Origin of the sequence: Peribacillus deserti, from assembly GCF_002863585.1 — a bacterium.
Taxonomy (GTDB): domain Bacteria; phylum Bacillota; class Bacilli; order Bacillales; family DSM-1321; genus Paraperibacillus; species Paraperibacillus deserti_A.
Genome location: NZ_PGUY01000050.1, coordinates 1 through 57671, shown reverse-complemented (window position 1 = coordinate 57671; position 57671 = coordinate 1). Strand labels below are relative to the sequence as shown.

Annotated in this window: 61 protein-coding genes and 2 pseudogenes; 44 read left to right on the top strand and 19 right to left on the bottom strand. The window is 39.0% G+C overall.

Annotation, left to right across the window (positions count from 1 at the left end; all coding sequences use genetic code 11):
* Positions 1-201: 201 nt before the first annotated feature.
* Positions 202-648, bottom strand: coding sequence for a DUF4385 domain-containing protein (locus tag CUU66_RS16260; RefSeq protein ID WP_101644046.1), 447 nt, complete (start codon positions 646-648; stop codon positions 202-204).
* Between the two features lie 481 nt (positions 649-1129).
* Here CUU66_RS16260 and CUU66_RS16255 point away from each other — a divergent pair, with 481 nt between their 5' ends.
* Together CUU66_RS16255 and CUU66_RS16250 are read left to right on the top strand one after the other, a co-directional pair.
* Positions 1130-2482: an amino acid permease gene (locus CUU66_RS16255; protein ID WP_101644044.1), complete on the top strand. Its 1353-nt coding sequence runs from the start codon at positions 1130-1132 to the stop codon at positions 2480-2482.
* Positions 2483-3234: 752 nt separating this feature from the next.
* Positions 3235-3372 carry a DUF3934 family protein gene (locus CUU66_RS16250; protein ID WP_101644042.1) on the top strand — a complete coding sequence of 46 codons (138 nt, stop codon included), beginning with the start codon at positions 3235-3237 and terminating at the stop codon, positions 3370-3372.
* Here the strand turns inward: CUU66_RS16250 and CUU66_RS24310 are convergent.
* The gene (locus tag CUU66_RS24310) at positions 3369-3533 is read right to left on the bottom strand and encodes a hypothetical protein (protein WP_180955319.1); all 165 of its coding nucleotides are present in this window, start codon (positions 3531-3533) and stop codon (positions 3369-3371) included. The genes CUU66_RS16250 and CUU66_RS24310 overlap by 4 nt on opposite strands.
* Before the next feature lie 109 nt (positions 3534-3642).
* Between CUU66_RS24310 and CUU66_RS16245 the strand changes: the two genes are divergently transcribed.
* Complete coding sequence (locus CUU66_RS16245) at positions 3643-4005, top strand: group I truncated hemoglobin (RefSeq protein ID WP_101644039.1); 363 nt, start codon at positions 3643-3645, stop codon at positions 4003-4005.
* Between the two features lie 529 nt (positions 4006-4534).
* Here CUU66_RS16245 and CUU66_RS16240 read toward each other — a convergent pair.
* Complete coding sequence (locus CUU66_RS16240; protein WP_101644037.1) at positions 4535-4906, bottom strand: cyclic-phosphate processing receiver domain-containing protein; 372 nt, start codon at positions 4904-4906, stop codon at positions 4535-4537.
* Between the two features lie 643 nt (positions 4907-5549).
* Between CUU66_RS16240 and CUU66_RS16235 the strand changes: the two genes are divergently transcribed.
* From CUU66_RS16235 to CUU66_RS16225, 3 genes are all read left to right on the top strand, one after another.
* Positions 5550-7175 carry a M4 family metallopeptidase gene (locus tag CUU66_RS16235; RefSeq protein ID WP_101644036.1) on the top strand — a complete coding sequence of 542 codons (1626 nt, stop codon included), beginning with the start codon at positions 5550-5552 and terminating at the stop codon, positions 7173-7175.
* A 603-nt stretch (positions 7176-7778) separates the two neighbouring features.
* Entirely contained in the window at positions 7779-10577 is a 2799-nt protein-coding gene (locus CUU66_RS16230) for a hybrid sensor histidine kinase/response regulator (protein WP_101644034.1), read from the top strand.
* Positions 10578-10608: 31 nt separating this feature from the next.
* The gene (locus tag CUU66_RS16225) at positions 10609-11436 is read left to right on the top strand and encodes a CheR family methyltransferase (protein ID WP_101644032.1); all 828 of its coding nucleotides are present in this window, start codon (positions 10609-10611) and stop codon (positions 11434-11436) included.
* Positions 11437-12184: 748 nt separating this feature from the next.
* On the opposite strand, the gene CUU66_RS16220 is transcribed toward CUU66_RS16225, so the two are convergent.
* Positions 12185-13324, bottom strand: a complete 1140-nt coding sequence (locus tag CUU66_RS16220) for a PP2C family protein-serine/threonine phosphatase (protein ID WP_101644030.1) — start codon at positions 13322-13324, stop codon at positions 12185-12187.
* A 222-nt stretch (positions 13325-13546) separates the two neighbouring features.
* Here CUU66_RS16220 and CUU66_RS16215 point away from each other — a divergent pair, with 222 nt between their 5' ends.
* The 5 genes from CUU66_RS16215 (at position 13547) to CUU66_RS16195 (ending at position 19373) form a co-directional block, all read left to right on the top strand.
* On the top strand, positions 13547-14593 hold the full coding sequence (locus CUU66_RS16215; protein WP_101644027.1) for an EAL domain-containing protein: 1047 nt from the start codon (positions 13547-13549) through the stop codon (positions 14591-14593).
* A gap of 492 nt (positions 14594-15085) precedes the next feature.
* Complete coding sequence (locus CUU66_RS16210) at positions 15086-15772, top strand: glycosyltransferase (protein WP_142383737.1); 687 nt, start codon at positions 15086-15088, stop codon at positions 15770-15772.
* A gap of 305 nt (positions 15773-16077) precedes the next feature.
* A complete protein-coding gene (locus CUU66_RS16205; protein ID WP_101644024.1) occupies positions 16078-16596 on the top strand; it encodes a hypothetical protein in 519 nt (172 codons plus the stop codon).
* Positions 16597-16778: 182 nt separating this feature from the next.
* Entirely contained in the window at positions 16779-18143 is a 1365-nt protein-coding gene (locus CUU66_RS16200; RefSeq protein WP_101644021.1) for a sugar phosphate nucleotidyltransferase, read from the top strand.
* Positions 18144-18212: 69 nt separating this feature from the next.
* Positions 18213-19373 carry a glycosyltransferase gene (locus CUU66_RS16195; protein ID WP_101644019.1) on the top strand — a complete coding sequence of 387 codons (1161 nt, stop codon included), beginning with the start codon at positions 18213-18215 and terminating at the stop codon, positions 19371-19373.
* Here CUU66_RS16195 and CUU66_RS16190 read toward each other — a convergent pair.
* Together CUU66_RS16190 and CUU66_RS16185 are read right to left on the bottom strand one after the other, a co-directional pair.
* Positions 19362-20531, bottom strand: coding sequence for a glycosyltransferase family 4 protein (locus CUU66_RS16190; RefSeq protein ID WP_101644017.1), 1170 nt, complete (start codon positions 20529-20531; stop codon positions 19362-19364). The two genes, CUU66_RS16195 and CUU66_RS16190, sit on opposite strands and share 12 nt — an antisense overlap.
* Before the next feature lie 19 nt (positions 20532-20550).
* Positions 20551-21660 (bottom strand): glycosyltransferase family 4 protein, encoded by a 1110-nt coding sequence (locus CUU66_RS16185; RefSeq protein WP_101644015.1) that lies wholly within the window; start codon positions 21658-21660, stop codon positions 20551-20553.
* A gap of 296 nt (positions 21661-21956) precedes the next feature.
* On the opposite strand from CUU66_RS16185, the gene CUU66_RS16180 reads away from it, so the two are divergent.
* The 4 genes from CUU66_RS16180 to CUU66_RS16165 all read left to right on the top strand — a co-directional run bounded on the left by CUU66_RS16180 (position 21957) and on the right by CUU66_RS16165 (position 27786).
* Complete coding sequence (locus CUU66_RS16180) at positions 21957-25175, top strand: DEAD/DEAH box helicase (protein WP_101644013.1); 3219 nt, start codon at positions 21957-21959, stop codon at positions 25173-25175.
* Between the two features lie 480 nt (positions 25176-25655).
* Positions 25656-26234, top strand: a complete 579-nt coding sequence (locus tag CUU66_RS16175) for a hypothetical protein (RefSeq protein WP_101644011.1) — start codon at positions 25656-25658, stop codon at positions 26232-26234.
* Between the two features lie 73 nt (positions 26235-26307).
* Positions 26308-27318 (top strand): DUF3231 family protein, encoded by a 1011-nt coding sequence (locus CUU66_RS16170; protein WP_101644009.1) that lies wholly within the window; start codon positions 26308-26310, stop codon positions 27316-27318.
* Between the two features lie 9 nt (positions 27319-27327).
* Positions 27328-27786, top strand: a complete 459-nt coding sequence (locus CUU66_RS16165; protein WP_101644007.1) for a hypothetical protein — start codon at positions 27328-27330, stop codon at positions 27784-27786.
* Positions 27787-27865: 79 nt separating this feature from the next.
* Here the strand turns inward: CUU66_RS16165 and guaC are convergent, their stop codons facing one another.
* Together guaC and CUU66_RS16155 are read right to left on the bottom strand one after the other, a co-directional pair.
* Complete coding sequence (gene guaC, locus CUU66_RS16160) at positions 27866-28849, bottom strand: GMP reductase (RefSeq protein WP_101644005.1); 984 nt, start codon at positions 28847-28849, stop codon at positions 27866-27868.
* An 876-nt stretch (positions 28850-29725) separates the two neighbouring features.
* Positions 29726-30493: a sulfite exporter TauE/SafE family protein gene (locus tag CUU66_RS16155; RefSeq protein ID WP_101644003.1), complete on the bottom strand. Its 768-nt coding sequence runs from the start codon at positions 30491-30493 to the stop codon at positions 29726-29728.
* A 452-nt stretch (positions 30494-30945) separates the two neighbouring features.
* On the opposite strand from CUU66_RS16155, the gene CUU66_RS16150 reads away from it, so the two are divergent.
* The gene (locus CUU66_RS16150; RefSeq protein ID WP_101644001.1) at positions 30946-31428 is read left to right on the top strand and encodes an AraC family transcriptional regulator; all 483 of its coding nucleotides are present in this window, start codon (positions 30946-30948) and stop codon (positions 31426-31428) included.
* A 195-nt stretch (positions 31429-31623) separates the two neighbouring features.
* Here CUU66_RS16150 and CUU66_RS24945 read toward each other — a convergent pair whose 3' ends face one another.
* Both CUU66_RS24945 and CUU66_RS24940 read right to left on the bottom strand, forming a co-directional pair.
* On the bottom strand, positions 31624-31794 hold the full coding sequence (locus CUU66_RS24945) for a pentapeptide repeat-containing protein (RefSeq protein WP_257968025.1): 171 nt from the start codon (positions 31792-31794) through the stop codon (positions 31624-31626).
* Positions 31795-31849: 55 nt separating this feature from the next.
* Positions 31850-32170 (bottom strand): hypothetical protein, encoded by a 321-nt coding sequence (locus tag CUU66_RS24940; RefSeq protein WP_257968024.1) that lies wholly within the window; start codon positions 32168-32170, stop codon positions 31850-31852.
* 229 nt (positions 32171-32399) lie between these two features.
* Here CUU66_RS24940 and CUU66_RS24305 point away from each other — a divergent pair, with 229 nt between their 5' ends.
* Positions 32400-32537 (top strand): hypothetical protein, encoded by a 138-nt coding sequence (locus CUU66_RS24305; protein WP_180955318.1) that lies wholly within the window; start codon positions 32400-32402, stop codon positions 32535-32537.
* A 121-nt stretch (positions 32538-32658) separates the two neighbouring features.
* Here the strand turns inward: CUU66_RS24305 and CUU66_RS16140 are convergent, their stop codons facing one another.
* Entirely contained in the window at positions 32659-33183 is a 525-nt protein-coding gene (locus tag CUU66_RS16140; protein WP_101643999.1) for an MEDS domain-containing protein, read from the bottom strand.
* 84 nt (positions 33184-33267) lie between these two features.
* Complete coding sequence (locus CUU66_RS16135) at positions 33268-33747, bottom strand: metal-dependent hydrolase (RefSeq protein ID WP_101643996.1); 480 nt, start codon at positions 33745-33747, stop codon at positions 33268-33270.
* Positions 33748-33949: 202 nt separating this feature from the next.
* Here CUU66_RS16135 and CUU66_RS24935 point away from each other — a divergent pair, with 202 nt between their 5' ends.
* From CUU66_RS24935 to CUU66_RS24300, 7 genes and pseudogenes are all read left to right on the top strand, one after another.
* Positions 33950-34081, top strand: a complete 132-nt coding sequence (locus tag CUU66_RS24935; protein ID WP_257968023.1) for a hypothetical protein — start codon at positions 33950-33952, stop codon at positions 34079-34081.
* Positions 34082-34208: 127 nt separating this feature from the next.
* Positions 34209-34460 (top strand): hypothetical protein, encoded by a 252-nt coding sequence (locus CUU66_RS16125; protein WP_101643990.1) that lies wholly within the window; start codon positions 34209-34211, stop codon positions 34458-34460.
* A gap of 429 nt (positions 34461-34889) precedes the next feature.
* Positions 34890-35306, top strand: a complete 417-nt coding sequence (locus tag CUU66_RS16120) for a hypothetical protein (protein WP_101643988.1) — start codon at positions 34890-34892, stop codon at positions 35304-35306.
* 89 nt (positions 35307-35395) lie between these two features.
* Positions 35396-35590: a hypothetical protein gene (locus CUU66_RS16115; RefSeq protein ID WP_101643986.1), complete on the top strand. Its 195-nt coding sequence runs from the start codon at positions 35396-35398 to the stop codon at positions 35588-35590.
* Between the two features lie 101 nt (positions 35591-35691).
* Positions 35692-35929: pseudogene (locus CUU66_RS16110) on the top strand (DUF3977 family protein).
* 1035 nt (positions 35930-36964) lie between these two features.
* A complete protein-coding gene (locus CUU66_RS16105; protein ID WP_257968022.1) occupies positions 36965-37930 on the top strand; it encodes a catalase family peroxidase in 966 nt (321 codons plus the stop codon).
* Entirely contained in the window at positions 37911-38087 is a 177-nt protein-coding gene (locus tag CUU66_RS24300; protein WP_180955317.1) for a hypothetical protein, read from the top strand. Before CUU66_RS16105 ends, CUU66_RS24300 begins: the two co-directional genes overlap by 20 nt.
* 60 nt (positions 38088-38147) lie before the next feature.
* On the opposite strand, the gene CUU66_RS16100 is transcribed toward CUU66_RS24300, so the two are convergent.
* Together CUU66_RS16100 and CUU66_RS24295 are read right to left on the bottom strand one after the other, a co-directional pair.
* Positions 38148-38567, bottom strand: a complete 420-nt coding sequence (locus CUU66_RS16100) for a YugN family protein (RefSeq protein ID WP_101643982.1) — start codon at positions 38565-38567, stop codon at positions 38148-38150.
* 247 nt (positions 38568-38814) lie between these two features.
* Entirely contained in the window at positions 38815-39048 is a 234-nt protein-coding gene (locus CUU66_RS24295; protein WP_180955327.1) for a hypothetical protein, read from the bottom strand.
* 128 nt (positions 39049-39176) lie between these two features.
* Between CUU66_RS24295 and CUU66_RS16095 the strand changes: the two genes are divergently transcribed.
* The gene (locus CUU66_RS16095) at positions 39177-39572 is read left to right on the top strand and encodes a DUF4304 domain-containing protein (RefSeq protein ID WP_101643980.1); all 396 of its coding nucleotides are present in this window, start codon (positions 39177-39179) and stop codon (positions 39570-39572) included.
* A 293-nt stretch (positions 39573-39865) separates the two neighbouring features.
* Here CUU66_RS16095 and CUU66_RS16090 read toward each other — a convergent pair whose 3' ends face one another.
* The 3 genes from CUU66_RS16090 to CUU66_RS16080 all read right to left on the bottom strand — a co-directional run bounded on the left by CUU66_RS16090 (position 39866) and on the right by CUU66_RS16080 (position 41503).
* On the bottom strand, positions 39866-40495 hold the full coding sequence (locus CUU66_RS16090; protein WP_101643978.1) for a DUF2238 domain-containing protein: 630 nt from the start codon (positions 40493-40495) through the stop codon (positions 39866-39868).
* A 423-nt stretch (positions 40496-40918) separates the two neighbouring features.
* Positions 40919-41236, bottom strand: a complete 318-nt coding sequence (locus tag CUU66_RS16085; RefSeq protein ID WP_180955316.1) for an STAS domain-containing protein — start codon at positions 41234-41236, stop codon at positions 40919-40921.
* A gap of 36 nt (positions 41237-41272) precedes the next feature.
* Positions 41273-41503, bottom strand: a complete 231-nt coding sequence (locus CUU66_RS16080; RefSeq protein WP_101643973.1) for a hypothetical protein — start codon at positions 41501-41503, stop codon at positions 41273-41275.
* A gap of 189 nt (positions 41504-41692) precedes the next feature.
* Between CUU66_RS16080 and CUU66_RS16075 the strand changes: the two genes are divergently transcribed.
* The 6 genes from CUU66_RS16075 (at position 41693) to CUU66_RS16050 (ending at position 48315) form a co-directional block, all read left to right on the top strand.
* Positions 41693-42556 (top strand): hypothetical protein, encoded by an 864-nt coding sequence (locus tag CUU66_RS16075; RefSeq protein WP_101643970.1) that lies wholly within the window; start codon positions 41693-41695, stop codon positions 42554-42556.
* Positions 42557-42831: 275 nt separating this feature from the next.
* Positions 42832-43650: an aminoglycoside adenylyltransferase domain-containing protein gene (locus tag CUU66_RS16070; protein WP_180955315.1), complete on the top strand. Its 819-nt coding sequence runs from the start codon at positions 42832-42834 to the stop codon at positions 43648-43650.
* Between the two features lie 121 nt (positions 43651-43771).
* Positions 43772-44104 (top strand): hypothetical protein, encoded by a 333-nt coding sequence (locus CUU66_RS16065; protein WP_101643965.1) that lies wholly within the window; start codon positions 43772-43774, stop codon positions 44102-44104.
* A gap of 474 nt (positions 44105-44578) precedes the next feature.
* Positions 44579-44938 (top strand): antibiotic biosynthesis monooxygenase family protein, encoded by a 360-nt coding sequence (locus tag CUU66_RS16060; RefSeq protein WP_101643962.1) that lies wholly within the window; start codon positions 44579-44581, stop codon positions 44936-44938.
* 213 nt (positions 44939-45151) lie between these two features.
* Positions 45152-46498, top strand: a complete 1347-nt coding sequence (locus CUU66_RS16055; protein WP_101643961.1) for a TrkH family potassium uptake protein — start codon at positions 45152-45154, stop codon at positions 46496-46498.
* 1103 nt (positions 46499-47601) lie between these two features.
* Positions 47602-48315, top strand: a complete 714-nt coding sequence (locus tag CUU66_RS16050) for a class I SAM-dependent methyltransferase (protein WP_101643959.1) — start codon at positions 47602-47604, stop codon at positions 48313-48315.
* A gap of 218 nt (positions 48316-48533) precedes the next feature.
* Here the strand turns inward: CUU66_RS16050 and CUU66_RS16045 are convergent, their stop codons facing one another.
* Positions 48534-48884, bottom strand: coding sequence for a hypothetical protein (locus CUU66_RS16045; RefSeq protein ID WP_101643957.1), 351 nt, complete (start codon positions 48882-48884; stop codon positions 48534-48536).
* 146 nt (positions 48885-49030) lie between these two features.
* On the opposite strand from CUU66_RS16045, the gene CUU66_RS16040 reads away from it, so the two are divergent.
* From CUU66_RS16040 to CUU66_RS24290, 4 genes and pseudogenes are all read left to right on the top strand, one after another.
* Positions 49031-49405, top strand: coding sequence for a hypothetical protein (locus tag CUU66_RS16040; RefSeq protein ID WP_142383736.1), 375 nt, complete (start codon positions 49031-49033; stop codon positions 49403-49405).
* 76 nt (positions 49406-49481) lie between these two features.
* A pseudogene (locus tag CUU66_RS16035) lies at positions 49482-50313 on the top strand (alpha/beta hydrolase).
* Positions 50314-50528: 215 nt separating this feature from the next.
* Positions 50529-51251, top strand: coding sequence for a nicotinamide riboside transporter PnuC (gene pnuC / locus CUU66_RS16030; RefSeq protein ID WP_257968021.1), 723 nt, complete (start codon positions 50529-50531; stop codon positions 51249-51251).
* Positions 51248-51391: a hypothetical protein gene (locus tag CUU66_RS24290; RefSeq protein WP_180955314.1), complete on the top strand. Its 144-nt coding sequence runs from the start codon at positions 51248-51250 to the stop codon at positions 51389-51391. Before pnuC ends, CUU66_RS24290 begins: the two co-directional genes overlap by 4 nt.
* Positions 51392-52029: 638 nt before the next feature.
* Here CUU66_RS24290 and CUU66_RS16025 read toward each other — a convergent pair.
* Positions 52030-52377, bottom strand: a complete 348-nt coding sequence (locus CUU66_RS16025; RefSeq protein WP_101643953.1) for a YolD-like family protein — start codon at positions 52375-52377, stop codon at positions 52030-52032.
* Positions 52378-52592: 215 nt separating this feature from the next.
* On the opposite strand from CUU66_RS16025, the gene CUU66_RS16020 reads away from it, so the two are divergent.
* The 9 genes from CUU66_RS16020 (at position 52593) to CUU66_RS24285 (ending at position 57545) form a co-directional block, all read left to right on the top strand.
* A complete protein-coding gene (locus CUU66_RS16020; protein ID WP_101643951.1) occupies positions 52593-53012 on the top strand; it encodes an NUDIX domain-containing protein in 420 nt (139 codons plus the stop codon).
* A gap of 65 nt (positions 53013-53077) precedes the next feature.
* Entirely contained in the window at positions 53078-53566 is a 489-nt protein-coding gene (locus CUU66_RS16015; protein ID WP_101643949.1) for a DUF4306 domain-containing protein, read from the top strand.
* Positions 53567-53583: 17 nt separating this feature from the next.
* The gene (locus CUU66_RS16010; protein ID WP_101643947.1) at positions 53584-54003 is read left to right on the top strand and encodes a DUF1801 domain-containing protein; all 420 of its coding nucleotides are present in this window, start codon (positions 53584-53586) and stop codon (positions 54001-54003) included.
* Positions 54004-54253: 250 nt separating this feature from the next.
* Positions 54254-54397 (top strand): DUF3941 domain-containing protein, encoded by a 144-nt coding sequence (locus tag CUU66_RS16005; RefSeq protein ID WP_101643945.1) that lies wholly within the window; start codon positions 54254-54256, stop codon positions 54395-54397.
* A gap of 589 nt (positions 54398-54986) precedes the next feature.
* Complete coding sequence (locus tag CUU66_RS16000) at positions 54987-55910, top strand: Nif3-like dinuclear metal center hexameric protein (protein ID WP_101643943.1); 924 nt, start codon at positions 54987-54989, stop codon at positions 55908-55910.
* Positions 55911-55945: 35 nt separating this feature from the next.
* On the top strand, positions 55946-56743 hold the full coding sequence (locus tag CUU66_RS15995; protein ID WP_101643941.1) for a class I SAM-dependent methyltransferase: 798 nt from the start codon (positions 55946-55948) through the stop codon (positions 56741-56743).
* A 109-nt stretch (positions 56744-56852) separates the two neighbouring features.
* Complete coding sequence (locus tag CUU66_RS24930) at positions 56853-57095, top strand: hypothetical protein (RefSeq protein ID WP_257968020.1); 243 nt, start codon at positions 56853-56855, stop codon at positions 57093-57095.
* Entirely contained in the window at positions 57011-57202 is a 192-nt protein-coding gene (locus tag CUU66_RS24925; protein WP_257968028.1) for an NUDIX domain-containing protein, read from the top strand. The genes CUU66_RS24930 and CUU66_RS24925 overlap by 85 nt, the downstream gene beginning before the upstream one ends.
* Before the next feature lie 172 nt (positions 57203-57374).
* The gene (locus tag CUU66_RS24285) at positions 57375-57545 is read left to right on the top strand and encodes a hypothetical protein (protein WP_180955326.1); all 171 of its coding nucleotides are present in this window, start codon (positions 57375-57377) and stop codon (positions 57543-57545) included.
* Positions 57546-57671 lie beyond the last annotated feature (126 nt).

Here is a 57671-nt window from a genome sequence, read left to right as displayed (position 1 = left end):
GATAACGTTTGAGACATTAAAGTTATGTCCTTGAAAAAACTGCTTATGCCATTCCATTTGAGAATTTATGTGTTATAAATAGCGGATTCTTTGCCCTTAAGATATAGAAGAAGCTGCATATGCTCGGCACTTCCAGTATGTACGTGTTTTAAATGATTGATCTTTAGTAGGGAATGGGAGCCGTTTTTTATATGAACACTTTCATCTATATTTTCTTTGATGGGCTTTTTTCAAAGCAAGGTAGTCTTCATCCTCCCTTGCCAGCTTCCATTTTTCCATAAAAATTGCTGCTGACTCGGCCTTCACCGGGTCATTTTGGCGTTCGTTTATTTCTCCGTCACTATTATATTTTTTCCCGCCTCTATAATTGGTATAGCGGCGTGCCCTCGTATATCCCATCTGCAGGAATTTTCTGGCCATGTCCATCCCTACGAAATCCTCTTTGTCTTTATAATCGAGAAACAATTGAAAAATTTTACTTGATGATTCTGCCGCTAATTCCGGGGTCTTAAAACGCCAATATGGCAGAATTTCACTTTTATACGGCTCAACAAGCAGTACACCCTGCTCGCCCCGTCCGACGCGGTACAGTTCGGGCTGTTTGCGGAAATCAATTTCTTTAAAATTTAACGTATAATCAAACACCATTTTCACCACCTTTTTCATCTGTCATACACTGTGCAACAATTATTATTTTCTTGTGTGCATCTTGCTGCAATTAGCCATTAATTTGATTTATTAATCGTCTGCCCAGTCTTATATACCACTTCCTGTTACATGTAAATCAATCTGTTCAAAATTTTTAGTAGAGCAGGATGGATGAATACGACACACATAGGGGTTCATAAAAACCGGAAATCATACTCATACTTAGAACCACGCAGAAGATACTGATGATTTACATCTGAGAGTCATTGTTGATAGATTGGTTAAAAATAGTCTAGCTATTGCTGTACGACTATGCCTATTTACAGACTTCCCTTATACTTTACAAACCATATGCGAAGGTATTCTATCACTTTTACATGTAAATACTCCTCTATTACACGGAATGGATCCAAATTCATTAAATAAATCGAATAAAGAGGGGGAAGAAAACGAATCCTAAAGTATTAGAGGAGGGTAACCTATGACGTCAAATCAGTGCGCACAAAAAGATAAGTCGAATGAACAAGGCAGCTTAAAATGGTGGCAATTATCCTTAATAGGAGTGGGCTGTACGATTGGGACAGGATTCTTTCTCGGTTCTGCAATCGGAATCGAAACCACTGGTCCATCTATTGTGTTAGCATTTGTCCTTGCAGCTTTTGGTACGTATATCGTATATAATTTATTAGCTAAAATGACTGCCGAAGACCCCCAGGAAGGCTCTTTTTGTTACTATGCGGCAAAAGCCTTTGGCAAATGGGCAGGGTTTACTTGCGGGTGGAATTATTGGAGCTCAAACATTCTCATCATGGGCAGCCAGTTGACTGCTTTATCCATTCTTTCGAGATTCTGGTTCCCCCAAGTCCCGCTATGGGTGTTTGCAGCTGGATATGCCATTTTATCTATAATCGTTGTTTTAACAGGGAATAAGGGGTTTGACAAGGTAGAAGATATATTGGCTATCGTTAAAACAGCTGCGATAATCATGTTTATTATTCTGGCAGCAGTGGCTTTGTTTGGATTTTTTCATGGAAAAGTAAATCCGCCAGGAATCCCAAGCGGGGGGCATGAGCTTTTTCCTGAAGGCTTTAAAGGGTTTTGGTCTTCTTTTATTTATGCCTATTACGCATATGGAGGAATCGAAGTAATAGGTTTGATGGCTACCAGGCTAAAAAAGAAGGAAGAGGCTCCAAAGGCCGGGATCATCATGCTGATTCTGCTGGTTATCATGTATGTAATTTCTCTGGGACTTGCTGTAATGATGGCTGAACATGGTGCTTTTAATGAAAAGGAAAGTCCGTTTGTTACAGCCCTTGATCAATATCATTTAGATTTTTTTCCCCATGTTTTTAATGCTGCCATCATTGTTGCAGGATTTTCAACCATGACCGCAGCGTTATTCGGTGTCACAACGCTGCTAGTTACTCTTTCGAAAGATGGCGATGCACCAAAAATCTTTTCAAAGAAAATCAAAAAGTGGAAGAACACACCGCTTCCATCTTTAGGGCTGGCCACCGTCGGCTTAATTGCATCTATTATTACGGCATTGCTTCTGCCTGGCAAAATATATGAGTACATTACTACAGCTGCAGGGCTCCTCATCTTATTAAACTGGGCAACGATTATCATTTCTTCCTTAAAAGTACTGGAAATGAAGATGTGGGGTAAGATTCTTGCGTTTGCCGGCTTATTCTTGATAGCAGCGGCAATAAGCGGCACATTACTCGAAAAAAATATCCGTTATGGTTTTTTTGTGAGCTTGCTTTTAGTTGCGATTATTGGGATTGCAGCATTTATCATGCAAAAAAAGGTTTGGAAGCACACAGGTCATTAAGGAAGAGGAAAAAATCTCTGGAATTTTTTCCTCTCTTTTTATAAGGATTCTATTTATTTTTTTGTAAAAAGCTTTAATTTTTCTCCCGGCAATATTGGCAAACATAGAGTCTTTTTCGAAAGTATTGTGCATGGTACACCTTTTTACAGTGAAGGCATCTGATATAAGACTGTATTAAAGCATTTGGCAAAATCTTCACTCCCGAAAATCTTTTTTACCCATAATATTGGAGTGGCTTGGAAAATGTTCATCCTGCTTTCACCAATCTTAGAACTTAGGTCATTGGGACCATCAATAACCGTTTAGGATCGTGAATGATGTAACGGGTTCAAATACGTTTTGTTTCCCTTTTCTAAGCCTCTTTAGTATGTGATGAGACTGGACGCCGGTTGCTTCCTATTACCCTGATTGCTTACCAAGAGAGCCGAAGCCCCCAAAATCACTTCCTTCTACAAAAATCCCTTTTATATGAACCCCATCTTAATGAGTAAATACCACATCATCGTTTTCTGGAACTATTCCTGAAATCAATTTTCCTGTTCTTTAGGACAATAATTAAGTTTGTGATTCAATCATAAAATACACATGGAGTACTTAATCAGCAGGCAGATGAGATTAATGAATCGGATGTGAGGATCTCATGAATGAATATGCGAAGAGTGGAGCAGCAAAAAGGGCTGAAATTGAAGATATAATCTTTGATTTTAGGGGGTACAATAAAAAAAATCCGCATGTGTACTGGAGTGGTTATTTTGAGTAAAGGAAAGGCGAAAGGCGGTACGGGCAGAGGAACAGGGAAGAAGGGCTGGAACAGGTGGAAGGCAGGAGCAAATAAAGCAAAGAGTGCGAAGCCTTATAAAAGCAAAGGCAAAAAAATTGAAGAATCTTAAGGGAAGCCGCCTGGCGGTTTCTCCGGCTGTCTTGTCTTGTTAATCGAGCTGCATTGTTCTTCCATTTGAAGCGGTTCTTCAAACCAGCCATTTTGGATCATTATTTTCGCATCTTCATGAGCATAGGTGAAAACATCTATAGCGTTTAATGCGGATTTCATTGAGATATTACTTCTTTAACTTTTTAGGGGAGATTAGCGTTTTACAAGCATGAAAACCAGAAATGGAGGTATTATATTATTTGAATGAAAGAAAGAGGAGTGCGTAAACATGGAGCAGACATTGTACGAAAAAGTTGGAGGAGAAGAGGCCATTGCCAAAGTTGTAGACTATTTTTACAACAAATTAGTATTGAAAGACGATACGGTCAATACTTTCTTCTTAAATACAGATATAGAAAAGCAGCGCCGCCATCAGACAAAATTTATTAGTTTTGCTTTAGGCGGTCCTAAACAGTATTCAGGGAAGTCAATGGCTAAAGCCCACGAAGGAATGAATATTCAGCCTGCTCATTTTGATACCATCGCAACTCATCTTCACGATGCCCTCGCTCATTATGGAGTGGCTGAATCAGACATAGAGACTGCTTTAACAAAAGTGGCTTCACTCAGAGATGATATTCTGTATAAATAAAAAGGCTGTTTTCGCAAGCTTTGTTGTAATTGAACCAAGGGGTTGAATGGAACGTAAGGATCCTCACTTTCTCGAGAGGGCGGGCGCCTGAGCATACTCGGCTTCGCCTGTGCCTTCTCACCTGATCGCAACGCGGAGGAAGGTGCTTTTCAAGAAAAGATCCATCCAAAAGCTGAATGATGATCTTTTTTTAGTAGAGGCAAAACACTAAAAGAAAAGCAGACATCTGATAAAGTAGGCTTGCAGCTGGAACAAGGAGTCCCGCACCTTACGTTCTTATCATCCTGTTTAACAATAGGTTAATTCAGAAAACTTATTAAAAAACAACAATCTTTTAGAAGAGCCAAAAAAATTGCGGCAGCAGTTCTTTACCAGCTCCCGGTTGATTCTTTAACGGGAGCCGTTTTCTGTTTAGTAAAAATGAATGTACATTCAACAAATTTGTGAGAAACATCCCACTGCAAACTGGCAGCTTAATAGTTTTCTAAAATAAAAAGACCACTTATCGTGATCTGGAAGATTTGAATTATTATATTACCTCTAGATAATGCTTCATGACATTGGCAGGAAAAAAATGAAGCGGGAGCGGCCTGAGGGACACAATAGTAGAATCAGAAAGAATTAAATCGCGCTGTGCCTGCTTCAAAAGGTTATACATGGCTTTGCCACCAACTGAATTGGCAGAGTGAATCGTGATCCGTTTTGCAAATAGTTTTTCTTTAATCATCAATTGTACCAGCATAAAACCATTACGTGTTTTATGTAATAAGTCGTGATCTAGAGAAAGATGCTCAATATCAAAGCTGTAGAGAAGCGAGATACATTCATCCATCGTTTCTGCCAGTACGTAGCCATCGGGAGCCTTCCTATAATCATCTAAAAAAACGCTAATTTTCTCCATTTCTTAAACTCCTTCCCTTAGATGCGGGATGACTAAGAAAAGTCGAAAGTCCTTTAAATAAGTAAATTCTAATTAGATTATATCACAAATTATCGGAAAATTTAGTCATTCCTAAAAATAAAGTTTATTTTTAGGAAACATACTGCTTGTCGATATATGAGTAGATGTTATCATACCCATTCTAAAATAGATACAAGTGCAGCTTGCAGAGATTTTACGAATTCCTCCTTCAAGGTTACTGATTATTACTTTATAAAGAACTTGTTATTTGCAATCTAACTGGTTCTTTTTTAATGATTTTTTTTCGTTACTACGTTTAATTTTTCGTTATCCCGCACATTATTTCCCAATGGGGCGCTCCCTTATTTCCCAAGAACTGGCGAGCTGTTTCGACATTTTTCTTAGGAAAATCCACCTGCTTAATCCGCAGAAATCTTATGAGTTTTCTACAGTTTTTCCCAACTTTAGGAAGAAGGATAAATAAATGGAAACCCTGAATAATCTTCTTTAAGAAAATTAAAGGAGGACTATGTATAAGATAACGAACACATTTTTTGCTGCCAGTTTAGTAGGCTGGAAGGATCGAAGGTTTGAAGGACAAATGGATCAAAAAAAATGAAAAGTCGAGAAGGAGAGATCTATTTTGAAAAAAAGATTCTTAGCAGGTACTGTTTTGTCACTTGGTCTTATGGTTTCAGCATTTCCGCAAACAGGTGCTATGGCTGCAAAAAATGTGTTGAGTGTAGAAAAGTATAATCAAGAAAGAAATTCAGTAGAATTTGTCTCCGGTGATCTAACAAATGCTTCGAGCAGCTCTGCTGAAGAAATTATACTTAATTATTTCGATCAGAATAAGAAGTCCTACAAACTTGGTAAAAAGAATGCAAAGGACTCATTTATCATAGAGAAAAAGAGTATAGATGAACTGGGAAATACAGTGTTAAAACTGCAGCAGACTTTTTCGGGAGTACCTGTATTCGGCTCAACTCAGTCTGCTTTGATTAATGATAAAGGCGTGCTGAATGTAGTTTCTGGTACGGTCGTGGCTGATTTGGACAGTAAATTAGCTGGAAAAGAGAAAAAAGGAATTAAACCAAAAGAAGCGATCAACATTGCCGAAACTGATTTGGGCTTTTCTCCTTCATATGAGACAGATCCTAAGGCGGAATTAGTCGTATTTACAGATGAAAATACAGCCGATTATGCCTACAAAGTTAACTTAAACTTTTTGAGCCCTGAACCAGGCAACTATTTTTACTTTGTCTCGGTCAAGGATGGAAAAATCCTGAATAAATACAATACGATACATGAAGTTACCGGTACTAACGCTGTAGGATCGGGTACTGGAGTTACCAAGAATTCCGTATCCTTGAATACAACTTTATCAAGCGGCCGTTATTATCTTCAGGATAATACCAGAGGCAGTGGCATATTCACATATAATGCAAATAATCGCAGCACTTTGCCAGGAACACTTTGGTCCGACACAGACAATCTATTCAATGCAACCTATGATGCTCCTGCAGTAGACGCCCATTATTATGCAGGTAAAACATATGATTATTATAAGAACACATTTAATCGTAATTCCTATAATGGAAATGGTGCAGCGTTAAAATCGACTGTACACTATAGCAGCGGATATAATAACGCGTTCTGGAATGGTTCTCAAATGGTTTACGGAGACGGTGACGGCTCTACGTTCATTCCATTATCTGGAGGTCTTGACGTTGTCGCACATGAATTGACCCATGCGGTTACGTCGTCGGAGTCCAATTTAGTCTATCAGAATCAATCCGGGGCTCTTAATGAAGCCATTTCGGATGTATTCGGGACAATTGTAGAATTTAAATATCAAGCATCCAAAGCGGACTATAATATCGGGGAAGATATCTATACACCTTCTATCTCAGGCGATGCGCTCCGCTCCATGTCCAACCCGGCAGCATATGGAGATCCTGATCACTACTCCAAACGTTATACAGGTACAGCCGATAACGGCGGAGTACACACAAACAGCGGAATCATCAACAAGGCAGCATACTTGATAGCAGCAGGCGGCACTCATTATGGAGTGACTGTACAAGGAATCGGGGTAGATAAACTAGGAGCGATTTTCTATCGTGCGAACACGATTTATTTAACATCCTCCTCCACATTCTCCCAGGCAAAAGCAGCTCTGGTCCAGTCTGCTGCCGATCTATACGGGGCATCAAGTGCAGAAAAAACATCAGTTACCAATGCGTTTAACGCTGTGGGAGTAAACTAAAACTGAAAATAATAGAATAGAAGAAGCGTCCAGCGTAAATGCTGGGCGTTTTTTTACTGAACGGCCTTATATATATTAATAGGAAAGGAATGAATTTTAATATATGAATGATTTTTTGCATATATGCACGATTATGGGGATATATGGATGATTTTTGGCATTTATGCACGATTCTGGCAATATATGAATGAATTTTTACATATATGCACAATAATAGGATTGTTGAAAGATGTTCGTACTCAACTCAAATGACCTATGATAGACTTAGGTTGTAGTAATTTTCCAACTAAATTTAATGCGTTGTCTGTTAATTTGGTGGGATAGTTCCGATTTTACCAACTTCGGTCTGTATTCTTGCAAGAAACTCCATCCCTCACTGAAGCAGGTCCGATTACTATTGTAAAGGAAAGCAAAAAAGGCTGTCGAAAACGTCTCGGCAGCCCTTTTTATCAGCATATTTTGCGGCCGGCCTGATCATTTGTAAAAAACTAGTTAGACATACGGGGGGCAAGGTTGTACCAGTGGATGTGAGTTCCAAAGTTTGATATATTAAGGTGTAAAAGAAAATTCATAAAACTAAATATTGGGAAGGTAGGAAAATGTGTGGGCTTTAAAAAAAAGCAATTCATAGGCTTAGGCTTAACCGTCTTTTTTATGTTCCTTTTATTATCAGTAATTCTTTTGATGATGCAGTCCATTAAGGCGAACATGCTCGAGATTGTTCAGGACCGATATCATAAAGTGAATGAGGCAACAGAAATCAGACAAATGCTTTATAAAAATGACAGGGAATTAGTCAGTTTGTTCAGCGCAAGCGATAAAGAACTAGAGCATGCTGCAAAAAATTTCCAAGCACAATCAAATAGCGAAGAGATTCATACTAAGCTTTTGGAACTTGAAACGATTTTAAACCGGAATAAATCAAAAGTTCTGGTAAAACAAGTACGGGATGCCTATGATCAATATTCCGAGATGGAATCCAATATTGCAGGACAGCTTCAGAATAAAGCTTCCAAAAGCGAACTCCAGGCTATTTACAATCAGGAACAGGCTTCCAGGGATAATCTATTTCTTAAAATAGATGAATTTAAAGTCTATCAAGAATCGTTAATGAAGGAAACTCTTGCAGATTCTACAAAAAAGTATGATCAGCTGATATGGACGGTAACTGCAGTAATAGTGCTGGCATTAATTCTTATTGTAGCAGTCATGCTCTGGGTAATCCGGAGTACCGTAAGCAATATTAATTCAATCACTAAGGTGATGAATAATGTCGATTATACCAATTTGTCTGAGATTCCTAGAATTCAGGTGAAGACTAAAGATGAAATTGGCGATATAGCTGTTGCCTTTAATTCAATGGCCGCTTCGATTGAAGAGTACAATGCGAAGGAGCAGAAATACACATCTGAAATCCAGGAGCAGAATTGGATTCAAACTAATGCTGTAGAAATTGTCAATATATATAGCCGCCATGTTTCAGTCAATGCACTTGCGGAACAGTTCATCAGAAAACTCGCTCCAGTCATGGGTGCTAGTCTGGCTGCTTTTTACCTGAAAGATGATAGAAATGGGCAGCCAGTATTTAAAAAAGCCGCTTCTTATGCTGAAAGTGAAGACCATGCTGGAAGACAGTCTTTTCTTTCCGGTGAAGGAATCATTGGCCAATGTGTTAAGGAAAAGCGACCGATTCTCCTTAACGACATTCCTGCTGATTACCGGGTTGTGTCAACGGGACTTGGTGAAGTGAAGCCGAACAGCATTTTAATTGCACCTGTCATGTTTAAAGATGAAGTGGTGGGTGTAGTAGAATTTGCAAGTGTTGGAGAATTTGCTTCAAAAGAACAGAAGCTATTAGAAAATGTGCTGGAAACACTGGGAATAGGCATCACGAATATTCTGGGCCGGATGGAAGTAGAGCGATTATTGATCGAGTCACAGGCTCAGACAGAAGAGCTTCAGGCACAATCTGAAGAATTACAATCACAGTCTGAAGAACTGCAAGCTCAATCTGAGGAATTGCAAAGCCAGACCGAAGAACTGCGGATGACAAACGAACAGCTCGAAGAAAGGTCAAGGGACGCTGAGCTTAAATCCGAAGAGCTGCAGGCAGCCAAAGAACAGCTCGAGGACAAAGCAAAGGAACTTCAGCTTAGCTCTAAGTATAAATCGGAGTTCCTTGCGAATATGTCCCATGAACTTCGTACTCCGTTAAACAGTATACTCCTGCTTTCAGAAATGCTTTCTGATGATCCGGATTATGAACTCTCAGAAGAGCAGAAGGAATTTGCGAATGTCATTCATTCTTCCGGACAGGATCTGTTGAATTTAATTAATGATATTCTGGATCTTTCTAAGATTGAGGCAGGAAAGCTGGAAGTCAGCTATGAAGAAGTGTACATGAATGAATTCATCGACAGGATGGAACGGAACTTCTTACAGACTGCTAAGAAAAAGAACATTGATTTTGAGATTCATTTCAATTCTGATGTTCCCCCGATCATCTACACGGACGAACAGAGATTACAGCAGATATTAAAAAATCTTCTTTCAAATGCATTTAAGTTTACCGAAAAAGGATCTGTAAGTATCAACGTAGAAAAGGCTCAGCCAGAGGAAGTACAATTCAATAGACTCGCACCTCAGGTAGATACCTGGGTGAGAATTTCTGTAAGTGATACGGGAATTGGAATTGCAAGAGATAAACAATTCATGATATTTGAAGCATTCCAGCAGGTGGATGGCGCCATCATGAGAAGATATGGCGGAACAGGTCTCGGCTTATCCATCACCAAGGAATTTACTCAGCTTCTAGGCGGTACATGCCTGGTTGAAAGCCAGGAAGGGAAAGGAAGTACCTTTACTATTATCATTCCAAACCTGCCGGGAGGAATGCCGGCTGTCACAGAAATAGAAGCAGCGGAAGTTCAAGCTGCTGCAGCACTTGAAACAGCTGCCGCGGCACAAACAGAAATTGAACCCTCAGTGATTGCACAGACGGAAATTGTAGAGCCTGAAATCAGTTTACCTACAGTGTTGAGCGGGAAAACTGTAGTTGTGGCTGATGACGATCATCGAAATATTTTTGCATTAAAAAATGCTCTTCTAAAAGAAGGAATGAATGTTGTTACTGCAGAAAATGGAGCCGAATGTATTGATAAAATGATGATCCTTGATTCTGTGGATATTGTATTGATGGATATTATGATGCCGGTCATGGATGGGTATGAAGCCATGAAGAGGATCAGGGCCATGGACCGCAATGTTCCAATCATAGCACTTACAGCCAAGGCTATGAAGGGAGACAGGGAAAAGTGCATTGAGGCAGGGGCAACGGATTATATCAGCAAGCCGCTGAAATTAGACCAGCTATTATCTGCCATGCAGGTCTGGCTGTCCTAGCTTTGAAAATGGAGGGAACGAGTTAAGCAGAATGGTAGTTCATAATAAAGACGATATGGAGTTGGATCTGCTCCTGTTAGCTATCTATCGGCTGACAGGCTTCGATTTTAGGCAGTATATGCGTTCCTCTATCATGAGGAGGGTTCAAAATAGATTGTATCTGGAGAAGCTGAACAATATCACCAGCCTTACTGAAAAAGTCATACATGATGACACCATTATTCCTAAAATACTAAGTGACTTTTCAATCAACGTTACAGAGATGTTCAGGGACCCTGAATTTTTCAAAGCATTTCGAGAAGAAGTGGTTCCTTATTTGAGGGAACTCCCCGAAATAAGGATTTGGCATGCAGGATGTTCCACAGGTGAAGAAGCCTTTTCTATGGCTATCCTCCTTCAAGAAGAAGGTTTAGGTGGTCGAGCCAAAATATATGCAACTGACATGAATGAAATGGTGATCAGAAAAGCCGAGAGGGGTATGATTCCGCTTCAAAAAATGCAGCTGTATACTAAGAATTACATGTCGGCAGGCGGAAAAAAGTCCTTCTCGGAATACTACAAAGCCGATAGTGAGGGAGCTTATTTAGATCCTTCACTATTGAAAAGCATTGTCTTTGCTCAGCATAATCTGGTTACGGATGGATCATTTAATGAATTTCATATCATTATCTGCCGGAATGTCCTTATCTACTTTGATGTTAATTTGCAGCAGCAGGTTTTTAAACTATTTAATGACAGTTTAAGTCCTGGCGGGTTCCTGGGACTTGGGAGCAAGGAATCCATACGGTTCAATGAATCTGTTCTTTTTGAATCCTTCAATGCTCAGCAGAAATTATTCCGTAAAAAAACCAGTTATTAATTTTGCGACGAATATACAGAATAAAAAGCTCAGAGTTAATTGCTCTGAGCTTTTTCGTTTTATATGTACTTTTCACTAAGCGAAATAAAGGTATATAAACTCAGCCTGCCCGAGTTCATCCTCTTATACTTTTGGATCAGCAAATACATAGACACTGAGCCCGGACAGCTGGATCTACCGGCTGCCATCCACTAGTGATTTCAGGGAGCGGATTAACAGTGTCACTTCCAATACCCTAGTGAACCTTACAAGAGGTGATGAACGATTTTACGATATATGAATGATTATCGAGTTATATGAACGATTTTCGTAAAATATGCACGATTTTTCAATTTTTTGCACGATCCTCCGCTTTTCTTGGTGGCCAGCTCCCAGCTGACATCCTCGAGACATAAGCCATCCCGTCTATGGGAAGAAGACCTCTTCCCACAGCCAGCTGGTCTTATGCTTGTCGGATGTCTGCCTACTTTAAATTCTCAGAGTTTATATAAGATAGGAGTTACATTCAGAGAATAATCAGATTTGTGGTGTAGGCACCGCTTTCCGCTTTTCTTGGTGTCTAGCTTCGGACTGACACCTTCGGTCATAAGCCAATCGCTGTTAAAAGGCAAAGGCGGCCTTTTACCACCGCTTTTCTTATGCCGTTCAGATGTCTGCTTTTCAAGTAATCAGGTCTCTCCATAGTAGCTGGAACATCATGCAGCGTGTATGAATATATAGTTGTGAAAAGCACCGTCCTCCGCTTTTCTTATTGACACTGAATCAAAACCACACACATATCATCACTTGCAGAGGCCTGCTGTTCCGCTGTTAAAATCAAATCGAGCGGTTCAGCCGTTCTAGCTTCTGGCATGTAAGAGGCTGCAGCTTTTTTTAAATAGTCAATGCCAGCCTGTTCGTATTTATCGACAGCTTCGTAAACTCCATCTGTAAAAACAAGAACCTGGGCTGAATCGGTATAGGATATCGTTTTTTTCTCTGCCTTAATTTCTTCAAAGAAACCGATGGCACAAGTGCTGCTCGCCATATCCTGGAGCTTGCCATCGACCAAAGCATATCCGCTTGGGTGCCCTGCGTTAATATACTCAATCGTATGTTCACAGATATCGATGACCAAATAAATGCCTGTAAAGTAATACGGGATTTTTTGATTATGTATATTAAGAGAATTCATCCATCGATTTAGTTCCGTTATGACATATTCGGGGTCGGGGTTAGACCGGATCGAATCTCTTAAGACGGAGGAGATGAACATACAAACAAGAGAAGCAGATATTCCGTGGCCCATCATGTCGAGGAGAATGGCAGCATAACGGTTCTCATCGATCTTATACCAATAGTACATATCACCTGCAAGTTTAAAGGCGGGTGAATAGGAGGCCTTCATTACCAGGTTATCTTTATAAATGGGCTGGCTGAGCAGGCTTGTCTGTACATTCATGGACAGTTCCAGCTCGTTGCTTATCTTTTCTTCTTGCTTTTTATGCCAGTCCTTTTCGTATTTCAAGCGGAGAGCCACACGAATCCTGGCAAGCAGTTCCGTTTTCTTGATCGGCTTCATGACGTAATCCATTCCACCTGCATCCAGGGCTTCTACTACTTTAGTGGTATCCTCTAACGCAGTGACAAAAATGACGGGTATATCCTTTAAATGGGGAATGCTCTGAAGCTTTCTGCAGGCCTCGATTCCATCCATTTCCGGCATCATGATATCCATTAGAATCACATCAACCTGTTCTTCAATAATAAAGGGATTATCGGAAAGCAAATATGTAAACATGTCCCGTGCGGATGTAAAAGACAATGAGTCTGTATATCCAGCTCGCCCTAATAATTTTTCTATTACAAATAAGTTAGCTTCATTATCATCAACAATAAGAATTCCCATGACAGTTCCTCTCTTAATCCAAAGGCTTATAGTTATCTTAACATCTTTTTATACCCTGATAAAATGAAATGAAACTTCACATAACAAAAAATTCTATCCTGCAATAGTAGTTTTCTATAGTGGCTAATTCTATTGTTTAGTAAAAATGGTAAATATGGAGTATTATAGAAATAAAGACCTATATCATTTTATAGAGCACCTATATATAAGGAGATGGATGATTTGGGATGTGACGTGTGCCTGCCTGTTGAGAGAGGATATACTGTTTATTTTGCAGGCAGCAATACAGCTGAAAACTTATTCGGCTACTTTCAAGATTATAGTATGAATTCTTGGAAATATTTAAATGAAAGAATGCTCTGGCTAAAAGAAAAGGTATTTTATGATCTAATAGATTATTTAGAGGCCCATATGGATGTGGATCATATATTTGCCGTATTATCGAAGCTATCCGATCCACTGGTAGATCTTCACCAAATAAGAAAACTAGATTCTTTCAAAGCAGAGCGTGAAGCCAGCTGGATTGATACCTTGATTGAAAACAGTTCACTTCGGACACATTATCAGCCAATCGTGAGTATGGAAAATGGAAGGATCGATATAGTAGGGCATGAACTTCTCTCAAGAGGTGTGGATGAACAAGGCGGTATTATCCCCCCTTTTAAAATGTTCGAAGCAGCGAGGATAAGAAACCGTTTGTTTTCTCTCGATAGGGTCTGCAGGATGCAATCAGTAAGAAACGGGGCAGAAGTAAAAGATAAATTGATGTTTATTAATTTTATTCCTACTGCTATTTATGTTCCAGAGCACTGTCTATCTACCACTTTTGATTTAATCAGGAAGCTGGACATTAAACCTGAACAGGTTGTCTTTGAAGTGGTAGAAACAGACGAAGTTAAAGATCTCGAACACTTGAAAACAATATTAAACTATTATAAATCCCATGGTTTTAAATATGCCTTGGATGATGTAGGCACTGGATTTAATAATCTGAAAAAGCTGGCTCAGATGGAACCAGACATCGTAAAACTTGCTATTGAATATACGAATGGTGTAAAGGACGATCCAGCCAAACAAGCCGTTGCAAAAAGAGTATTATCGGCGGCCCATGAAATGAACGCTTTGGCTCTTGCTGAAGGAATTGAAAGAGAGGAGGATTTACAGTTCCTCCATGAAATGGGATATGATTTATATCAAGGTTACTATTTTTCGAAGCCGCAGGAGAAACCAGTTAGCAAAATTGAGCATAAATTTAATATAAACGTTTAGTATTTTGAGTGGACTTCAAATTATGTTTTTAAAAAAGAACGATCATGAACAGCAGGTAAGAGAACTCCAATCAAAAATCGCAGATTTAATGACAGTATGTGTTCCCACTGTAAGCCATAAAAATGTTGAGTATATTTTCCTAACACCGATGTAAATAAGTAGTAAAAATATCATGGTTTTACCTGAGATTATATATACTTTAAAAATGAAAAAACACTCATAGTAATACTTAGTTTTGAACAGTGATTTGCTCTCCACCCTATAGCACAGTTAGTATTAAATCTATTTTATAATATAGTCTTACCGCTGTTCATGATCATTTTCTTCCTTTCAAAAAATATTCAAGGGGTACCGCCTATAAACGAAAAAGCGCTGAAATTATGAATGTTTCAGTGCTTTTTTTCTGTAAAAAGGGATTCTTTACTCAGGCACTTGTTATATTATTCTCATACACTATTGTAGTGTTCCTTCTTATAAAGGGGTGAGTAGTAATTGGTATCTATTATCTGTTGTACAATGCGAAATGAATATATGGAAAACGTTTTTCATAACTATGATCGTCAACTATGGAAAAAGAAAGAAATGATTATTATATTGAATGCGAGCAATATGGATAAGGGAGAATGGAAAAAGCGGGCTAAACTGTCTGAGAATGTTTCTATTTATCAACTATCTGAAGCTACTACGCTTGGAGAGTGTTTGAATTTTGGAATTGAAAGAGCGAGGTATGATTATATAGCAAAATTTGACGATGATGATTATTACGGGCCAAACTACCTGGTTCAATCCATTCCGACTTTTAAGAAAACTAATGCTGACATTATAGGAAAAAGAACGGTCTTCATGTATTTCGAGGATGAAAAAATCCTCGCTGTCAACAATCCCGGCCGGGAAAACAAGCTTGTTACTCAGGGTATAAAAGGAGCAACACTTATATTTAAAAAATTTGTATTTGATAAGATAAAATTTCAAAAATTAAATCTAGGTGAAGATACAGTATTTTTGCGGCAATGTGTCAAAAACAGCTTCCGAATTTATTCTGGGGATAAATTTAACTATGTTTGTGTGCGAAAAGCAAAAAAGAACCATCATACCTGGAGTGCTGATAATGAGGTTTTGTTAAAAAAATCGTCATTTATTAATAGAACAGATGACTTCCGGCCTTACATTACCAAATAGCACGAGTGGACTTGGGCAGCTTTGTGTATCAGTGAAAAATCTCTGGGAATGTCAGTTAACTTTTGGCATTCCTTTTTCTATTATTTTCACTTATTATATCTTTCCCACAAACCTCCATAATCCCAAAATTCCTAGAAAATAATAAAATAGGTTGAAAGTCTGCTTGTTTCGCCCTTTCCTTTTATGAGTTGTCTGCATTTACTAGTTAGAGAGAGAAAGAGAGTATGGCCTGAAGTTGATGGCTTTCACTTTACTTAATCTTTGGAAAGTAAAAAAGATTATCAAAAGGAAAAAGGAGTGTCAAGATGGATACGAAGAAAAAAGTAACAATTACGACCGGTCCTTTTCTTGTACCACAAGAGATTGGTTCAGAGCTTCAAGGAGGCAGGGAAAATGATAGGGTAGTGATTATCTTGAAAAACCCTACTAATAAGAGACTTCAAGCAAGGGTAAAAATAGGTGTTGCTCTTCAGCCTAGTGCTTCATCAAGAGGCAGTGTGACTGTCTTTAGAAATCTGCGTGAGAGGGAAATTGATTTAGGAACTTTTGAAGTTGAGCCGAATTCAGTCACCAGAATTGAAAGGAATATACCTGGTGCTTTTGGTTCCGGAAACAGTGAAAGAAATGCTGTCTTACGTGTTACAGCCAAAGGAGATTTTAAAGTGAGCCGCCGTTCTTCTCAGCTTTTAAGCGGTCTTCTTGAAATCTCTGTTGTTGGCGGCAGTATATTTAATCCTTCCGAACCTGGACTTGAGCAGGGTGACCCAGTTACGTTTTTCCGGTTCAAGGATTTCGTTCTTGTAGATAAAAGACACAGCCACTGATTCACGGATGACTAATAAATACAAGCTCAATCAATCCTTAAGTGCAGGCAGCCCTTTTATGGGGCTGCTTGTATCATGATAAATAAACGTGCAGGGATACACCTAAGGATATGGATTGGTTAGATCCAATTATATGTATGTTTCTTTATTGTAATTTTTAATTCTGAGTGAGGGGGAAAATGATGAGAGTCCTTTTGTTGTCAGGCGGTTCGGGAAAAAGACTTTGGCCGCTATCCAACCAAGTACGATCAAAGCAATTCCTAAAGCTGCTAAAAGACGAGGATGGACAGAGTGAGTCTATGGTACAAAGAGTTTGCAGACAATTAGAATCTGCCGGTCTTCTTTCTTCGACACACATCGTTACATGTCAAAACCAAATAGAAATCATTAACAATCAAATTGGAGATCAAATCGCAATCCTGCAGGAACCGGAACAAAAAGGTACCTTTCCTTCCATTTCCTTAGCGGCGGCATTTCTTTACTCGGAGCTTCATATAGAGCCTCATGAAATCATATGTGTAGTTCCTGTGGATTCTTTCGTAGAACCGGCTTTTTTTCAGCTGCTTAAATCCGTCCCCGATATCCTCGTAAAATCAAAAGCCGATCTAGCCCTTTTGGGTGCTGCAGCTATTAAACCTTCAAACCAGTATGGATACATTGTCCCCAAAATAAAAGATAACAAAAATTATTATCCTATCCTTCAGTTCGTTGAAAAACCCAGTCAAGAAACAGCTGGATATTTGATACAGAAAAATGCTTTATGGAATTGCGGGGTTTTTGCTTTCTCGTTGAATTTTATGCTTACTAACTTATCGAATAAAAACCTTCCTACAGATTACAGACACTTACTTGCTCAGTACGATCAGCTTCCAGCAACTAGCTTTGATTACGAGGTAGCAGAAAAGACACCTAATTCAGTGGTTATTCCATACGCTGGATTATGGAAAGATTTAGGGAGTTGGGAAACGCTGTCTGGACACCTAGAGAGCCAGGTTATCGGGAATGCTCAATTATCTACAGATTCGAGAAACACTCATATCATTAATGAATTATCCATACCTATACATGTAATTGGGATACACAACAGTATAATTGCAGCTGGACCTGACGGAATTCTTATTGCAGATAAAGACAGGGCCTCAAACATAAAGGAAAACATCAAAAAAGAAAGACCAATGTATGAGGAAAAACGCTGGGGCAGCTATAGAATATTACATTTCTCAGAATCCGGTGAAGGAATGAAAAACTTAACCAAGTCCCTGAAGCTTTTGGCGGGCAGCAATACTAGTTATCATTTCCATTTGGGAAGGGAGGAAATCCTGACGATTATATCAGGTTCAGGAGAAATGATTTTAAACGATAAGCGTTTTGCTGTAAAAGCTGGAGATGTAGTCAAGATTCCTTCAGGTGTAAGACATGGAATCAAAGCCTTATCACCACTGGAGGTGATCGAAGTACAACTGGGTTCAGTCATAAATGATGTAGATAAAATTCGTATTACTACTTCCTGGGACGAAGCAATTAAATGGGGCCATAGGTATGAATGAAATAAGCTATATTGTATACGCGATAACTTTTTTGTGTGTACTCCAAAATAAATAAAAGAGGGGATACTCTTGATCGATTACCAAGTTATTTGGAAAGGTCCGGTTACGGATGCAACCGGGTATGGAGTTGCAAGCAGGGAATATGCATTGGCTTTAGACCGTTTAGGAGTTGATGTGAAGATCGATTCTTATAGCTGGGGATTTCCTTTTATATTTAAAGATAAAAGCAAAAAGGAAAGGATCTCTAAGCTGATGAACAAAAAAGAATCCAGGAATAAACCCAAAATATTGATTTATCACTCTCCTCCTGGAAATATCCAGGCAGTTGAAGGGAAGAAGTACGAGGTAACTTTCCTTAATACCGTCTGGGAAACGACTAAAATACCTGCAGAATGGCTTCCCATTTTACATTCTTTTGATGCGGTTACAGTTCCCTGCACCCTAAATATACAAGCCTTCATACAAAGCGGTGTCAAAGTCCCTGTTTTCTTGACGCCGCACGGGGCAGATACGGAACTATTTACGCCAGCAAACAAGAAAATGTCTATACATGAAGCGAAAGGAAAGTTTATCTTTGTTTCAGTCTTTGACTTTCAGCATAGAAAGAATCCTGAAACTTTATTAAAAGCTTACTGGGAAGAATTTGACGCGGACGAACAGGTACTTTTGGTGATCAAAACATACGGGAATTCCCGCAAAAATATACTAAATGCCATTTATAACTATAAGAAGATGCTTGGGGTAGGCGATATTAGTGCACCCTTTAAAATTATAACAGGAGTACTTGATGAGAAACAATTTAAGGGTCTCTATACTCTCGGAAATGCTTTCGTACTTCCCACTAGGGGAGAGGGTGTAGGGCTGCCTTTTATTGAGGCCTTATCCAGCGGAGTCCCTGTTATCTCCACAGCCTGGGGAGGCCAAATGGATTTTTTACATGAAAAGAATTCTTTTTTGACTAATTATAAGCTGTGTCATCCCTCAGTAAGCATGAATAGTGAACATGCCATATCCACTATTTATAGCGACTTATTTGAAAGTGAAGGGCAGCTTTGGGCGGAAGCCGATATTGCCGATTTAAAAAAACAAATGAGGGCTGCATTTGAGAGCCCGGCAATTTGCAGGGCAAAAGGAGAACGCGGCCGAAAGGATATGTTAAAGCTAACATGGGATAAAGCCGGGTGCTCCTTAAAACAAGCTGTTGAGAAAATGCTTCAGTCAAAGATGTAGCTTTGATATTTCTTCTCGAATGCTTTTAGCTATTTTCCTCCAGGAAAAGTTACTATTAATATACTCTTGGCCTTTGTAAGAGATATAATTTAGTAATTCTGCATTGCGTACAGCATGTTTGATCTTATCTGCAAAATCGGCTTTGTCAGCCAGTATATAATGCTTGTGATCCTTTAAGCCTAATCCTCTGACCCCAAAGTTGGTAGATACTAGAGGTATTCCTGCCGACAAAAATTCCAATGTTTTAAGGTTCGTGCCAGCGCCGGTAAACATTGGATTGACTGCTAGGTCTGCCTCTTTAAAAAGCCTCAGCTTTTGATTGTGGGGCACTCTTCCCAATAAAGTCACGTTATGTGCCAAACTCTTAGAAAAAGAAGTGCAGCTCTCACCTGCAATAATAAATTCGATCTCAGGACATTTGGCTGCAAGGTGATGAATGATAAATTCTGCTGCTTCGATATTTGGAGGATATGCTGATCCAATGAATAAAGCTTTTGGCCGGGAATTCTTTTTCTTTTTAATACGCAGTCTGGATTCAGGATGAATTCCATTCGGTGCGAGCTTTATCTTGTTTGGATTTGGTTTATACATGTCGATAAACTGTTCTCGTTCAGCTGCAGAGGTAGCGAATACTAAATGGGCTGATGTGACTAATTTCTTTTCCATCTTATATAAAGCAGGGAGATACTTTCTGGCCGTCTCATTTCGCCAGATCTGATTGGCCAATTTGTATTCATGGTTATGGCTGTTATAAATCCTTGGCTTTTTATCTAAACCTAAATATAAATCATATTCTAGTAAATAAGGTGATTCGTGGATGATCAAATCACTTGTTTTATAAAACTGTTCAAAATATTTTTTATAAACCACCGGTTGATTGGAAAGCTCTATATATTTGATTAACTCTAATTCATAGATGACCTCGTTATTCTTAACATCTAGTGTCAATTCGTGAAAAAGAGGATCTTTTTCCACTTTATATTCTCTAAAAGTCGGGCTGAACGTAATAAGACCGCCTTTAGTTCCTTGGGTTTGCGACAAAAGAGTAATATCAAAGAATCTGCTAAGCTCTTTATAAAGATAAAAATATCTAAGAGTGCCGCCGCTTACAGGCGGCCAAATAACAGTAAAATGATTTAGTACAAGTATTTTGTTCATCTTATCTCTCCAGAAAGGATTAATGTAAAACACTTTGAAATACTTTTATCGTATCACTTGCGCTCCTTTCCAAGGAAAAGGATTTTGCACGTTTTTTACCTCTTTTGATCAATTCATTCATAGTCTTTTTCTTACAAACCTTAAGGATTTGTAAGGCAATATCTTTTGGATCTTCAGGATTGAAAAATAATGCCGCGTCAGCTGCTATTTCTGGAATGCTTCCTCTATTTGAACAAACCATAGGTGTTTTAGTTTTCATTGCTTCTACTAAAGGAATTCCAAACCCTTCATAGAGAGAAGGGAAAATTAAAAAACTCGAATTTTCAAAAATGTAGGGCATATCTTTTGGTGGGACATAACCCAGGATATGGATTTGCTTTTCCAACCTATGCTCCTTGAGGAAATGTTTAACGGATAAATAAATGGTATTACTTTCTTGGGTATAACCTGTTAGAACAAGAGGTATATGTTTTTTATATTTATTCCGCAAAAGAAGAATCGCTTTAAGAAGAGTTAGATGATTTTTATGGGGATTATAGCTTGCAGGGTATAAAGCGTAATGATTAGGTAATTGATATTTCTTTTTAATTAATTGGGTTTGATTCTTATTTAAAGATTGATTAAATTCTATGGGCACATCTTGATAAATAGCGTACACTTTTTCTTCAGGAATTTTCACCTGCTTTATAATCTCATTTTTTGAGAATTCAGAGACTGTTATTACCGCATCAAGTTGTGAAGAATAATGATCATAATATTGATTATTCCATTCTTTTTCCCCGGGTACAAAGTGCGGGTATGCTGTGTGGAGAACATCGTGGATCGTTGCAACAGAAGGGACTGGTATATTGGAAATGTACGATTTATGCAGCGGACAAAACCAAACATCAATCCGAAACTCATGAATCGCTTCAATAACTTTTGATTCATTACCTTTGTCCTTAAACAAGATTTGCTTTATATTTATTACATCGTCAGGGAATAAATCTCTGTATGGCCGGTTCATAAACAGAAATAACGTCACATTCTCTCCAACTTGGGCTAAATGCCAAATTAAATTTTTAACATAATGCTCTACACCCCCATACCGATCTCCTGCTAGATTTAATAAATTTATGCCGATTCTCATAAAGCAGCCTCCTTTTGTTGACAGGCAATCCTAAAGTTAAGCTATTCCTTAGGTACAGTGACGGGAACGGCTGAGTAGGTAAAAAGTTTGCATTTTATTTCTGTGTTGTATATTCAATTAAAGGTCTTTAGATTTGTTAATCCAGCTTTTTTCTTGAGTACATAGATATCGAGTTGCTTCTTAACTAAAATTTATTCTTGTTTATTATCATGTTATCATAGGTACATTTGTTCTAAACATCATTAAATCAAAAACTAAACGAATTTACATAAGTTCCCCTGGAAGGAGCAAAGCAATTGAACATAAAGCTTGATCGAAAAAAAATCATAGAACTGTGCGGTACTGTCTCCTTCAAAAGAGGGGAGGCTTTTTATCGTGCTGATAAAGTAGTATTTACCAAGTTTACCTCCCGCAGCTGTGCTGCAACGGTTTCAGGAGCTGAAGATTTTCATGTGGAGATTGAAATAGATGCGGGTGGAAATATCCAGCCGTCATGCAGCTGTCCTTCTCTCGCTTCCTTTACGCAGGAATGTCAGCATGTAGCGGCTGTTCTTCTTGCAGCTGTGGAACAGAACAGGAAAGTAAGTACACCTGCCCATGCAGGTGAAGATAAGGACATTTATACTCGATCACCGCTTTCAAAAGATTTTTTTAATCTATTTAATGGACAAGCAAAGCGATCAAGCGGCCAGCAGATCCATTTTGAGTCGAGGCAGGAAAAGGATGCTGAATTCATATGTGAGACTGTTGTAATAGGAGAAGGATATCAGCTTTTCGGCATAAGCATGAAAATCGCACAGATAGAAATAAAAAATATACGATCCTTTTTAGAATCTATTAATGAAGGAAAACCTTGCATACTATCGAGCTCATTCACATTTGATCCACAGCTTCATTGTTTTCTGCAGGAAAATCAGGAAGTCGTTCAGGAGCTTATACGGATTGTGCAGGATGAAAATTTTTTCATAGAAAGGCTTTCGATCCAATACGGCTTTAAAAATAGCGACAATACCATACTGATCACTCCATCTTCATGGGAGAAGGTACTGGCATTGCTTGGCAAAGCCCCTTCTGTCCGATTTATTCACGAAGGTATTGCATACAGCCGGGTTCAACTATCCCGCCAGCCTCTGCCTATAAGATTTGAAATTGCAGAGGCTGATAAAAAAGGATTGCACTTAACGATAAAAGGTTTAACTCGTCTGGATCTGCTGTATTCATATCGGGCAGTAATATCAGAGGGGAAAATCGTTCAACTGGACAGTGAAGACTTCAATCGTATTTCCGAACTTCAGCAAATTCTGCAAAGTTCCGGTACAAATACGATCCCCATTCATCAGGAACAGCTAGAGATGTTTCTGAAAAAAGTCGTTCCAGGTTTAAAAAAGATAGGTACAGTTTCGATTTCAGGTGATATTTCAGGTGTATTTGGAAAGACACCCTTAAATGGAAAGCTATATCTAGACCGAGTGAAGAACCGGCTTCTTGCGAGTCTGGAATTTCATTACGAACATATTATGATCAACCCTGCTGAAGACAGTCAATCCCCATCTGGGACTATTCTGATCAGGGATATGGAAAAGGAGGAGGCCATCCTTCATTTGATGGAGGAGTGCTCCTTCACTCAAACAGACAGCGGCTATTTTCTCCACAATGAAGCATTGGAATATGAGTTTTTATATCATGTACTTCCGAAACTTCAAAAGCTCGTCCAGATTTATGCCACTACAGCCGTGCGAAACAGAATCTTCAGAGAGAATGCTCGTCCTAAGATCAAAGTAGGATTTAAAAAGGAAAGAACCAATTGGCTGGAATTCAAATTTGAAATGGATGGTATTCATGAAAAACATATTCGTGATATTCTTTCCGCTCTGGAAGAAAAACGTAAATATTACCGTTTAAGGGACGGAGCACTTCTATCACTGGAGACGAGGGAGTTCGAAGAAGTACATCAATTTTTACATGCGCTTCCGGCTGGGAGTGGGCGAGCGGAATCAACCCTTCGTATACCACTCGTTCAGGGAATGCAAGTACTTGATGCTATAGATGTGAGTGCTTCATTTACAGTTGAACCCTCTTTCCAAACATTTTTAGACTCAATCCGTGATCCAGGGAGTCTGGAATTTGAGATTCCCGAGAATCTGGAACCTATTCTGCGTGACTATCAGAAAAAGGGCTACTACTGGATGAAAACTATTGCGCATTATGGATTCGGCGGCATTCTTGCAGATGATATGGGTCTCGGGAAAACGCTGCAGAGTATTACATTCATCTTGTCCGTGCTTTCGGAAATCCGTGAAAGTAAGCTCCCAGCTTTAATTATCTGCCCTTCATCATTAACCTATAATTGGCTGAGTGAGTTTATGAAATTTGCCCCGGATGTTCAGGCTGTCGTAATGGATGGAAATAAAACGGAGAGAAACGAGCTTCAGAAGAATTTGAAAGATATCGATGTTGTCATAACGTCTTATCCTCTGATACGCAGGGATAGCAGATGGTTTGAAAAACAGACTTTCCATACAGTGTTTTTTGATGAAGCACAATCATTCAAAAACCCTGCCACACAAACGGCGAAATTGGTGAAACAAGTCATAGCAGACCATCGATTTGCTCTCACGGGAACTCCAGTAGAAAACTCACTGGAAGAGCTGTGGTCCATATTCCACGTCGTGTTCCCTCAGCTATTTAAAGGAATAAAGGATTACAGTAATTTATCCAGAAAAACAATAGCACGCAGGATTAAGCCTTTCTTGCTTCGAAGGATGAAGGAAGATGTTTTATCAGAGCTTCCTGAAAAGATTGAATCAATTGCATCTGCTGAGCTCCTCCCAGAACAAAAGAAGCTGTATGCTGCATATCTATCCAAGCTCCGGCATGATACTCTCAAGCATCTAGACAAAGATACATTAAGAAAAAACCGTATTAAAATACTGGCAGGTTTAACCCGGTTACGACAGATTTGCTGCCATCCAGCCTTGTTTGTGGACGGCTATCAGGGAAGTTCTGCAAAATTTGAACAGCTGATGCAGATCCTGAAAGATTCAAGACAGTCGGGAAGACGAATCTTAATTTTTTCACAGTTCACGAAAATGCTGCAGCTAATCGGCAGGGAAGCAGCACGCAGGGGACATACTTATTTCTATCTGGATGGGCAGACTTCATCAGAAATGCGGGTTGACTTATGTGACCGATTTAACGCGGGGGAACAAGATCTATTTCTCATATCGTTAAAAGCAGGAGGGACAGGACTTAACCTCACGGGCGCTGATACCGTTGTGTTATATGATATTTGGTGGAACCCTGCGGTAGACCAGCAGGCAGCAGACCGTGCTTACCGCATCGGACAGACGAATGCAGTCGAAGTCATTAAACTTGTGGCAAGAGGTACTATCGAAGAAAAAATCGACGAACTGCAAGAGAAAAAGAAACATCTTGTACAGGAAATAATCGGTTCAAAGGACAAAAGAGCTTCCACTCTTACAGAAGAGGATATACGGGAAATTCTATTGATTTAGTCATTATAAGGGCAAATTTTCCGCACTGAATGGCGAAGAGCAGACTTATGGCTGCTCTTTTTTATTGGCTCTTTTCTAAAAGATTGTTGTTTTTTTAATAAGTTCTGTGAACTAACCCTATTGTTAAACACGTTGATTGGAACGTAAGGTGCGAGACTCCTGCGGGAGCAACGGGACAGGTGAGACCCCACAGGCGAAGCCGAGGAGGCTCAGCGCCCGTCCCGCGGAAAGCGAGCATCCTGTAGTGGAAATCAACCCCTTGTTCAACAACAACAAAGTTTGCGAAAACAGCCTTTTTATTTTGATAAGACATGCAGGCTCAGAGCATCCAATGAATGCAGTAAAATTACATTATTCCACTTACATGGGGGTGTTATGATATCTCCCTCAAAATGGTTTCAACTGATATTCATTTAATAGCAGGTATAAAAACCAAAGCAGGAAAGAACCTAGGATTAGGATACTTGGAGGAGGATTTAAGTGAATTTTAAAAAATATTGGAATCAAATCGGAGACCAAAATGAAAAGTTAACTTCATTATATTCTTCTTACTGGGATAAGTTTTCAGATTATGGTGAATGGCAATTCTGGTTAGTTTTAGCCTTATTTGTGGTGCCCCTTGTATTACTATGTTTTTTTGTTGACCGTAAAAGGATCTTTGAGGTATTTTTCTTCGGTTTCACTGTACATATTCTTTGGAATTATATTGATTCTGCACTCAGCAGGGGCGGCTACTTTACACATAATTACTTCATGGTACCTTATTTACCCAATGCTACAAACATGACAGCATCGGTACTTCCAGTCAGTTACTTGTTATTGTATCAATTTTGTACCAATCGCAACCAGAATTTTTTTTTATGGACCTTGTTGTTAAGTGCTTTTTTTGCTTTCGTATATGGCATTTTTGAAGAGAAGGCAGGATTTACGAAATTAAACAAAGGATTTAGTCAATTTCATCTTTTTCTGATAGACGTGCTGTTAGCATATATAGCCTGCTGGGCTACAAACTTCTTGGTAAAAGTCAATCGCAGGGCTGGTTCTCCCCATACAAACTAATCTTGGGTGCCGTATTGGTATAAATGTGTAACAATGGATAAACTATTCCGGAAACAGAGCAGGAGGCAAAAAAATGGATCAAGTGAATCACCAAACAAAGCTTACAGCATCCGAACTCGCTAACCTTTGGTCTCAATTCACAAACGACAGTTTATCACGCTGTATTTTTCTTTGTTTTTTAAATCATGTAAAAGATGAAGAAATTAAGGATGTCATTCAATATGCCTTGGAACTGGCCGAAACTCACCTAAAAAAAGATAAACAGTTTTTTCTGGATGATAACTATCCAATTCCGAAAGGATTCACCGATGCAGACGTCACAGTTGAAGCACCTCCGCTATTTACGGATATATTTATGATACTCTATGTTCAAATCATGGCCGTACATGGTATGACTAGATATGCTGGTGCTTTGGGTAATACTATGCGTGAGGATCAGAGAAAGTATCTGATTGAATGTAATAGTGAAACCATGGTATTGTATGACAGAGCTACCCATGTTTTATTAACTAAAGGGATAATAAATAAACCACCTGTATTAAATAACCATCAGCAGGTAGAATTTGTAACAAAACAGAGCTTTTTATCGGGGTGGTTTGGGAAACGGAGACCGATTAATGCAGTAGAAATCAGCGGTGTGTTTCTTAATTTGCAGAAAACCACGACTAAAATTGTATTGGAACTAGGGTTTAGCCAGACTGCGCAATCTTATGAGGTCCGAGACTATTTTGAGAGGGCCAGGCAGGTTTGTCAAAGGCACTTTGAAATCCTTTCCTCCATGCTGAAAGAGGACAATTTACATCTCCCAAGGACATTTGGATCAGAAGTAACGGATGCGACAGAACCTTGTTTTTCGGATAAACTCATGCTAAATCATATTGTGACTTTGCTTTCTGCTGCTATCGGTTATTATGGGGAAGCCATGGCATTATGCCAAAGAAGAGATATATCGGCTGCATATGCCCGCATGATTACTGAAATAGGAATCTTATCTGAAGACGGTGCAAATCTCCTCATTGAAAAGGGATGGCTTGAGCAGCCCCCGACAGCAGCCGACCATGAAGAACTTTCAAAGCATAAGTGATCCCGGCCTATGAAAATAAAAGATAAAGTTTTAGAAAGTATTTTATGGAGCATAGCTTTACCCGGTTTTTCCCAACTGTTAAACGGACGGCTTTTCAAAGGGACGCTATTTATGATCCTCGAATTTCTAATTAATATTAATGCTCACTTTAATGAGATTATTCTCTTAAGTTTCCTAGGTAAGATAGAGGAAGCTAATGCTCGTGCTGATTATCAGTGGTTGATGTTCTATCCTTGTTTGTATTTCTTTGCTATGTGGGATGCATTTAAAGAGGCGGGCGGGGGAAAAAAGCCATATGCTTATCTTCCTTTTGTTTTGTCTGCCTATTTTGTGACAACCGGCATCATGTTTTCCGCGAGGGTCAAGATTTACGGAGTCCTGCTCGGGAGTATGTGGTTTCCCATGCTTTGCGTAGTACCAGGTTTGGCTGTAGGGTTTGCGCTCAAGTGGACATTAAATAAGTTATGACAAGCTACATCCAACACGTTTTTTTAGAAACATAAGAGGTGAGCAAGTACAATGTTCCTGCTCACCCGATAATTAGAAATTAATATACTTTGTCCCCATTAAAAATGGAATTCTTAACTACCACATAATCGACATTACGAATAGCGTCTAATTTGTTTCCTCCGGCATAAGAAATAGAGGATTGAAGATCCTGCTCCATTTCAATCAGCGTATCTTCTATTGAACCTTTATGTTCTACATACATTTTTTTGCCTTCTACGTTTTTCTTTTCACCTTTTTGGAATTCAGATGCTGAACCAAAGTACTCCTTATACAGCTTACCATCTTTCTCGATAGTTTCTCCGGGTGATTCCTCATGACCTGCAAATAAGGAACCGATCATAACCATAGAAGCACCGAATCTAACAGATTTAGCAATATCACCATGCGTACGGATACCGCCATCAGCGATAATCGGCTTGCTTGCAGCCTTGGCACACCAGCGAAGTGCAGCTAATTGCCAGCCGCCTGTACCGAATCCAGTTTTAATCTTAGTGATACATACTTTACCAGGTCCAATGCCCACTTTTGTCGCATCTGCACCAGCATGTTCTAATTCACGTACAGCTTCAGGAGTGCCGACATTTCCCGCTATAACGAAAGAAGCAGGCAAATGGTTTTTTATGTGCTTAATCATTTCAATAACAGCGTTGGAATGGCCGTGTGCAATGTCTATTGTAATGAATTCGGGAATAACCTGTTCTTCTGATAATTGTTGTATGAAACCATATTCTTCTTGTTTAACTCCAACACTTATCGATGCAATTAAACCTCGTGTCTGCATATCGATGATAAAGGATTTCCTTTTCTCTGGCTCAAATCGGTGCATTATATAGAAATAACCATTTTCTGCTAAGTAAACTGCAATTTTTTCATCAATAATCGTCTGCATATTAGCAGGTACCACAGGCAGCTTAAATGTATGTCCTCCTAAGCTGACAGTTGTATCACATTCAGAACGGCTATTCACAATACACTTAGCCGGAATTAGTTGAATATCTTCATAATCAAAAACGTTTTCCATAATAACACCCCTAAACACGAATATTAGTTATATATTTTTCAACAACGTTCGTACAATAGGTATGCTACACCATTTTTACATGCATGTCAAAGTTTTTTTGACCTTATTATGAAAGCGGTATCTAATTCATGATCTTTTAACAATAATGCTGCACTTTAACGCTGAAGGTGGATATTAGATAAAGGGTGCGCCTGATTACCCACTATGTCTATAATAATTAGAAACATAGATGAAAGCGTGAAAAAATGAATTTGTAGAGTGGGAATTCAGAAATTATGAGCGAGTTCTGCCATTTAAGAGCGCGAACCTATATTTAAGAGTGAATTCTCGCATTTAAGAGTGGAATCCAAAATTAAGGGCGAAATCTGTCATTTAAGAGCGCGAATCCAAATTTAAGAGCGAATTCTGTGATTTAAGAGTGGAATCCCAAATTTAAGAGCGAATTCTGCCATTTAAGAGTGGAAACCCAAATTTAAGAGCGAATTCTGCCATTTAAGAGTGGAAACCCAAATTTAAGAGCGAAATCTTAAATTTAAGAAAGAGATTTCATATTGAAGAACATAAAATTAAATTTTTTGTGAAAGGAAATTCTTTTAGCTGATAACACGTATTTAAATGAGTTTTGACATAACAAGAGGAAATTAATTATTAGACTGAGGTCTGTAATTTAAGTGCCCAACTCAAATATTTGAGTGAGTAATGAAATTGATAAGTGCAAATTTAAATACATAGACGGAAAACTCAAATATCAAGTTGAGAATGTTAATGTGAGTAAAAATAATTCATTTAGCACAAGCTGACACACTGCCAGTTTTAGAAGTCCAATTCTTCAGTTTGCAGCGTGAACCGATTCATGGGGTGCGCCGATGCAGCTTATTAAACGATTAGTTTGATACCGCTAAGAATAATGATCCCAGCAATGACTGTCCTCAGTGGTTTAGCTGGTACTTTAGCCGATAGTGTACTTCCGATTAGGACTCCTGGGATGGAACCTACTAAGAGATTGCCAACAAGAGAGTAGTCCACACTGCCTGCATTGGCATGGAGCAGACCGGCCGCTGTAACTAAGAGAAAAGCATGGGCAATATCTGTGCCAACTAATTCTGTTGAAGGTAACCGGTAAAAATATAACATGGCAAGAGCGAATAAAGATCCTGATCCTATAGAGGTGAGACCAACAATAAAACCAAAAATGATGCCAATTCCAATGGTTAAATTCCGTTTTTCATAGAAGGATTTTAACTGCCACCGATTCGGCTTTAACTTATTATCGAAAAAAGTCCGGATAACCATCGAAATTGCTACTAAAATAAGGACAAAACCCAGTGATTGTTTGATAATTTGTTCTTGGTTTTGAAATGCTGCTTCGAAGAGCTGAAGGACTCCAAATGCCGCTGCGGCACTGGGGATGCTTCCAATGGCAAGGTACTTTGTTAATGTAAAATTGATTGTTTTCTGCCGCCAATGCTGAAATACGCCAAATAGCTTAGTGATGGAGTTATATACTAAGTCAGTACCTACCGCAATTGAAGGATTAATACCTGCCCATATAAGAATAGGTGTTAACAGTGCAGCGCCTCCTACACCCGTTAAACCTACTAAAAAACCAACGAATAATCCCATAACCGCTATACCTATACTCATGTTGCACCTCACTTTTAACAAATTGACCCACGCACACATCAGGGGAATATTATCGTTCCAAATTTGCATAACCCATTATATGTATCACAATGATTTGCGGCTACCGTGTGACAGGAGTCGATTTTATTTAGGGAGAGGATCATTGTTTTTACCGATCAAAAAAATTTTTTCTTATGAATAGTGACTTATGCTAGTGCAAAACTTCAAAGGCAGTTAGGGGTTTTCAAGGAAAATGAACAGTGTTCTGAGAAGAAGAACATAGGATTATTTACCTTGAGGCTGCAACAAGGGGATACCTTAAAAGAAAGGAGGACGAAGCTATCGTCAACTTATATCATTGGGTTCCCCGGTTCTACGTTCGCTCTCAAACTGATGGTTGTTAAAGCAGGAAATTTAATAATAGATGTCGAATTATGTTCTGCTGAAATTATTTCGTTATGGGAGGTTTAAAAGTGAGTATCCTGATAAGAGATTTACCTGAAACAGAGGTAGCATTTATAAGACATACTGGGAGTTATTTTGAACCGCAAGAACACTGGGAAAAGCTGATTCATTGGTCAATAAGTAATGGTTTATATCCACCTGAGCATTCATTTATCGGAATTTCATTAGATAATCCTGACTTAGTAGCAAGTAAGGATTGCCGTCACGATGCTTGTGTTACAGTTCCTGATGGATTTGATAAACAGAAACATAATGATATGAAATTCAGGAAGCTGGATGGCGGACAATATGCTATGTATTCCTTTTATGATACACCTGAAAAGCTCAGTTCTGCTTATCAATTTATGTTCGGAGAATGGCTGCAAAATAGCGAATTCGAAGCAGATTACGAAAGATTGAACCTTGAATTTAATATGAATAACCCTTCCGAAGATCCAGAAGGGAAGTGTAAGGTTGATTTATATGTACCGATCAAAAAAAGAAGGTCGTGAAAACTTACTGATTTAATCTGAAATGTGCTGCCAAACAATGGCGGCACATTTCAAGTTTAGATAAGAGGTGAGGTCTTGTTCGTTATCTTTACTAAAGAAGCTTTCCATTTGGCGGGTTTCCTGTAAAAGTTGTCAAAATGTCTGCCATTTCGACTGTTTAAGAAAAACCCCAAAATAGAACCTTGAATTATTGAATCAACGATTCTTCCAATGTTCTGGTGTATGTAAACGAGGAGGCAGTTTTGTATGGGCACTTCCTTTAGCTGAATTTATTTGTGCCTGGGTGAGAAAGATGCTGCCGGTCAAATCCGCTCCGCTTAAATCGGCATCTCGTAAATCCGCTCCAATGAGGTCCGCGGATCTCATAACTGAATCCCGCAGGTCAGATGCAATGAGGAAAGCTCCTCTTAAATTGGCCCCTCTAAAATCGACCCCTTCTTAAATTAGCACCAATAAAGTCACTGACTTTTCGTGTTTTATCCGGTTTTTTTCGTGTATGGCTTTTTTTCTCGGGAACCTTTCCACGGACTAATTCACTTGTCTGCAGCAGCAGTGTATTCACAACAGATCTATGAGAAGGTAGATCTAGTTCTAAAAGAAATTGAGGACATAGATTGGTCAGTCTTTCAGTTTCTAACAATGCTGCTTCTAGCTGGGTATGTATGGAACGGGTGTACGTCAAGCAAAGTGATTCACTTAAAAACACAAGCATCTCGTAAAGCTGCTGCATAATCGGGAACACTTTGAACATCTCTTGGGCTAAAGCCGTATGAGTCCGCCAATCCTTTTTTTCGAACTCATATATTAGAACACTATTTTATACCAGATGAAGTCAATTATTATTTTAATTGTGTTAGAAATTGTTTTATACGCAGCCAGAATTGGTATAGAAAATGAAGGGGATTTTTTATCTTAAAAGGCCCTTTTTGGACAACTATTTGCGCTAAAGATATGACAGAGGAGGTGTCAGTATGTGCGAAGAAAAGTCAGAAGAAAGACTAAAGCAAGAGTTGGGATCCTTCTTTATAGATCCCAAACGGGAAGCTTTGCCTGCTTCTGACCATGAATCAAGCCAGCCCCTGGATTCTGTCAAAAGAGAAGCAGATTAATAGGGTTTGTCTAGTTTACTCTTTGCTTATGGCACTAAACCTTAAATCATCCTAATAAAAATTGCCATAACACAAAAAAGAACTGCATAGCAGCTCTTTTTTGTGTTCTTTACCCAGGGACCTAGCAGGGAACAATTTGTGTATCTGTCATATAATAACCGTGGCTTTTGAGTAAAGAACGCTTCATTAATCCGGTGAGCTCGGAGCTATCATACGCGCAGACAGATACTAGATTCATGTTAGATACCGATGGGTCTGCCAATTCTTCAAACTCCATAATAAGCTTTGTTATCTCTTCTTGAATTCCCCATTCCACATGGGCCCATGTCCGAATGGGAATATTTCCGTCGCGTAAAGGTTTTATCTTATTAAAAAAATAACGTACCATCGTTTGTGGATGGAATTCTCCATTGGAACAATAAAAGTCAAAATTATTGATGTGAGATAATTTATCCAATTCCTCATTACTCCATTTGTATTTCAATTCCTTATATATTAAAGGAAAAAGCCTATCATTTTCTAACAATAAGACAGGCTGCTGGTTTCTGATGCTTTCGGATATAAATGTACAGGCATTCTGAATATACCTGTCTATATTGTCAAATGAATAAAAAATATGTGCTCCTGTTTCGCTGCTATTACACATTAAGATAGCTCCTTATGTATGAAAACGCATATGAGATGTTTCCTTAAGGATATTATATAATGATCCAGTGCTTAAGCAGTAGTGTTATTTCAAATAAATTTGATATCCCGCATATACAATAAATAACGTCAATAATGATAGAAACCCTTTTTCAACGGTACCGCCTGTTTTAATTCCCCCTGGGATTCCCACACGAATTTTCAAAGGCCACAAAAATTGAATGCCCTTGACTGTAAATGCATCCAGAACCAAATGACTGACCATTCCAATCCAAATTCCCCACTCTATCGCTTCTGGCCAGGGAGTCATCTTGAATATCATAAAAGCTATAAGTAAAATAAATAAACTATGCGTGATGGTTCGATGGCCAAAAGTCTTGCTCACCAGCCTGTCCAGCAATGGAATCATTCGGCCGATCGTTGAGGTTGGTGAACAGATGTCAGGCAGGAGTGCTCCAGCTATACAACTGGTAAAAAATAAGACTTCTTGATCAATCGATCCCCCTGATTTTAAATAAAGAGCGCCGGCAGCTATTCCGCCGACTATGTGTGTTTTACCTTCCATAGTTCCCCCCTGATGTGTAAATCAATAGTACATACGTTCCTGCCTTACTATAATAACCCTTTAACTCTAAAAAAAGGAAGGGTAATTCAAATTGATTACTGAATTTTTTTGAGTGCAGGAGGGGACAGGAGTACATTAAAAAATCATAGTGAATCAAAATCTCGTCAAACTCTTTTCAGAATGCAGGACCGAGAAGAATTCCATGTTAATCCCTTCCGATATTATTCAGGGATTACGAAATTTATATGACGAATTAAAAGTGGAGGAAATTAATAAAACTGCTTTTGAAGTGATTGAAGTAGAGGAAGACCTGGATTCTAGCAAAAATAGATAACTGTATGGAAAAATAGATAAAAAAGGATTTTTAAGCGGTTATCTTTCAAGAATTCTGGGCCTATCTGCTCATTTACATTCTTTCAGCTCCAAGTATCATTGAGAGTATGGTAAAAGGAGTGTAGAAAATGAGTATGTCTAGAATGGAAAATAACAAATTAAAAAAAGGTGCCGCAATCAGGAGTTTCACTGTAAATAATATATGGACGAACATGGATGACCATATAGTCACCTTAGATATAGAACTGGAAAACGGTGTTTTGCTAAAAGATGCAAAGATGGAAATCACAAAAAAAGACATATTAGAAATGACTGAAAATCAATCCGAAGATGTTCGGGACGTAATCAAAATTGCTTTAGGTTTCTATTATGAAATGTAAAACTTCAGTAAAAAGGTCAGCCCACTGGGCTGGCCTTTTTATGCTTACGGGGCAAAATGCATGCCGGACTATTCCTGCTTATCTTGTATTTCTGCTTGAGGCTCCATATTTTTTTTCATCTACTTTTTTTAAGGTTGTTTTCGTAAACTTTGTTGTTATTGAACAAGGAGGTAGATTTCCACTACAGGATGCTCACTTTCCGCGGGGCGGGCGCTGAGCCTCCTCGGCTTTGCCTGTGGGGTCTCACCTGTCCCGCTACTCCCGCAGGAGTCTCGCACCTTACGTTCCAATCAACCTGTTTAACAATAGGATAGGTTCACCGAACTATTAAAAACAACAATCTTTTAGAAAAGAGCCTTTTTTAAAGAGAAGGGACTAGTGGAAGAGTTCTAGAATTAAAATATGATGACTTAACAACCGGAGGCAGATATGCGATTTTCAGAGCTAGTAACATGGAAGAATTATCAGCTATCGTTTGAACAAATTTCAGAGCCCAGAAAAAGCCAGTCAGCTTTAAGAATTTTTGTAAACGGAAGTGAGGATGCTACCGACCTCTTAATATATCCAGCCAGCGACGTCTCAACATTCCAAATAGATTTTCCTTCCTATGTTTCCTACATGGTGACTTACGACGATTACACACTCTTCGACGTTTCGGAAGTTTTCACGGGAGATTCATTTCGCATTTTTTCAAGATCAGCTTTTATAGACAAACAAATGAAACAGCTGCAACCGGTAAAGAAGTATACACATTATTCACTTTCTTGTATTGAGCATGTGGTAGATGTTATTTCATTTGATGAACCTTCTATTAGATTATTAAATAGCAAGGATGAACAGTTCTAGAAGCTGTATTAAGTGAAAAATGGACACAATAATTATCTGAATATTTCAATACATGTGTTACAATTAAGGAAAAGCAAGGAGAGGTTCTTATGACATTGGGAATCGTTGTCATAGGTATGGTGTGCGGGTGCATCATTTTAACCGGGGCCGCATCTTATATTCATAAAAAAAGAGATAGTCCATTGGATTTAGATGAAGGAATCAAAAATGCTTCGAATGCTCAGAAGATTTACACGGAAAACACTCTGCAAAATGCTAAGAATGATTATTTTCACCCCGGCTGAAGCTGACAAGACTTGGATAGGAACGAGGCAGGGCAGACCCCAGTTGATTGGTTCTGCTCTTTTTTTTGAACATTGTCACTTTCATGAATGGGAGATATATTATGAAATATATTGAGTTTGGAATAGGAAATACCTGGTTATGCAGAACTGAAACTGAGTTACCGGGCGGGACGGAATACGAGGAGAAAGGAATTAAAGGGCCCGTTACATATCACTCGGCTTATTTTAGAATGTGGATTGGCCGTACTGTTTTTTATACTAGATACAAGAGATGACTTTATGAAGATTAAAAAGACGCACAATAAATTTAAGTTAATTTATGGAATAACTAGTTATTGAATTTATAAGGCGAGGTTGGCTGATGCTCTTTAGCAAAACAATCGTAGCCCCGGAAAGCTTGGATGCTGAAACTGCTCAATTTGCCGACTTTTTTTATAAAATGGACGATTTTTAAATACTATTTAACACTCAAGGTACAATTTATTGTCTCGACTACTAAAAGGTGGATGATTTTTAAGTTTTTCATAAAGTTTTGAACTATCAGTGCAGAATATTTTTACCTTATGCTTATATTTTCAGCTTTTATGCTTGAGTTTATGTAGTTTATGCTTATGTTATCAAGGTTTATGCTTGAGTATTCGTCCGTTATGCTTATGTAACAAAAATCAATGCTTAAACTATATGGGTTATGCTTATGTTTTAGTGTTTATGCTTACAATCTCGTCTTCATCTACAACTAGTCTTTATGCTTTAAATAAAGTCTTATACTTATAAGTCAGCCCTTCTGATTATTTACTAGGGCTAACGCTTCCATGATTGATATTTAAATACTGGGTTTTGCTGCAAGCATTATGCAATGCTATTCTCGAGTATGTATCGTACTTCACAAATTATTGCGGGGTGGCTTTTTTGTTTTTTCTTCTATCGTTTATATGTATTTGGGGATGCAGTTTCATGACTGCTAGACTGTTTAGTTTGTTAGGCGGGAAACGGAGCCCTTTTGGCAAGACCCATTGGAAAGGTGATTTAACGATTACATTGGCGCAGAGTATATGCATCAGTATCTTACTTGAAATAGTTTAACGAAAATAGGTTAGTTTATTAAGCTATTATAATTTCAGCAATAGCCACTGGCTTTTTGGCTGGGCGGTCCAAACAGGTCTTACAGGATCCCACTTAAACCAATATGGTTTTTTTAGTTCAACCATATTCTTTTTCGAAGTTCACCCATATTGTCAAAGTTAACCGTGTCCTATCCCATAGCCTATATAAAAAACTGCCTTTCTTATAAATTTCAGGATTAACAATCCATGTACGAGGGAACAGATAAAAGCTAAATAAGCAACCTGATATTAAATGAAGGGAGACAACACCTTGAAATTTGATAAAGCAGCCGAATCTCCTCTTGAAGAGCAGTCTCTAGATTATATAGAAGCAGTGGCAGGGAAGTTTCCCGGTTACAGGCGGGCACATGCGAGAGGTAATTGCTATCAGGGTGTGTTTACACCAAACGGAAAAGCAGCAGCACTGACAGACGCTCCGCATTTACAGGAAGAGGCAGTTCCAGTGATTGTTCGTTTTTCTAACAGCTCCAGTAATCCCAACCATAGTGATGGGTTAACTCCTCCGAAAGGAATGGCTGTTCAGTTTATATTGCCTAATGATCAGATAACTAATTTAGTGTGTACAAACATTCCCGTGTTTTTCGCCCGGACACCCGAAACTTTTACAGAGGTATTAGAGTTAGCGGCTTCAGCAAAAAAAGGAGTTCCGGATCTTACATCTTTTCTTAAAATTGCTAAACAGGTTCCTGAAAGCACGGCTTTTATTGATTTAATGAAAGAGGTGCGTTTACCGGCGAGTTATGCAATGGCTCAATACTTTTCTATTCATGCTTTTTATTTTATAAATAGCAGCGGCAGGCGGCAGGCGGTCAAATATATCTGGAATCCGGACGAAGGAATGAGTACATATACGAAAAAGGATGCAATTAAGCTGCTTCACAATTTCCTGGATGAAGAATTAGATGAGAGGCTGGAGTCAGGACCAGCAGGTTTCACCTTAAATATCCAGTTGGGAAATGAAGACGATCCGGTCGATGATCCCACCATTGAATGGCCCGGAGACAGGCAGCAGATTACGATTGGTCATTTATCGATCACTGGTAAAATGGAAAACTGCCCAGACGATTTAGTTTTTGATCCAACCATCCTGCCTCAGGGTATTGAGTGCACGGATGATCCCATACTCCACTTTCGCCATTTAGCATATTCAGCTTCTAGTGACCGGCGATTAAGAGAAAAGGAAGGAAGGGGGAAAGGTGATCAAGCATCCATATAAAGAAATTGAGGAGCATTGGACCTGGGAAGTAATTTTTAGAGGAATCGGCGATCTTGTGGAGAATAAAGATTTAATAGAGACAACCAACAGAGAGTATATTGTAGGATATCTTTGTAAGTTGATACGTGAGGCTGAAGGAACGAAATCATCCCTTTAATCGGACGATCAGGGAAAACCGCTCAAAATGAAACAAAGCCATCCCGGGATGGCTTTGTTTCTATACGATATCCTGTCCTATTAAGGCAGCTTCCACTTGTTCTATGATTCGTTGACCAAATTCTTTGTAGCGGTCAGGAAAAGGTGCGTCTTTATCGGCAGGGGATTTAAATTGGTCCACTGAAGCAGCTACAGCCCCGATATTTCCTTCTTCATCTACTTCTGTTTCAAATAGATGGTCCAGAAGAAAAGGTGTTCCAATCTGAACCATTGTGCGGTCTTCTTCAAGAGAGTCGCCTAATGACTGGAAGGGAATACGCAAATATTGCTGATCCCCATGTTCATCGTCAATTTTGTAATCCAGATGTGCATGGTCATATTCCCAATTGTCACCCACATGAAAGCCCAAAGGTTCAAGGGTGTTTTTTAACGTTCCAAGCGCAACTTTTTTTCCATCAATGCTTGATTGAATAGGTATCATTCAAAAACCTCTTTTCTCTTATTTTGAAAGTATGCCCTGGTAAGGTTATTCACTATTTGTTTTTTTCCACCAGTCATATTTTTTCAAACATCAGGAAGTCAAGGCATGAGTGAGGAGTAATAATCAAATCATACAACTCATAAAATGGATTGAGGTTCTACTGTATGATCTTATAAGAGGTTTCGATTTTCTTATAGGGGATCAGTATTAATGGATTTTCACTGGGCGTGATTAGTTCGATATTCTTTTATTTTTCGTCAGGGGAAAACCACTTTAATCCCCATTTAGTGATCACTTCACCACGAATCCCTTTTTTGATCACTCCTTCTCTTGGTTTATACCTAATAACACCGTTTACTTTAATAAATTCCAAAGGATTGCGAAACCGGCTGGACAGCATCCAGTCCCAAACCGTTTTTTCATTAAAATAAACAACATCTTCCTTCATTTCTACGCGGTAAAGGCTTTTTGTTTCAAACATATTGCACCCCTCAGATCATTCTTTACTTTTTATATTTCTACGAAAGCAAACAAATTCCTCTTATAGAGCAGCTAATTCTCATAGATATGAGAATATGTAAAAAAATCTGAATAAACGAGGTGTTGTTGATGGCGGCTGGAAAAGAGAGCATGTTATTTGCGTTAGAAGAGAGAGTTGTCCCTGTGCTTAAGGCAAAGGGTTTTCAAGGATCTTTTCCACATTTCAGAAGAATTTTAAGCAGGGAGATTCATTTATTGTCCTTCCAATTTGATCGATGCGGCGGAGGTTTTGTGATAGAAGCAGCGAGCTGTCCGCTAAAAGGGCACACACATGCATGGGGTGAATACGTACCCCCTGAAAAAGTTACTGCTCACGATCTGCATCCGGATGAACGGATTAGACTGCAGGATGGGAAATGGTTTCGATACGATGAGTCATGCACGTGTGAAGAGATCGCCTCTGAAGTTTTACACCGCCTCAGTGAAGCAGAAGAGTTTTGGAGAAATAAAGTATTAGTAAAATAGTTATTTACTCAAAATACAAATCTGGAAGTGTGCCAATTAAAGAAAGCTTATTGGGAGTCGAAGACAGGGAGCCTCCGGTTTAACATGGGACCATATGGCGGACCAGTTAGCTAAAATGGAATTCGGAATGAAACTGTAACTAGAGGTAAGGCAAAACGATATAAACACCGCAACTGGAAACAGTTGATGAAATGGAAATCAGCGGTAGTCGAGTGGAAGTCAGGAAAGGAGGAGTAAACTAAACCTTTACAATAAAGCTTGGGGTGGCCAGGAAACCCAAGCTTTTTATGTGATCAATCTTTTTTCATCAGCCTGTTATGAAGCTTAGATAGGAATAGTAAAGCCAGAATTGTGCCAATCAGGGTTAATGACATATCCCATTGAGCGTCCCACATGCTTCCTTGAGTACCAAGGAAGTTCTTTGACTCCTTTCCGCCTCTCGTAATAAGAAAAAATAGCCATTCAATAATTTCATAAAGGGCAGAGATGGCAAGTGAAATACTAATTACGATAAAAATTAACCAGGAACCTCTGGGTACTTGAGTTCTCCTCAAAACAATCTCCCTTATAACAATGACTAACATCCCCTTCATCAGATGTCCGAAGCGGTCATAATGATTGCGGTTCAGTTCGAAAATATCCTGTATCCAACTAAAAAGGGGCACCCTGCTATAGGTGTAATGTCTGCCAATAAAGGTCAAAATTGAAAGAAATGTAATGATAAAATAGGCAAGAGTTGTAAGCCGGAATTTTTTGTATGCAGCCAAAACGATACTTATTCCCGCTACAGCCGGAGCCGCTTCCGCAGCCCACAGTCCATAACCTCCAACCGGCTTAATAAGCGACCATATTAAAAAGGTGGCCGCGAACACAATTAAAAGTAAATGAATGGTTTTGTTTTTTTCTTTTCTCAATCTATTCATTCCCCTAAGGTTTTTTAAATAGGCTGTTTTCCCAAACTTTGTTGCTATTGTACAAGAGGTTGATTTCCGCTCCAGGATGCTCGCTTTCCGCGGGGCGGGCGGTGGGCCTCCTCGTCTTCGCCTGCGGGGTCTCACCTGTCCCGCCAGGAGTCTCGCACCTTACGCTCCAATCAACCTGATTTAACAATAGGTGATGCAACAAAACTTATTAAAAAACAACAATCTTTTAGAAAAGAGCCTTTAAATAAGAAAAATGATTTATTCACCGTCTATTTTATCTTTGTCCCTAGTCCTTCATACCATGTATAATCGGAAATATTCCTTGCTATAGCTTGTTCCTTAAAGACGAGTGGAGATTAGAAAACAAGATATAATAAAAACCATCGAACTGAACGATGGTTATAAAGGTTTCTATTTTGTTTTTCAGTGATGAGATAATTTGATATAAGTAAGAGCCTGCTCTAAAGTGGACTTTGTCTTAAGTCCCTTTATTTCCATTCCAATTGTAATCATGTTCTGGGCAATTTCTGGCCGAATTCCTGTCAGGAGCGTATTTACTCCAATTAGCTTCAAGGCTTCAATTACTTGAAAAATCTGGTGTACGACAATGGTGTCGACGATTTGTACGCCGGAAAGATCCATGATAAGGGATTGCATTTTTAATCTTTCTGCTTGTTTTAAAGTTTGTTTCAATAAAAGCTGGGCTCTGTCTGTATCAAGATTGCCAATCAGCGGCAGCACTCCAACACTATTAAATAAGGGAATAACGGGTACAGATCATTCAATTAAAGCGTTGTTAGCGTCGTGCATGCCTCTCTGGTAAATACTTACATACGAAAGGCTTAAATAAAAAATTCCGCTGTCCAAGATGGGATTTATGATCGAATTCAATTCAAAAAGAATTTTGGCAGACATATTTTGAATCACTGCTTCACGCTTAATCTCCTGCCAGATATATTTTCGGTAATACCCTGTATCTTTAATGGTTTCATCGAACGAGGCACCCACATTGAAGCAATATTCTCCTTTTTCACGGCCCCAAGCTATGATTTTTTCCTGTATTTAATTTCGCTAAAAAAATTGTACTAGCTCTCACTGATTCCCACAATTAGTTTCGGGTCTTCCATTTCCATTATTTTAACGGCATGTAAATCGGGAGGTTTTACAAAAATAAGTAAAAATAAAGGGAGCCAAAAGATGTATCGGATAATTATCAGCCAAATCATAGTCATTTGTACGTTTGTTTTTACAACCCATAACATACTTGCTGCGGGATGGGAAGATGAGAATACACCGATCAGCTTTAAATTGGAGCTGCTTCCCTGGGAGGAAGCAACTCAGCTCATACCAAAGAAAACTAAGTTCACACTCATTGATGTGGAAACCGGTCTGCATTTTAAGGTTCAGAGACGTGCTGGCAATCAGCATGCCGATGTACAGCCTTTAACGGTCAAAGACACAAAAATCATGAAAAACATCTATGGCGGAAATTGGAGCTGGAAGCGCCGAGCGGTTATTGTGCTTGTAAATGATCAAATGATAGCAGCGTCCATGCATGGTATGCCTCATGGTGCTGGAGCACTGCAAAATAAATTCCCAGGGCATTTTTGTGTTCATTTTTATGGCAGCACTACACATCGGCTGAAAAATGAAGATCCTATTCATAAACTGATGATCATGAAAGCAGCTGGAAAGGAAAAAGCCTACCTTTATACACTCGAACCTGATCAAATGATAGAGCTATTAACAAAAGCGATTAATATGAGGGACTCATACCTCTTAAAAACAATCATCCCGCATGGCGGTACATCCGCATGTTTTAAGGAACAGATCAAACATGTATCGTATATGAGTCTCCTTGAACCAGCACAAAATAAAAAAGATGCAGGATATTTCCTTGCAGAGGTGCCGGTTCAGGCAGCTTTTTATTCCAAGAAATATGGAAAGCAGAATAAAAAATTCAATATCATTTTGACAAGGTACAATGTAGCTGACGGCTGGCAGATTAAAGATATTTCTTTATGTGATGAGCTCGATATACCCCGTAACATAAATGAATAGTAGTGAACTTGAAAAGCTGCCTATGCGGCTTTTTTTCTTTTCTGGCCAAGTTTATATATATCCTGATATTAGCTGAGGTGCGAAGATCATGTAGGAGAGGAGCGATAGAATACAGTAGTCCAAAAGGCAAGAGAAGGCTTAGGGATCGCCCGCGGATGGGCTGCAATAACGGATAAAGCTGACAAAGCTTTCAATTAATTAATAGCAATTGAAGGATAATATAGCAGAAGCCATAATTATTAATGGTATGGAAAGAGAAAAGGGGAGGGGCTTTCTTGACAAAGATACCGAGTGAGGTAGAGAACATTTTAAACGAATATATTCTTTTGTGGGATACTCATTTGCCTGGCGTTCTTGAGGGCCTTTATCTACATGGATCCTTATCACTGGAAGCTTATGATCGTGCAAGTGATATAGACTTTGCTGCAGTAACGGCACATCATTTAACAGTAAAAGAATTGCAGCTGGCAGAAGAGATACATCATACATTAGCCATCAAATTTCCTAAGCCCGAGATGGATGGTTTTTATTGTACATGGGACGAAATCGGTAAGCTTAAGCCTGCAAATCGAGAAACATCCCCCTTTTTTAATGGCGGCAAGTTAGGGTATTCCACTCGATTCAATCCCGTTACATGGTGGCTTCTAAAGACAAAAGGAATTCGGATTAGGGGCCAAGAACGTTCCGGTTTTAACATAAATCTGGATTCCGGGCAGCTCGTTTCATTTGTAATCGTAAACATGAATACATACTGGGCACAGCGTATTATAGCTATTGAGAACACCATGGATCATTTTCTATCACTTTCAGCGGAGGAAAGAAATGAGGAACTGGAATGGTGTGTGCTGGGGATGCTTAGACAATTTTTTACAATAAGGGAGCATGATATCATCTCAAAGCTGGGTGCAGGAGAATATGCGTTAAAGCATGTCCCAATGGAGTGGCATGGAATTATAAAGGATGCACTCGCTGCACGGTTGGGACGGCCGGTACAGAGGGAGATATCTGAACGGGTCAGGTTTGAGGAAATGATAAAATTTTTGAATTATTTACTTAAGGTTTGTAATGATTATGTAACCTACCGCTGCCCGTAGCTAATTTTTATGGTTTTAGACTTTCGTTATTACTTCATCACAGAACGCGACTTTATTACTAAACAAGTACAAAGGCATTCCGGTACCTTCCTGAATATAAAGGGAATCAGGGGGATAATTTATGACCGTGAAAAAACTATATTTGTTATTCATATTATTAACAGCAGCTCTGTATTTCGTTCTATTCAGTAATGGCATGACTACATCAACAACCTCAGAAATCAAAGTTCTTAAAAAAGCTCATTCGAAAGATTTCAAAGAAGCTTGGATCCAGGTGATTGATCCTAATTCCACGTATAGCAGGGTGGAAATTAAAATTATGGTTGAAGAGCCCATGATTTGGAATTTAATCGAAGAGAGAACTTCCTACTTAACCACCTATGAAAAGAATGAAGATAACCCATGGGTGCTTACTTTTATATCAAAAATGGGAGATGAACAGTCTCTAAGATAATGAATAAAGTAATTCATGGCGCCTATTAAAAGCTAATTCGGTTCAGAATGTAGAGTTTTTCCAAAAAGGAAAAGAATATCTGTATTTTGGACTTACATATGGATATGATTCTTTTTAAGGAACTAAGGGCGGCATTTCCTGCATACAAAGACTGAGCAACATACGAAGTTTATTGTATCCTGCAAAAAGGGCGAAGGTGTGGTCTTGTAAGTTTTCCCCTAAGTAAGACTGTTTGCTCTTGAAGAAGTAAAAATTGTAAAAAAACACACTAAAACTTCACAAGTCAACCCACAGACGGTTTTCTAAACCCACAGGCAGCTATTCTCGTATAAAATATCATGCTCTACTTTTATATGTACTCATTTTTATAGAAAGATTCTATTTCTATTAACGTTTATTAAACAAATTCCTGGCATTTGATAATCATTATCAATTATAATGTGTTTAATTCATTTTGAATAGGAATGGGGATTAATGTTTGTACAGGTACGGAATTTTACAGTTACGCAAGGAACTTCAGAACAGGTGGTTAACCGGTTCGGTAAAGCTGGACTGGTGGAAGAACAAAAAGGATTTATTGATTTAACAGTGTTGGTTAAAAAAGTCCGGTGCGGAGACGAAAAGGTGATTGTCCTTATTCGCTGGGAGTCTGAGGAACATTGGAAACAATGGGAAAAGAGCGATGCTCACATTGCTGGCCATAAAGCTAACCTTGACAAGCCTAAGCCGGATTATATTCTTTCAACCAGTGGGGGCTCTTATGGGGTAAAAGCGGTCAAAGAAGGGGAAAATGAAATTAAAAAAACAAACTGTGGAATAAAGGAAGCTGCTTAAATCCTGACCTGCATTAGTCAGCATTCTATGATCTTTCTCATACAGGTGTTATGCTAATAACATAAACTTTGAAGAGTATAAATCAGTAAAAATTCTACATAAACCAGCCAAGGATATGATTTTCATTTCTAGGAATGGGTATAAATAGTCATCAAGCTTGCTCTAAAGAAATACATGTATTAGAGTTAACAGACATAACACAGTGGGGTTAACATGAAAAAAATTAAAGACTACTTTGACCCGCCAAAAATTCTAGTGTTGGGCTTTGCTGCATTAATAATTGCCGGTGCCGTGCTGCTATCACTTCCCATTGCCACACATGATGGACAAGGCCTACCATTACTAAATGCATTATTTACTGCAACTTCGGCGACCTGTGTCACAGGTCTGGTTGTGGTAGATACTTCAGATACATTTACGACATTTGGCGAACTTGTCATCTTAACCCTGATTCAGATCGGCGGCTTGGGTTTCATGACTTTTGCAACTTTCTTTGCCTTTATACTGGGTAAGCGGGTATCTTTTAAAGACCGTTTGGTTTTACAGGAAGCATTAAATAATATTTCGCTAGAGGGAATTGTCCGGCTGGTCAAAAGAGTTTTGATTTTTTCAGCCATCATTGAACTGACAGGGGCTGCCATCCTTTCGATTCGTTTTTCCTTTGAAATGCCGATTGGTAAAGCAATTTATTGGGGAATCTTTCATTCCATTTCAAATTTCAATAATGCCGGCTTTGATTTGAATGGAGAATTTCGAAGCTTAACTCCATTTGTAGATGACCCTGCCGTAGTTCTTACAGTTTGTGCCCTTATTACATTGGGAGGCATAGGCTTCATAGTTATGAATGAAATATACGAATACCATGATACCGGCCGTCTATCTGTGCACACAAAAGTTGTATTGGTTTCCAGCCTGATTCTTACACTAGGGGCAGCTATCTTAATCTTTGTGTTTGAATTAGGGAACAGCAAAACCATAGAGCCGCTTTCTTCCACGGGAAAGGTATTAGGCTCCCTGTTCCAGTCGGTCACCGCCAGAACGGCAGGTGCAAACACATTGCCAATCGGTGATTTAACGCAGTCTACGCTGTTTTTACTGATCTTCCTAATGTATATTGGGGCTGGCCCGGGTTCTACGGCGGGTGGAATAAAAATTACAACCTTAGCCGTCCTTGCTTCCACGGTCTGGACCCAGATCAGAGGCAGGGAAGATGTCGTTCTGTTCCGCCGCAAGATTGTTTTAGAAACCATTTTAAAGGCTTTAACCGTAGCCGTGATGGGTATGTTCTTAATTATGGCTATCACTATGATTCTTACCATAACGGAAGGTGATCAGCATAACTTCATTATGTACCTTTTTGAAGCCTCTTCCGCATTTGGCACAGTAGGTCTATCCATGGGACTGACACCTGAATTAACTCCCATTGGAAAAACAGTTATCATTTTTACCATGTTTGCTGGAAGATTAGGCCCTTTGACGCTGGCCTATGCCTTAACTATGAGAAGAAAAGGAAAAAAAGAGCCTGTTGGTTATCCAAAAGGAAAGATCATGATTGGTTGATATTTTCTATAATTTTTACCGCTGAAAGGTGGATTGTATGTTATAAAATACTTAATTGAAAACATGAGCGGTATTTGGAGGAGCCTGTCACCAAGGGACTACTATGTCCCTTGGTGACAGGCTCTTTTTGTATTTTTTTAGCTCCTGGTACAAATCATAGAGGGATAGTAAGGCGGAAGTTATATGTTATTGATCCTACAAATAGCCATCATATTAATAGCTTCAAAAATAGCCGGCAGTGTTAGTGTAAGGCTCGGGTAGGATCCAGCCACAAAAAGAATGGTTCTACTAAGAAACTGGCAACACAGGTCCCACTTTTTCAGTCGAAGTAAAACTAATAGTCATTCACGGCATTTTCTGGCGGTGAATTGAAGCTCACCCGGAAACCAATAAGTCATTCACTTAGATTAGTATTATAAAGAGGTATAGTAAAGCGGCTCTGGCCGCTTTCTGCCCTTTGATTGCTTCGTGGCAATTTGTTTGGCGACAAGCAGAATCCTCTAAAATTTTTAAAAATCCTCTTAAATTCATAAAAACACTCTTAAAACTCGAAAAATCCTCTTAAATTTTTAAAAATCCTCTTAAAACTCGAAAATCCTCTTAAATTCATAAAAACACTCTTAAAACTCGAAAAATCCTCTTAAAACTCGAAAACACTCTTAAACTTTGAAAAATCCCCTTAAGCTTCACTAGTCACTCCTTAAAGATTGAACCCAGTGAAAAGCTCAGTTGATCAATGTAATTACACAATAACGCGGGATTCTCGTTTTCCTTTCACTATAATTCTGCCCTCCATACCAGAGTATTACTGTAACAATTATGAAACAATTGTAACAAAAATCATCTCGAAAAGAATTTTAGTATATCTCTTTTTAAGCCCTGGATCCCTGTTTTAGCTGCCTGATTAGATCATTAGGTATGATATTCAAGCGATATATACTCGTAAATTCGGACCTTTAAGCGGTCATTAAAGGGCGTTTTTAATGAAGGGAAGCTAACATAAACATCCCTTATATTCATGTACTTTTAATATTCCTGTAACTATAAAACTGGATATATTTAGTAGAATGAAATAGTAATCTTTGGAAAGAGGGGCTGCTATTTTGGGAGAAAGTATTCTTAGTGAAGAAGATGTATTACTGATGCTCGACCATTTATTGAAGGAAAATTCAAGGTTTAACTGGGACACCTTCTATTCGGACAAGGACAGGTCCATTCCCTTTTTTGTGAACTATCCAGATGAAAATTTAGTGAATTACTTCAAACAAGGGATCTTGTATCCGGGTAAAGTTCTGGACCTTGGCTGCGGACCGGGAAGAAATGCACTTTACCTGGCAGATAAGGGCTGTTTCGTCGATGCAGTAGATTCATCTGAAGAAGCCATAAATTGGGGAACGGAAAGAGCTAAAGACAGAAATATACCGGTAAATTTTATACATAGGAATATTTTTCAGTTGAAAGTAGACGAAGGAACCTACGATATCGTTTATGATTCAGGCTGCTTTCATCACATACCCCCGCATAGAAGAATGAGCTATCTACATTTACTAAAAAAAGCTTTAAAACCAAACGGGTATTTCGGGCTTACCTGCTTCATTCCGGGCGGAGAGTTAGGCGGGGCCGAAATATCAGATTATGAGGTATATCGATTATGGAGCCTGAAGGGCGGACTTGGCTTTACGGAAGAACAACTTAGGTCCATCTTTAATGATTTTGAAGTGATTGAGATGCGCCGGATGACAGACGTAGCTGACGATACCGTTTTTGGAGTTCCGGATTTAATGACGGCTTTGTTCAGGCTTAAAAAGAGCAGCTAACAAAGATTTAGGAAGAACTGCCTTTTTTAATGCGGGGTCATGCAGCTTCGCTTATGGCCATGATTTTCTCTTTTACATTATTGAAAGTAAATGGCTGCATGCTCTTCTAAGCATGCGGCTTTTTATGTGAAGGAACCTGTCACATAGCCAGTTCCTGAATTAGTGTATCAGCGGCTTGGAAATTCAAATTTACGAAAATGCAAGCTTGATTCCATAACTCAAATGGATTTGCGGAAATAAGAATGATAGACCTTACGCAGATTCGGTTCTCCCTGAATATTGGCCACAAAAAGATCTTTTGCTTCTCTTATTAATAAATCTTTTACATTTTTCAGTTTTATCGGACCAACTCCAGGGAGTTTTTCCAGGATGACTATATCGAACTCCTTATTCTTTTTCTTCAGCCGAATGCTGCCATTTCCGGTTCCCTCCAGTTTCCCTAAGCTATAAGTAAATAAAAACCGCTGCTCAGTATATGCCGATAACTCAGGGAGACCTAAGCCTTCATACAGGGAAGGAAATATATGAAGAACTGGCGGATGCGTAAATGTAAAAGAATTTATTTTCATTTTTCTCTCCTTTCGTGCCGCTAATAGTATAGCCAATATTTAGCTTTTTCGCTCTTTTGAGGAACTTATTTTTAGGGTTCGCTATTAGGAATTAAGAGTGAATGTATGAAGCCGGTTTTGGATCCATTAGGTATAATAGTTAATTAATGGCTGCAAAAATATGTGGGTTGAAAAAGAGGGCAATTATGTGCGGTATAGAATTCGTTATAACAAATACGTTTAAAGAGGCTGCGAAAACAGAAGAAAAAGTTATGTTTGATGAACACTTGTATTTTTATCTCTCTAACGCTGAAAAATACACGGACACTTTCAGCCTTCTCTTAAACTCAGATCTTTATGGAGAAACTTTTTTAGGATTCAGTGAAGTTACCAAGCTAAGAGAAGAATGTGAGGGGATCCTAAAGAAATATAGGGGCATTGACCACAGGGCAAGTGAAATCAGGCACTTTGCCCAAAGCTTAATTATTTTATGTAAAGAAGCTATAAAGCGTAAGAAGAATGTGTTTGCCCTAGGAGACTAGAGTCAAAAAAAATTAGATCTTTGATTCTAAAAAACGATTTTTATTAATAGTTATGTAGGTGAGGCTGTAAATGGATATGAAAAGATATTTTATTAAAGAAGAGAATATGGATGTACATATAACAGAATGGGGTTCTAGAAGGAAGCCGGTTATTTTTTGTCTTCATGGATTAGGCAGTACTGGATTTAGTTTTATTGAATTAGCGGAAAAATTAAAGGAATATTTTTGCCTGATCGCGATAGCTATGCCTGGGCACGGAAAAACCTCTCCTTTTGCAGAACTAGAAGAATATGAATATCCTCACCTCGCTGCCTGGGTGAATCAAATCCCAGAAAAACTCGAAATCAATACGTTTTACTTTTTATCTCACTCCTGGGGAAGTTTTACATCATTATTTTATCTAAGTATGTTCCCTGAAAAAGTCTTGAGTGCCATTCTGGTTGATGGCGGGTACCAGACTAAATGGCGGAAGGGAGAAACAATGGAGAAAGAGGCTGCCTATTATGAGAAGAATTTTAATGAATATGTGTTTAACAGCTGGGATGATTTCTTAACTGCATAGAAGGCAGCTTAATCAAGGTGGTCTCCATTACTGGAGACGGCTGTTCGGGATCTTGGTAAAGAAGCAGATGGTAAAGTGATCTGGCACGCCAGCGGGGAAACCGCGAGAGCTGTTATCAGAGCCATAAATAAAAATGAAACGGAAGAAATATATCATTTGCTGCCCTCATTCATTCTCCTATTAAGGGCAGATCTTCGAGAGGATTGGCAGGCCTAGATCTTTAACGAGCGAGTTATTTGAACAAAAAACCAGGGGAAAAGTGAGACTGGTCAAGGATTCAACCCATCTGCTTCATTGGGATAAACCAGATGTCGTAGTGGAAGAGATAAGGAAAATGTGGAGCTAGGAGGAAGAGCTTCGGCGAGCTATTCCTAAGGAGGTGTATATACTGGATAAATACTTATGGACTCTTATATGCTGGGTGACTTCTGTTTTATTGCTCTGCTATACGGTAACTATTGACACCCATGAAAATCTTTACTTGATAAGTGCTTTGATTATTGCATCCATTCCAGGACTATGGCTCAAGAGTAAACAGAAAAACGAAAAATGAGCTGCATTATGATGAATAGAATTGGAGAGATTTATTTGTTTAAAGACTGGACGCTGTTTGAAAAAGTATGGCTGGCCGTTTTTACTGCAGTAAATTTATATTTATTTTTTACCTGGGATGATACGATGTTAGGCTTAATCAGCTCCATTTCAGGAATGTTATGCGTTGTCTTGGTTGCAAAAGGGAAAATCAGCAATTACTACTTTGGCATCATTCAGACCGCTGCTTATGCTTACATCTCTTATACGTATCAGCTATACGGAGAAGCCATGCTGAATGGACTGTTTTACCTACCGATCCAATTTATCGGCATTTACTTATGGAGAAAGAACCAAACAAGCGAAAGTGTTAAAGGTGAAGATGTCGCGGTTAAACGAATGAATGCGAAAGCATGGATTACTTTTATTGTCCTTACTCTCGCTGCATCGTTCATATATGCTATTCTGCTGACGAAAATTGGCGGCAAGCAGGTTCATGTGGATTCGTTCGCAGTTGTATTATCCATCGGGGCTCAAATTCTTATGCTAAAGTGCTATGCGGAACAATGGGTGGTGTGGATTGCCGTAAATATGCTTTCTATTGTACTTTGGGGAACGGCTTTAAAAACAGGTGGAAACGATTATACCGTGTTAGTCATGTGGACTGCATTTTTGTTTAACAGTGTTTATGGGTATATGAACTGGCTGAAAATGGCTAGAGAACAAAAGGCACCTGGAGTGAGAGCTGCATGACCATGAGAAAAACGGGAATGTACGGATGGAAATTCCTGCCCCTTCATATGGCTTTCGAACGTTACATTAAGAAATTATTAAATGACCAATTTATTGTGAAAAGAGCGAAGACAAGCAGCCGGATTACTGGAAAAATATAGTTACTAGATGATAAGCTTATTCATAACCTCAGCTTTTGTTATAAAAGTGGGGAAAATCAGGGTAAATTAAAAAAGGAACTTCTCCACTTGGAAGTTCCTCGGCTGCCGGGTAAGTTTTGGCAGCCTTTTTTGTTTTATTTTATTAACGCGCTGCCATTAAGCAGCGGATCCTGCTCGGTGATCAGAGTATATATACCACAAAGTACTTCTTAAGCATTATTTATCATTCTAGCTCCTTTAGATATGTTAAGCCTGAGTTTTAACGAATTGATTCTAAGAGCTGGGAGAGCTACATTAATTAAAAATAGAAGTATATGTATAGTTCTGCTCCAAAATGGTCCTTCACAAATAGTGGCCCTTATTTCTCCAACACGGCAGAAGGCAGTAAAATACGCTTTTAACCGAATAACCAATTATTACATGAACATAATTCTTTATAAGTATTGCTGCCGACCACCATCAGGCTGCCTTCACGCCCATAAGAAAGCCGTACAAAGATAGAATTATTTTCGTGGGTTTAATACATGTAATTAAATAAAGCTTTCGGCTGGGGTTGCATTCTATACAGGATGTCCATGCTTAGGTAAAAAAAGCCAATTAGCGTAAATGCAGCTATTGCCATTTAGCCTGTCTCGGAGCTATCTCTCTATGACTTCAACTTTGACGATATCAGCAAAAAGCATTTTCATTAAACACGCCTCCGGAGTATTAAGCTCTAGATAAATGATCTTGTTTATCGCATCCAAACGGTGTGCCAGCCCCGTATATTCTTTGTTAAAACCGTCGTCCCATATAGTAATTTGGAGTAAAAAGGCAAATTCCATCGCTAAGCAAATCTTGCTTTCAAATTCTTGGATTTGATATTCATCCAGAATGGGTTTTTCCAGTTTGTAATAGTCCGTTGTGACCCCCCTTAACATCGCTATGTGTTCAGGCATAAAAAACGCACCATGCCATTTTATTTTTCCGCGGTCTCTGAGTGACATGAATAATTCCCCCTCACTGTTTAGTATACTCTCAAACAGGAACAAATGTTCCTATTTTGTTTTGGAAAAGTTTATTTGGCTCCTGTTCCTTAGGTCATTATTTGAAAAAAAGTTAAAGAAGGAATTAAAGGAGGTGTGTCTAATTACTAATTAAAAGCTTACTAGTATGTTAAACAGTAAGCGCAAGTTAAAAAGCAAATGGGGATTAAAAGAAAATGCGAAATAGAGGGTCTGCAATCGTTATAGAAAACCAAAAGGTAGCTCTGATCAGAAGGGAATGGAATCAATGTATATACTATGTCTTTCCAGGAGGGGGAGTTGAAAGAGGGGAATCACCTGAAGCAGCGGCTGAACGGGAAGCTTACGAGGAACTGGGAGTAACAATCCGGATTAGACAGTTATTTGAGACGGCTGAATATAATGGTACACAATATTTTTACCTTGCTGAAATAACAGGAGGTACATTTGGGGAAGGAGAGGGAGAGGAGTTCAATGAAAACGGGCAGGGGACCTATCAGCCTGAATGGGTAGATATTAGCAGCCTGATGAGCCTGGATGTAAGGCCTGAAATAGTATCAGGAAAGATAGTGGACCTATTTCAGACCCTAAACCTAAACAATACAGAAAATGGATAACATATTGAGAAAATGTTTACCAGCCAATATTTGGAATGTTATATTTGTATATGAGGTGATAACCATTGTTTAGATATAGCATTCAGGCAGGTTTAGCATGTGGTGTACTCCTATTCTGCGGTTTGGTGTCATGGTACGAAGGAAGTGCTTTACTGGATGACCCTTATGATTGGAAGTATACCCTATTCTTTACACCTTTGTTCCAGGGAGGCATGGAACATGTGGAGGGAATCAGCGAAATTTCTCAATTGGATTATTTTGTTTATGCAGCAAAATATAAACCATTGTTTCCGATGATCATGCTATTCGTTGCTTTTTATCTCGCTATTCTTACAGGATATAAATTTCTGGGAAAAGCTAAAACAGCATTTTCAATTTTTTTGTTAGTCTTAGGAGTGATCTCATCCTCTCTGAGTATATTCATTCTAGATTCCCCTACACACGGCGGGGAACTCCTTTCATTTGTTTTTATATGCAGTGGAATAGGATTCCTGGTTGCTGCCGGCGTGTATTACTTTAACTTATTGGAACGTTTTTATAGAAAGTTAACGTAAAATTAGGAGGGGGTACTATGTATGAACTTAAAACAAAAGAAACAGAGAACAATGTGATAGAGTTTATTGAAGCGGTGGAAAGTCCCAAAAAACGGGAAGATGCATACAAGTTACTGGACATCTTTACTGAAACTACGGGCTATACTGCAAAAATGTGGGGACCGAGCATTATTGGCTTTGGTTCGTATCATTATAAATATGAATCGGGCCACGAAGGCGATGCACCTCTTGTTGGCTTTTCTCCCCGCAAGGCCAAAATCAGTTTATATTTTGCTCCTGGCGATCAGGAGAGAGAACAATTGTTACAGAAATTAGGAAAGCATACCACAGGAAAGGCATGTGTGTATATCAATAAATTAGCGGATGTTGATATAGACATTATAAAAGCACTCATTGTTCAATCAGTGGAATTATTGAAACAAAGATATCCTGATTGAGGCTGCGTTTCTTGGCTGTGTCATTGGGGATGAGCTGCTTATAGGGACAGGTATTTCCAAAGGAACTCCAGCAAAATTCCGTAAATACCTGGCGCTTCCCCGGAACCATTCTTAAAAACTGTAGTACATGCATTTTGAGGCAACAATGCTTGAGAATTCAGCAAATGTTAAAGATATGCCGAAGTCATACATAAATTGCAACTTAAAGGCACACCTTATTATCATATTTTGGCGAAAAGGAGGAGCTTGCATGGTCAAATCAAATCCTACAACAAAAGATGATAATAAGCTGCCGGAGGACAACAACGCAAGGAACCGTGAAAAAAACATCCAGGAAGAACATAATAAGGAAATGGGTAAACATAGCTACTCAAAGAAAACAGATCATCTTTAAAATTGGCTCTTTTCTAAAAGATTGTTGTTTTTTAATATGTTTTATTACGTCACCCTATTGTTCATTCAGGTCGATTGGAACGTAAGGTGCGAGACTCCTGCGGGAGCAGCGGGTATTGTCCAGCTCCGGACTGACACCTTCGGTCATAAGCCAATCGCCATTAAAAGGCAAAATCGGCCTTTTACTGCCGCTAGTCTTATGCCGGTCAGGTGTCTGCTTTTCTTTAAGCGTTTAGCCTTTAATTAAAAAGATCATCATTCAGTTGGGATGGATCTTTTCTTGAAAAGCACCGTCCTCCGCTTTTCGATCAGGTGAGACCCCATAGGCGAAGCCGAGGAGGCTCAGCGCCCGCCCCGCGGAAAGCGAGCATCCTGTAGTGGAAATCTACCTCCTTGTTCAATAACAACAAAGTTTGCGAAAACAGCCTTTAAAATTAAACGGGAATTCTTTTCCCGGTTTTTTTTATTTTTTCAAATCATATACTCCGGCAGGCAGCTGGAGTTTAAGAGAGCAGTTTATTATTCGATGACTATATAGCCGGTGGTTAAATATATGAAAAGAAACTTATAGAGAAAACAAAAGGGGGAGAATGGTAGTGCGGTTGGAGGAATTGGTTGTAATAATGGACCAGGAGTTTGCCCTTGAGAATTTTGGAAAAGATCCTGCCTTTAGCCGGTTTTTGCCGGATGCTTATGATTCGGTACTTTTTGATTGGAAATCACAATTCGAATTTCCTTTCACCCAGCGTTTTAATGGTTTGTTGATCAAAGGTTCTCCTTTTGTCCACCGAATATTTCTGGCAGTCTTTCCGACGGACCATGTTCTTGAACACTTTATAGAAAAAAGCAGTGAGGGAGATCTTTTGTTCATGCACCACCCTTTGTTAATGGAATGTGGTGACCCTAGGGGCAGATGGGGAAAGGGTTTCGTACCTATAAAAGAAAATTGGATCAGAGGAATAAAAGACAAAAAGCTATCCGTTTATACATGTCATGTTCCTCTGGATTATCATTCATCATTAGGCACCAGTGCTGCCATAGCCCGCATCCTGAATGCTGAGATTGTGGATGGGCTTGTGCCAATCCATGTAAATAAAACTCCCCTGATTTTAATTTGCCATATTGATCCCACGGATACAAACAGCTTAATCCATTCATTAAAACAAATATTCGAAATTCCATATGTTGATTTTGATGGACAGAAACATCCTGATATTCAGAAAATAGCTATAGTTGCTGGCTGCGGAGATAAAGTCCATTGGATGGAAGCAGCAGAGAAAAAAGGAGTACACGCGTACATTACTGGGGAAATACACTGTCATATTGACAACGCGTATGGGAGAGAGAAATTCAGCGCTATGAAAGAGTTTGCATCAACGACCTCTATGTCGCTGATCGGCGTCTCACATTCCGCATCAGAATATCTTGTAAAGAAGACACTGATAAAGGAATGGCTTGAACATACAATTGGCATAGAGACGGTCCTCATACCTCAGGAAAAGTGGTGGTTGTAGACCGATAAGTTCAAAGTTTAATAGGGGGAATACAGATGAAATCATATGGTCCGGACTTATTTAAAGGGACAGCTTTCTACTATTCTCGATATAGACCCGTCTATCCTGGCTCACTTATACGATATCTAATTAACCGGTTTTCGCTGGATGGCCAGGGAGTTATGCTCGATCTAGGCTGCGGCAACGGAAGACTTTCCCTTAGATTTACCGACTGGTTTCAGGAAATAACCGGTGTTGATACAGAACCTGAAATGATAGATGAAGCTGTCCGTTTATGCAGGGAGCAAAGGCTGGAGAATCTAAACTGGTTTTTGGGTGACTTACAATCCTTTCGGAATCAATATCATAACAGCCCTTTTAAGTTAGTTACCATAGCACAGGCATTTCACTGGATGAAAAGAGAAGAAACATTGAGTATATTATACGATATGATTCACACCGGGGGAGGAGCCGCTATCATTGATTATTCCACGCCAGACCTGGAGCCCCCGGCGTGGAAGAGAAAAGTAAATGAAGTGGTCAAACGCTGGTACGGCATCAAAAGAAAAGCTGGTGAAGCTGTGTATACCCATCCATCAATTAGCCATGAACAGATTGTAAGAGAATCCAGATTTACTTTAGAAACCCAAACCCTGCCGCAGCATGAAAAAAAGTGGTCTGTGGATGATATCATTGGAAACTTATATTCAACCTCATACGGATCCAAGCGATTTCTGGGTGAAAAAACTCCTTACTTTGAAAAAGACCTAAAAGAAGAATTACTTTCTCTAAATGACGAAGGAATTTTTTGGGAGTCCATGCAAGTTTCTATTAAACTGGCTATTAAGATTTAATATATTAAGAGTGATACATCTACCTTTATTGCATGCAAAAAGAATACGAAATAATTAGGAGATTAAGTAAATCACTAAAAAATGCGATGGAAACATGGGGGTCTGCCATTTGAACGTCCTTAAGAATAATGGTTTTAAATTTCTAGGGTTTTTACATATATCTGAATTTGCCCTTCTTACATACCAGCCATTGGCTGGTTCATTTGCGATTATTGCTTGTAACGGAAAATTCTTAATTGTTATAACATCAGGAAAGGCCAATGGGAAATACCTGCCGGAAGCAGAGAAGGCCATGAAACTCCTAAAGACTGTGCGGCGAGAGAACAATATGAAGAAACCGGCCAGCTCGTGACGGATTTAGAGTTTAAGGGATTGCTAAAGGTACAAAACCAGTCAAATGGAAGCATCAAATATAACCCGATATATATGGCAAGTATTGAACAATTACATCCTTTTTAAGAGAACGGGGAAACTTCCCAAATTATGCTTTGGGATCTAAAGGAAGAGATTGGTTTCATTGATGAAATCGATGTGAAAGTTTTTGATTTTATTTCTACTTCCTGATTTTGAATTCGAGTTTATTAAAGTTTTCTGCTAAAAAAAAATATGACTGCGGGGAAGGGGAACTAGTATGCTAGAGACTATACAAGCTATCTTTATTGACAGAGATGGAACGATCGGCGGTGGCAGTGATGTAGTTTATCCAGGGGAGTTTACTTTGTTCCCAGAGGTAGACAAAGAGCTGATGAGATTGAAAAAATCTGGCAGACTTCTTTTCTCTTTTACAAAGGCTCTTTTCTAAAAGATTGTTGTTTTTTAATAGTTCGGTGAACCTATCCTATTGTTAAACAGGTTGATTGTAACGTAAGGTGCGAGACTCCTGCGGGAGCAGCGGGACAGGTGAGACCCCACAGGCGAAGCCGAGGAG

Coding starts and splice junctions, on each gene's coding strand:
- CUU66_RS24285 (WP_180955326.1), top strand. CDS start 57,375: ATGCTAGAGACTATACAAGCTATCTTTATTGACAGAGATGGAACGATC.
- CUU66_RS16220 (WP_101644030.1), bottom strand. CDS start 13,324: ATGGGAATTCTTATTGTTGATGATAATGAAGCTAACTTATTTGTAATA.
- CUU66_RS16090 (WP_101643978.1), bottom strand. CDS start 40,495: ATGAATAGATTGAGAAAAGAAAAAAACAAAACCATTCATTTACTTTTA.
- CUU66_RS16205 (WP_101644024.1), top strand. CDS start 16,078: ATGGATACGAAGAAAAAAGTAACAATTACGACCGGTCCTTTTCTTGTA.
- CUU66_RS16025 (WP_101643953.1), bottom strand. CDS start 52,377: ATGTCACTCAGAGACCGCGGAAAAATAAAATGGCATGGTGCGTTTTTT.
- CUU66_RS24935 (WP_257968023.1), top strand. CDS start 33,950: ATGTTAATCCCTTCCGATATTATTCAGGGATTACGAAATTTATATGAC.
- CUU66_RS16190 (WP_101644017.1), bottom strand. CDS start 20,531: ATGAACAAAATACTTGTACTAAATCATTTTACTGTTATTTGGCCGCCT.
- CUU66_RS24295 (WP_180955327.1), bottom strand. CDS start 39,048: ATGTTTGAAACAAAAAGCCTTTACCGCGTAGAAATGAAGGAAGATGTT.
- CUU66_RS16125 (WP_101643990.1), top strand. CDS start 34,209: ATGAGTATGTCTAGAATGGAAAATAACAAATTAAAAAAAGGTGCCGCA.
- CUU66_RS16020 (WP_101643951.1), top strand. CDS start 52,593: ATGCGAAATAGAGGGTCTGCAATCGTTATAGAAAACCAAAAGGTAGCT.
- CUU66_RS16170 (WP_101644009.1), top strand. CDS start 26,308: ATGGATCAAGTGAATCACCAAACAAAGCTTACAGCATCCGAACTCGCT.
- CUU66_RS16095 (WP_101643980.1), top strand. CDS start 39,177: ATGGCGGCTGGAAAAGAGAGCATGTTATTTGCGTTAGAAGAGAGAGTT.
- CUU66_RS16185 (WP_101644015.1), bottom strand. CDS start 21,660: ATGAGAATCGGCATAAATTTATTAAATCTAGCAGGAGATCGGTATGGG.
- CUU66_RS16040 (WP_142383736.1), top strand. CDS start 49,031: ATGGCTGCAAAAATATGTGGGTTGAAAAAGAGGGCAATTATGTGCGGT.
- CUU66_RS24305 (WP_180955318.1), top strand. CDS start 32,400: ATGTGCGAAGAAAAGTCAGAAGAAAGACTAAAGCAAGAGTTGGGATCC.
- CUU66_RS24310 (WP_180955319.1), bottom strand. CDS start 3,533: ATGAAATCCGCATTAAACGCTATAGATGTTTTCACCTATGCTCATGAA.
- CUU66_RS16060 (WP_101643962.1), top strand. CDS start 44,579: ATGTTTGTACAGGTACGGAATTTTACAGTTACGCAAGGAACTTCAGAA.
- CUU66_RS16140 (WP_101643999.1), bottom strand. CDS start 33,183: ATGTGTAATAGCAGCGAAACAGGAGCACATATTTTTTATTCATTTGAC.
- CUU66_RS24290 (WP_180955314.1), top strand. CDS start 51,248: ATGACCATGAGAAAAACGGGAATGTACGGATGGAAATTCCTGCCCCTT.
- CUU66_RS16260 (WP_101644046.1), bottom strand. CDS start 648: ATGGTGTTTGATTATACGTTAAATTTTAAAGAAATTGATTTCCGCAAA.
- CUU66_RS16115 (WP_101643986.1), top strand. CDS start 35,396: ATGACATTGGGAATCGTTGTCATAGGTATGGTGTGCGGGTGCATCATT.
- CUU66_RS16225 (WP_101644032.1), top strand. CDS start 10,609: ATGGTAGTTCATAATAAAGACGATATGGAGTTGGATCTGCTCCTGTTA.
- CUU66_RS16245 (WP_101644039.1), top strand. CDS start 3,643: ATGGAGCAGACATTGTACGAAAAAGTTGGAGGAGAAGAGGCCATTGCC.
- CUU66_RS16045 (WP_101643957.1), bottom strand. CDS start 48,884: ATGAAAATAAATTCTTTTACATTTACGCATCCGCCAGTTCTTCATATA.
- guaC (WP_101644005.1), bottom strand. CDS start 28,849: ATGGAAAACGTTTTTGATTATGAAGATATTCAACTAATTCCGGCTAAG.
- CUU66_RS16155 (WP_101644003.1), bottom strand. CDS start 30,493: ATGAGTATAGGTATAGCGGTTATGGGATTATTCGTTGGTTTTTTAGTA.
- CUU66_RS16100 (WP_101643982.1), bottom strand. CDS start 38,567: ATGATACCTATTCAATCAAGCATTGATGGAAAAAAAGTTGCGCTTGGA.
- CUU66_RS16000 (WP_101643943.1), top strand. CDS start 54,987: ATGGTAGTGCGGTTGGAGGAATTGGTTGTAATAATGGACCAGGAGTTT.
- CUU66_RS16255 (WP_101644044.1), top strand. CDS start 1,130: ATGACGTCAAATCAGTGCGCACAAAAAGATAAGTCGAATGAACAAGGC.
- CUU66_RS16135 (WP_101643996.1), bottom strand. CDS start 33,747: ATGGAAGGTAAAACACACATAGTCGGCGGAATAGCTGCCGGCGCTCTT.
- CUU66_RS16200 (WP_101644021.1), top strand. CDS start 16,779: ATGAGAGTCCTTTTGTTGTCAGGCGGTTCGGGAAAAAGACTTTGGCCG.
- CUU66_RS24945 (WP_257968025.1), bottom strand. CDS start 31,794: ATGAGATCCGCGGACCTCATTGGAGCGGATTTACGAGATGCCGATTTA.
- CUU66_RS16055 (WP_101643961.1), top strand. CDS start 45,152: ATGAAAAAAATTAAAGACTACTTTGACCCGCCAAAAATTCTAGTGTTG.
- CUU66_RS16065 (WP_101643965.1), top strand. CDS start 43,772: ATGACCGTGAAAAAACTATATTTGTTATTCATATTATTAACAGCAGCT.
- CUU66_RS16165 (WP_101644007.1), top strand. CDS start 27,328: ATGAAAATAAAAGATAAAGTTTTAGAAAGTATTTTATGGAGCATAGCT.
- CUU66_RS16240 (WP_101644037.1), bottom strand. CDS start 4,906: ATGGAGAAAATTAGCGTTTTTTTAGATGATTATAGGAAGGCTCCCGAT.
- CUU66_RS16010 (WP_101643947.1), top strand. CDS start 53,584: ATGTATGAACTTAAAACAAAAGAAACAGAGAACAATGTGATAGAGTTT.
- CUU66_RS16005 (WP_101643945.1), top strand. CDS start 54,254: ATGGTCAAATCAAATCCTACAACAAAAGATGATAATAAGCTGCCGGAG.
- CUU66_RS15995 (WP_101643941.1), top strand. CDS start 55,946: ATGAAATCATATGGTCCGGACTTATTTAAAGGGACAGCTTTCTACTAT.
- CUU66_RS16075 (WP_101643970.1), top strand. CDS start 41,693: ATGTATCGGATAATTATCAGCCAAATCATAGTCATTTGTACGTTTGTT.
- CUU66_RS16120 (WP_101643988.1), top strand. CDS start 34,890: ATGCGATTTTCAGAGCTAGTAACATGGAAGAATTATCAGCTATCGTTT.
- pnuC (WP_257968021.1), top strand. CDS start 50,529: ATGATGAATAGAATTGGAGAGATTTATTTGTTTAAAGACTGGACGCTG.